This is a genomic window from Silicimonas algicola (genome assembly GCF_003148765.1).
Lineage (GTDB): Bacteria > Pseudomonadota > Alphaproteobacteria > Rhodobacterales > Rhodobacteraceae > Silicimonas > Silicimonas algicola.
Genome location: NZ_QGGV01000001.1, coordinates 843,562 through 891,636, shown reverse-complemented (window position 1 = coordinate 891,636; position 48,075 = coordinate 843,562). Strand labels below are relative to the sequence as shown.

36 protein-coding genes (1 of these 36 only partly in view) are annotated in these 48,075 nt (G+C 62.4%); 15 read left to right on the top strand and 21 right to left on the bottom strand.

What is annotated here, in order from left to right; all coding sequences use genetic code 11:
* Nucleotides 1-830: 830 nt before the first annotated feature.
* From C8D95_RS04460 to C8D95_RS04445, 4 genes are all read left to right on the top strand, one after another.
* Complete coding sequence (locus tag C8D95_RS04460; RefSeq protein WP_241239815.1) at nucleotides 831-1,916, top strand: TRAP transporter substrate-binding protein; 1,086 nt, start codon at nucleotides 831-833, stop codon at nucleotides 1,914-1,916.
* A 42-nt stretch (nucleotides 1,917-1,958) separates the two neighbouring features.
* On the top strand, nucleotides 1,959-2,513 hold the full coding sequence (locus C8D95_RS04455) for a TRAP transporter small permease subunit (RefSeq protein ID WP_109757896.1): 555 nt from the start codon (nucleotides 1,959-1,961) through the stop codon (nucleotides 2,511-2,513).
* Nucleotides 2,514-2,544: 31 nt separating this feature from the next.
* Nucleotides 2,545-3,912 (top strand): TRAP transporter large permease, encoded by a 1,368-nt coding sequence (locus tag C8D95_RS04450; protein WP_109757895.1) that lies wholly within the window; start codon nucleotides 2,545-2,547, stop codon nucleotides 3,910-3,912.
* Nucleotides 3,913-4,669: 757 nt separating this feature from the next.
* Nucleotides 4,670-5,263 carry a rhodanese-like domain-containing protein gene (locus C8D95_RS04445; RefSeq protein ID WP_109757894.1) on the top strand — a complete coding sequence of 198 codons (594 nt, stop codon included), beginning with the start codon at nucleotides 4,670-4,672 and terminating at the stop codon, nucleotides 5,261-5,263.
* A gap of 224 nt (nucleotides 5,264-5,487) precedes the next feature.
* Here the strand turns inward: C8D95_RS04445 and C8D95_RS04440 are convergent, their stop codons facing one another.
* From C8D95_RS04440 to C8D95_RS04430, 3 genes are all read right to left on the bottom strand, one after another.
* On the bottom strand, nucleotides 5,488-5,907 hold the full coding sequence (locus C8D95_RS04440; protein WP_282957626.1) for a GMC oxidoreductase: 420 nt from the start codon (nucleotides 5,905-5,907) through the stop codon (nucleotides 5,488-5,490).
* Between the two features lie 207 nt (nucleotides 5,908-6,114).
* A complete protein-coding gene (locus C8D95_RS04435) occupies nucleotides 6,115-7,239 on the bottom strand; it encodes a type 1 periplasmic-binding domain-containing protein (RefSeq protein ID WP_126918503.1) in 1,125 nt (374 codons plus the stop codon).
* Nucleotides 7,240-7,261: 22 nt separating this feature from the next.
* Entirely contained in the window at nucleotides 7,262-8,242 is a 981-nt protein-coding gene (locus C8D95_RS04430; protein WP_109757892.1) for a PQQ-dependent catabolism-associated beta-propeller protein, read from the bottom strand.
* A gap of 119 nt (nucleotides 8,243-8,361) precedes the next feature.
* Here C8D95_RS04430 and C8D95_RS04425 point away from each other — a divergent pair, with 119 nt between their 5' ends.
* Together C8D95_RS04425 and C8D95_RS04420 are read left to right on the top strand one after the other, a co-directional pair.
* Entirely contained in the window at nucleotides 8,362-10,071 is a 1,710-nt protein-coding gene (locus C8D95_RS04425) for a pyrroloquinoline quinone-dependent dehydrogenase (protein WP_206508439.1), read from the top strand.
* A 67-nt stretch (nucleotides 10,072-10,138) separates the two neighbouring features.
* A complete protein-coding gene (locus C8D95_RS04420; protein ID WP_109757890.1) occupies nucleotides 10,139-10,711 on the top strand; it encodes a c-type cytochrome in 573 nt (190 codons plus the stop codon).
* Between the two features lie 2 nt (nucleotides 10,712-10,713).
* On the opposite strand, the gene C8D95_RS04415 is transcribed toward C8D95_RS04420, so the two are convergent.
* The 4 genes from C8D95_RS04415 to C8D95_RS04400 all read right to left on the bottom strand — a co-directional run bounded on the left by C8D95_RS04415 (nucleotide 10,714) and on the right by C8D95_RS04400 (nucleotide 14,998).
* Nucleotides 10,714-11,598, bottom strand: coding sequence for an ankyrin repeat domain-containing protein (locus C8D95_RS04415; protein ID WP_164721582.1), 885 nt, complete (start codon nucleotides 11,596-11,598; stop codon nucleotides 10,714-10,716).
* 23 nt (nucleotides 11,599-11,621) lie between these two features.
* Nucleotides 11,622-12,014, bottom strand: a complete 393-nt coding sequence (locus C8D95_RS04410) for a hypothetical protein (protein WP_109757888.1) — start codon at nucleotides 12,012-12,014, stop codon at nucleotides 11,622-11,624.
* Between the two features lie 284 nt (nucleotides 12,015-12,298).
* Nucleotides 12,299-13,642 carry an NAD(P)/FAD-dependent oxidoreductase gene (locus C8D95_RS04405; protein WP_109757887.1) on the bottom strand — a complete coding sequence of 448 codons (1,344 nt, stop codon included), beginning with the start codon at nucleotides 13,640-13,642 and terminating at the stop codon, nucleotides 12,299-12,301.
* A gap of 60 nt (nucleotides 13,643-13,702) precedes the next feature.
* The gene (locus tag C8D95_RS04400; RefSeq protein ID WP_109757886.1) at nucleotides 13,703-14,998 is read right to left on the bottom strand and encodes a cation:proton antiporter; all 1,296 of its coding nucleotides are present in this window, start codon (nucleotides 14,996-14,998) and stop codon (nucleotides 13,703-13,705) included.
* Between the two features lie 547 nt (nucleotides 14,999-15,545).
* Here C8D95_RS04400 and C8D95_RS04395 point away from each other — a divergent pair.
* Entirely contained in the window at nucleotides 15,546-17,402 is a 1,857-nt protein-coding gene (locus C8D95_RS04395) for a putative bifunctional diguanylate cyclase/phosphodiesterase (protein ID WP_109757885.1), read from the top strand.
* A 114-nt stretch (nucleotides 17,403-17,516) separates the two neighbouring features.
* On the opposite strand, the gene C8D95_RS04390 is transcribed toward C8D95_RS04395, so the two are convergent.
* The 9 genes from C8D95_RS04390 to C8D95_RS04355 form a co-directional block, all read right to left on the bottom strand.
* The gene (locus C8D95_RS04390; RefSeq protein ID WP_241239813.1) at nucleotides 17,517-25,820 is read right to left on the bottom strand and encodes a glycoside hydrolase family 94 protein; all 8,304 of its coding nucleotides are present in this window, start codon (nucleotides 25,818-25,820) and stop codon (nucleotides 17,517-17,519) included.
* Nucleotides 25,821-26,531: 711 nt separating this feature from the next.
* Nucleotides 26,532-26,921 carry a cupin domain-containing protein gene (locus tag C8D95_RS04385; RefSeq protein ID WP_109757883.1) on the bottom strand — a complete coding sequence of 130 codons (390 nt, stop codon included), beginning with the start codon at nucleotides 26,919-26,921 and terminating at the stop codon, nucleotides 26,532-26,534.
* 134 nt (nucleotides 26,922-27,055) lie between these two features.
* Nucleotides 27,056-27,586: a lasso peptide biosynthesis B2 protein gene (locus C8D95_RS04380; protein WP_109757882.1), complete on the bottom strand. Its 531-nt coding sequence runs from the start codon at nucleotides 27,584-27,586 to the stop codon at nucleotides 27,056-27,058.
* Nucleotides 27,559-27,837, bottom strand: a complete 279-nt coding sequence (locus C8D95_RS21920) for a PqqD family protein (RefSeq protein ID WP_164721581.1) — start codon at nucleotides 27,835-27,837, stop codon at nucleotides 27,559-27,561. Before C8D95_RS21920 ends, C8D95_RS04380 begins: the two co-directional genes overlap by 28 nt.
* The gene (locus C8D95_RS21915; RefSeq protein ID WP_211312598.1) at nucleotides 27,834-28,709 is read right to left on the bottom strand and encodes a hypothetical protein; all 876 of its coding nucleotides are present in this window, start codon (nucleotides 28,707-28,709) and stop codon (nucleotides 27,834-27,836) included. Before C8D95_RS21915 ends, C8D95_RS21920 begins: the two co-directional genes overlap by 4 nt.
* Complete coding sequence (locus tag C8D95_RS04370) at nucleotides 28,706-29,824, bottom strand: 50S ribosomal protein L11 methyltransferase (RefSeq protein WP_109757880.1); 1,119 nt, start codon at nucleotides 29,822-29,824, stop codon at nucleotides 28,706-28,708. The genes C8D95_RS21915 and C8D95_RS04370 overlap by 4 nt, the downstream gene beginning before the upstream one ends.
* A gap of 309 nt (nucleotides 29,825-30,133) precedes the next feature.
* On the bottom strand, nucleotides 30,134-32,035 hold the full coding sequence (locus C8D95_RS04365; RefSeq protein ID WP_109757879.1) for an asparagine synthase-related protein: 1,902 nt from the start codon (nucleotides 32,033-32,035) through the stop codon (nucleotides 30,134-30,136).
* Nucleotides 32,032-33,720, bottom strand: coding sequence for an ABC transporter ATP-binding protein (locus C8D95_RS04360; protein ID WP_164721579.1), 1,689 nt, complete (start codon nucleotides 33,718-33,720; stop codon nucleotides 32,032-32,034). The genes C8D95_RS04365 and C8D95_RS04360 overlap by 4 nt, the downstream gene beginning before the upstream one ends.
* Complete coding sequence (locus tag C8D95_RS04355) at nucleotides 33,717-34,910, bottom strand: nucleotidyltransferase family protein (protein ID WP_164721578.1); 1,194 nt, start codon at nucleotides 34,908-34,910, stop codon at nucleotides 33,717-33,719. Before C8D95_RS04355 ends, C8D95_RS04360 begins: the two co-directional genes overlap by 4 nt.
* A gap of 87 nt (nucleotides 34,911-34,997) precedes the next feature.
* Between C8D95_RS04355 and C8D95_RS22905 the strand changes: the two genes are divergently transcribed.
* Genes C8D95_RS22905 through C8D95_RS04335 form a run of 4 tightly spaced genes read left to right on the top strand, consistent with a single transcriptional unit; the run spans nucleotide 34,998 to nucleotide 37,903 of the window.
* Entirely contained in the window at nucleotides 34,998-35,966 is a 969-nt protein-coding gene (locus tag C8D95_RS22905) for a lysophospholipid acyltransferase family protein (RefSeq protein WP_428842847.1), read from the top strand.
* Nucleotides 35,963-36,898, top strand: coding sequence for a phosphatidate cytidylyltransferase (locus C8D95_RS04345; protein ID WP_109757875.1), 936 nt, complete (start codon nucleotides 35,963-35,965; stop codon nucleotides 36,896-36,898). Before C8D95_RS22905 ends, C8D95_RS04345 begins: the two co-directional genes overlap by 4 nt.
* Entirely contained in the window at nucleotides 36,889-37,266 is a 378-nt protein-coding gene (locus C8D95_RS04340; protein WP_109757874.1) for a hypothetical protein, read from the top strand. The genes C8D95_RS04345 and C8D95_RS04340 overlap by 10 nt, the downstream gene beginning before the upstream one ends.
* Nucleotides 37,259-37,903: a CDP-alcohol phosphatidyltransferase family protein gene (locus C8D95_RS04335; protein ID WP_109757873.1), complete on the top strand. Its 645-nt coding sequence runs from the start codon at nucleotides 37,259-37,261 to the stop codon at nucleotides 37,901-37,903. The genes C8D95_RS04340 and C8D95_RS04335 overlap by 8 nt, the downstream gene beginning before the upstream one ends.
* A 308-nt stretch (nucleotides 37,904-38,211) precedes the next feature.
* On the opposite strand, the gene C8D95_RS04330 is transcribed toward C8D95_RS04335, so the two are convergent.
* The 5 genes from C8D95_RS04330 to C8D95_RS04310 form a co-directional block, all read right to left on the bottom strand.
* Nucleotides 38,212-39,114 (bottom strand): lysylphosphatidylglycerol synthase domain-containing protein, encoded by a 903-nt coding sequence (locus C8D95_RS04330; RefSeq protein ID WP_109757872.1) that lies wholly within the window; start codon nucleotides 39,112-39,114, stop codon nucleotides 38,212-38,214.
* Nucleotides 39,115-39,117: 3 nt separating this feature from the next.
* A complete protein-coding gene (locus C8D95_RS04325) occupies nucleotides 39,118-39,954 on the bottom strand; it encodes a class I SAM-dependent methyltransferase (RefSeq protein WP_126918502.1) in 837 nt (278 codons plus the stop codon).
* Complete coding sequence (locus C8D95_RS04320) at nucleotides 39,944-41,146, bottom strand: glycosyltransferase (RefSeq protein WP_126918501.1); 1,203 nt, start codon at nucleotides 41,144-41,146, stop codon at nucleotides 39,944-39,946. The genes C8D95_RS04325 and C8D95_RS04320 overlap by 11 nt, the downstream gene beginning before the upstream one ends.
* On the bottom strand, nucleotides 41,143-42,132 hold the full coding sequence (locus tag C8D95_RS04315) for a glycosyltransferase family 2 protein (RefSeq protein WP_109757870.1): 990 nt from the start codon (nucleotides 42,130-42,132) through the stop codon (nucleotides 41,143-41,145). Before C8D95_RS04315 ends, C8D95_RS04320 begins: the two co-directional genes overlap by 4 nt.
* Nucleotides 42,133-42,230: 98 nt before the next feature.
* Complete coding sequence (locus C8D95_RS04310; protein WP_109757869.1) at nucleotides 42,231-44,144, bottom strand: hypothetical protein; 1,914 nt, start codon at nucleotides 44,142-44,144, stop codon at nucleotides 42,231-42,233.
* Nucleotides 44,145-44,934: 790 nt separating this feature from the next.
* Here C8D95_RS04310 and C8D95_RS04305 point away from each other — a divergent pair.
* The 4 genes in view from C8D95_RS04305 to fcl are tightly spaced (at most 10 nt apart) and all read left to right on the top strand, a layout consistent with a single transcriptional unit that may run on beyond the window.
* Nucleotides 44,935-45,234, top strand: a complete 300-nt coding sequence (locus tag C8D95_RS04305) for a VanZ family protein (protein ID WP_109757868.1) — start codon at nucleotides 44,935-44,937, stop codon at nucleotides 45,232-45,234.
* Complete coding sequence (locus tag C8D95_RS04300; protein ID WP_109757867.1) at nucleotides 45,231-46,022, top strand: glycosyltransferase family 2 protein; 792 nt, start codon at nucleotides 45,231-45,233, stop codon at nucleotides 46,020-46,022. Before C8D95_RS04305 ends, C8D95_RS04300 begins: the two co-directional genes overlap by 4 nt.
* A gap of 4 nt (nucleotides 46,023-46,026) precedes the next feature.
* On the top strand, nucleotides 46,027-47,148 hold the full coding sequence (gene gmd / locus C8D95_RS04295; RefSeq protein ID WP_109757866.1) for a GDP-mannose 4,6-dehydratase: 1,122 nt from the start codon (nucleotides 46,027-46,029) through the stop codon (nucleotides 47,146-47,148).
* A 10-nt stretch (nucleotides 47,149-47,158) separates the two neighbouring features.
* Nucleotides 47,159-48,075 carry the 5' portion of a GDP-L-fucose synthase gene (fcl, locus tag C8D95_RS04290; protein ID WP_109757865.1) on the top strand. It continues 25 nt past the right edge of the window, so the window shows 917 of its 942 coding nt (coding positions 1-917); the start codon lies at nucleotides 47,159-47,161; the stop codon falls past the right edge of the window.

Sequence of the window (48,075 nt, the reverse complement as noted above, 5' to 3'; positions counted from 1 at the left end):
CTCCATGTGGTCGGCTCCTTCCTTTGTTGGCTGTCACACTGCACCAACATGGCACAATGCGATGCCGTCGGGGTGGAGCCGTCCACACCATCAGAAGAACTTGCCTTGAGACACTGAGAGCGAGCGCAGCCTGCGGCCGATCAGCCGGGGACCCAGACGCGACAGCATCTCTTAGACGTCGCCTTTCAAAGCCTGAACGGGCCAAAGGTGAACGACCGCCACAGCAGCGTTTCCTGGAGCCCCGGCCGCGTCATCCAGCCCGCAGGACGTGTTCGTCCACATCCAAGCCGACGGCGGTCAGACCCCTCGTAAAATCGGCTCCTGTCTCGACGCAGAGGGTCCGTGACGGCTCATGAACTCAGAGCCGTCGTAAGGACGCTGGACGACGAGCCTCCGAGACGCGTCAACAGTTCGTCGAGGTCCCGGGCGGGGGTCACTCCGCTTCCGTGCATGGAGTTGTTTTTCATATTTTGACTTTCCTCCCCCACCCCCGATCCGACCCGCCGATAAAGAAGGACACGACCCGCTGAAGAGGCTCAGGACGCGGTGCCGGGACCTCCGAGAGACAGACACGAGCTTGCCGGACAGGGGGCGTCGCGAATACCGTCTTGATGCCCCCCAGAGAAGCGCGCGGGGCGACTGCGCTTCGAATGCTCGCGCGGCAGCCGGTCGGCGTCTCGCTCTGGTCCCGGCTTCGGTGGAACAGGTCGTGGGAAGGACCATGTCATAAGCCCCAAGACTACTCCGGAACACGGAGGATTGTTTCCCCTGCTGGTCTTCTGGACACTCCCCCGTATAGTGTCGGAATGAGAAATCAGGGAGGAACAACAATGATGAGATCGAAACTGTTACCCGGTGGCGCAATTGTCGCTACGGCTCTTGCGGCAACGGCCGTGCCCGCGGTCGCCGAAATTGACGAGGTCCGTTGGGCGGTTCCAATCAGCTTCGCATCGACGCTGACTGCGCTCGGCGATACTCTTCCCTGGGTGGCCGAGCGCCTTGCGGAGGTGTCTGACGGCAAGATTCAGTTCGAGGTCGTCGAGCCCGGCGCCATGATCCCGGCGCTGGCCGTATTCGAGAGCGCGGCGACGGGTCAAATTGAGGCCGGCTACAGCTGGATGGGCTACGAGCGCGGACAGGTTCCGGCCTCGGCGCTCTTCGGCGCGACGCCCTTCGGCCTCGAACCGCATGGCTATGTCGCCTGGATGTACCAGGGCGGTGGTAACGAGCTTCTGCGCGAAACCTTCGAACCCTTCGGTGTCTATCCCATCCTCTGCGGCACGATCCCGCCGGAAGCTGCCGGCTGGTTCACCTTCCCGATCGAGAATGTTGACCAACTTGCGGGCCTCAAGTTCCGCGCCGCCGGCATCGGTGGCGAGATCATGAAAGAACTCGGTATGTCCGTGACCGTCCTTCCGGGCGGAGAGCTCTACCAGGCGCTCGAGACTGGCGTGCTGGATGCGACAGAGTTCTCTCTGCCGACGGTGGACGAACAGCTCGGCTTCTTCCAGGTGGCCAAATTCTACCACATGCCGGGCTGGCACCAGCCGTCGACGTCGCAGTTCCTCTATGTGAACGCCGATGTGTGGAGCGGCCTGTCGCCTCAGACGCAGTCGGTCATCGAGACAACCTGTATGGCCGGGACCCTCTATGCCATGGCTCGCGGAGAGGCGCTTCAGGGTCCGGTTCTGTCGTCCTTCGAAGAGAAGGGCGTCACGGCGCAGCAGCTTCCCGAGGGCGTGCTTCAAGCGTTCCGCGACGCGACCGAAGTCGTCATGGATCGCGAGAGTGCAGCCGACCCGCAGTTCGCCAAGGTCTACACCGCGATGAAGGAGTTCCAGGCAAGCATGCAGCCGTGGCACGAACTCGGCTACTTGCCACGCGACTGGACGTGGGACGACGAATCCTCGCAGTAAGGATCGAGCGAAATCACGGCTGAAGCGGGAGGGGGGCGGCGGATGTCCAGATTGATCGAAGATGACCATGACTCGATCGTGGACGAAGCTGCCCCCAACCCGCTCATTTCGCGTGCGCTCGACGGCGTCGTAAGCTTCATCAGCCTCTTCGCGCACGCGACCTGGATCATCCTCATCGGGATCATTCTCACCAACGTCGTGATGCGCTACTTTCTCGGCGGCTCCATCGTGGCGCTCGAGGAGCTTCAGTGGCACCTTTATGCCTTTGGTTTCATGGTGGGGCTGTCCTACACGCTCGTCCATGACCAGCATGTGCGGGTCGATGTCTTGGCAGAGCACTGGAACAAACGGCGGCGCGCCAAGATCGAGATCTTCGCGATGCTCGTCCTCGTCATCCCCTTCGCAGGCGTGATCCTTTTCGACTCTTTCGACTTTATCGAGTTTTCGCTTCGCCTTAACGAACGCTCACGCTCGCCGGGCGGCCTACCCTACCGCTGGATCCTGAAGTCCGTGATACCGCTCGCCATGGGTCTCCTCATCCTCGCGGCTTTGGCTCGCACGGCTCGGATGATCTCACTTCTGCGCATCAGCCGGTGAATTGGATACCTAGGGAAAAGGGACAGTAACGATGCTCGGCCTCGCCGCGAACGAACTTCTTGTGCTGCTGATGCTTGTGATGTTCATCGGCTTCCTGTTCACCGGCGTGCCGGTGGCATGGTCGCTGGCGGGAACCTCGCTACTCGTGGCGATCCTCACGCTGCAACTCAACTCGCGCTTCGAGGTCGAAACGCTTTTTTTCGACGACTGGCGCGACTACCGCATCATCGTCCAGCGCATTTACGCGACGATGGAGAACGCAGTCCTGGTCGCCCTGCCGATGTTCGTCTTCATGGGGCTCATGCTCGATCAGTCGGGGCTGGCGGAGAAGCTCATGCGCTCCTTCTCCGAGACTCTGGGCCGGGTCGGCGGCGGTCTCGCGATGGCGGTTGTCCTCATCGGGATTCTGCTCGCCGCCTCCACCGGGATCGTCGGCGCGTCGGTTGTCCTGCTGGCCACGATCTCACTGCCGATCATGCTCGAGGCGGGTTACGACAAACGCCTTGCTGCCGGCGTGGTGGCCGCCTCCGGGACGCTCGGCATTCTCATCCCACCCTCCATCATGCTCATCATCATGGCGGATCAGCTTTCCCTCTCCGTGGGCGAGCTCTTCATGGGAGCCGTTGTCCCGGGTCTCCTCCTCGGGTTGGCCTACCTGATCTACGTCGTCATCGCGGTGGCACTCCGCCCGAGCCTCGCCCCGAAGCCCAAAAACGTCCTTCCGTTTTCTTGGCGGCTGATCCTCGACACGTTCCTCGCCGTACTTCCGCCACTCGCGCTCATCCTTGCCGTACTCGGGTCCATCTTCTTCGGCATCGCGACGCCTACGGAGGCGTCCGGGATCGGCGCCTTCGGCGCGACGCTTCTGGCGTTCCTGAACCGCCGCCTGAGCCTGGAAGTCCTGTGGACCGTCGCCGTCCGGACCACGCTTACGACTGCCTTCATCTTCGGTATCTTCATCGGGGCGACCGCCTTTGCCTTGGTGATGCGCGGCCTCGGCGGGGACCAGTTGATAGAGCGCGCGCTGGAAGCAATTCCCTTCGGCGCGACCGGAGTCGTGCTGACGGTGCTGTTCTTCGCCTTCCTCGCGGGCTTTTTCCTCGATTGGCTCGAGATCACGTTGATCTTTCTGCCCCTGGTCGGTCCGGTGATCGTCGCGCTCGGTTTCGATCCGATCTGGTTCGTGATCGTCTTCGCCGTGGCGCTCCAGACGTCCTTCATAACGCCGCCCGTTGGCTTCTCGCTATTCTACCTCAAGGGCGCGGCCCCGCCCGAAATTACGACAGGCGACGTTTATCGAGGCATCGTTCCCTTCGTCATCATCCAACTCGCAGTCGTGCTTTCGATCGTCTTCTTGCCCGCGCTTGTGACCTGGCTGCCGACGATGGTCTACGGATGAAACTCCGGATGAGCTCGCGACAAACGCAGAGCGATGGCAACGAGGGCTAACGCAACCCTTCACTACGAGGACCGCCACACACGTCATTGTGGTCGGCGCCGATTCGGCTAGATCGTTGCTCGCCAATGAACTTACCCCACCTTTGAGCGAGCGTTGTGGGCAGCCGACGAAGATCTGAGGTCGGAGCCCATTGCGTCAAGCGGCGGACTTGCGATCGAACAGCAGCCCGGACGAACCGGCCTCCGCACCGAGCTGAAGCGCTAAGGCCTCTGCGTTGCCCCGAGGATCTGCGTTCGCCAGACCCAGCAACCCTTTGTATCTTCTGGTCCTTCCACGCTCACCTGAATATCATCGATACACCCCTCGGGTGTTCCACATGACATCCGACACTTGAAGCCCCGCGCCAGCGCAAGTCGTGCGGGGCTTCTTTGCCTCGACGGTCGCAGTGATTGCGGTCCTAGTACGGCGACCAGTTCGCCTTTCAGACGACCAGTCTGCCTCTCGTCTGCGGTCTCCAGCGGGACGGCGGCAGCGACCCCCAGAAAGGTGGGCGTGTGGGCATCATTCACCCGGGGCGGCCACTAGATCCGCCTGCAGAGTGAGCGCACGAACCTGATGGAGCAGCGCCGTCTTGACCAGCACGGCCGCCCAGAGGTGCAACCCTGGCCTGCGCGCCCGCGACCGGCGACCAGGAGATCGGTGTCATTCGCGGGAGAATGCGGTACGATCAAGAAGCCCTCAGGCGAAAGGACATTTCGTGAAACGTCTTGCAGGCGCTGCCATCATCCTGGTCATCGCGGCACCCGCCGCCGCGCAACAGGTCAATATCACGCGGGCCATCCCATCGGTGACGATCCAGACCCCTTCCGGACCGGTGGAGATTGCCCGCACCCAGGATACAGCGGCAGTGATCGAAGGTGACTTCGCACGGATCGCGCGGCCCTGTCCGGACTTCTGCATCCAACCGATGACACCGGCAGAAGGTGTGACGACCGTGGGTGAACTTGAAGTGCTGCAGGCGCTGCAGGATCCGAATGTGGTTGTGGTCGATGGTCGTGTTCGTCCCGATTGGGAAACCGGCACGATCCCTGGGTCCATCAACATGCCCTACACCGAGATGGCAGACCGCCTGCATGAACTGGGCTGCGAAGTGGATTTCGAGGGCTTCATATGTGACGCGGACACGATTCCGGCTCTTGTGATGTTCTGCAACGGCCCCTGGTGCGGGCAGTCTCCTGAAGCGATCCGACGCATCATTGCGGCGGGCTATCCAGCCGAAAAGATAAGCTATTACCGCTGGGGGATGCAGGGATGGCGGATGCTCGGCCTGACGGTCGCGGGAGGATCGTAGACGGGCGCGGCCTCGGTCGCCCTTGGATCAGGAGTCAGGCTGCGCGAAACACTTGAGGGTTGTGGCGTCGAGTTCATCGAGGCCGCTGATGGCGGGCCTGGGATAGTTGTCCGCTTAGAGAGCTCAGGATTCCCCAAGGCGGGGAGAGTGGCGCAGACAGCATCCGCCAGCCTCCCTTGCGGCCCCGCTTAAACTACTTTCGACGACACCGGCAGCAGGGCACGTCACCCTTTGCTCTTGATAAACTCTGCGCAGCGGTCTCCCAACATCATTGCAGGAGCGTTGGTATTGCCCGCGTTGATGTCGGGCACCGCCGACATGTCGGCCACGCGCAGGTTTTCTATTCCGCGCACGCGCATCTGGGCGTCGAGCACCGCCATCGGATCGCCGTCCGCGCCCATCCGGGCTGTCGAGGCAGGGTGGTAGTTTGCTTTTACGAAGCGCCGGCAGTGGTCTTCGAGCGCCGCGTCGTCGAGGCGCTCAGGGTTGGGGATGGCAAGCCGCTTGATCCGACCCGCCAGAGGTTCCGTCTGGAACGCGCGCAGGAAAAAGCGCTGCCCCGCGACCATCGTCGCCATGTCGGCGGGATCCTTGAGGAGGTTCGGGCTCACGAGCGGCTTGTCAGCGGGGTCGGCGGACCTCAGCCGCGCGAGCGAGGCTTCACGACGACCGTAGTCACAGTGATGCCGTGGGAATGTCGACGCAGTCCCAACTTGTTCAGAACGAACGCTCCATGGGAATATTGATGCTCAAGGCTCCGCTAAGGAGATAGATCATCAGGGCGAATTACTGATACGTGGAGTGCGATGCTTGTCCCAGGTCTATCGCCTCGAGTGCGGCAACGAGTCATTTCAGCGACTGCACTTCGACTCGGATCTGTCGGGACCCAAGGTGTCCAGCGTATCGAACTGGTGCTCGAAGCCTTCGACGGGCGCAACGGCGATGACGGCGTTGTGGGTGGCCAGAAGGATCGGCTGTCGCAATTGCCCGTCCCAGTCCCTGAAGTTTCCGCGCACGCCCTTGTATAGATCGATTGCAAGCTTGTCGGACCGAAGCGCCGCTTTGACCGCGACCGGATCTGTGCCCCGGACCGCGCTTGCTGCATCCATGATCGCACGTACCGCCGCCCAGCCGGCCCAATCCTCGGAACTCATGTCGCGATCGGTGATTCTGCGGAATCTCTGGTTCAACTGCGGAGCTCCGTAGCGTTCGAAGGTCCAGTGCCACGCCATCGGCGTCAGCCCTTCGGATCCGACAACGGGACGCGCATCGTGTGTTGCAAACGGCAGGTAGCGGCCAAAATCGCCTTGCTCATCGATCAACCAGATCACGTCGTGCCGCACTCCGCCTGTCAACAGCAACATGTTGCTGCGATCACGTCGACGCGGATCGTTTGTGAGTTCGAAAGCCCGATCGTCCACGATCTCAAGTCCGAATTTTGCCGCAGACTTCCGGACTGCATCAGCGCGCTCGGTGTCGCCTTGCGTCGGCCCGTGGAGCAGCAGCACCTCGTCCCAGCCTTGCGCGCGGAGATGCTGCGCCAGTGCATCCGACAGCATTGCGTGGGACGGAACCGTGTGAAGAAGACCCGGCGCACATCCGGCCTCGCGCCAATAGTTGGCAGGGTCACGGATGTTTATGAACAGATCGGTCTCGGCGCTCGCCTCCAGCACGGCCTGCATCTGATCCGACGGAAGGTCGAGAAGAATGGCAAGAGGATGCTGGGATCGCAGTGTCTCCAGCGCGGCGGCTGCGTCACCGGGGGGCGCCAGAACCTCCTCCAGATTGAACTCCACTCCCAACGCCCGTCCCAGCACCCGCGCATCGCGGAAAGCCAGGCGAGCGCCCTCGATCGGGCGGTGAATGTCCTTGAGTGAGAGGCCGGTGTAGAATGGTTGCGGCTCGTAGAACGGGTCGCCCTCGATTCCCAGATACGCGATACGCGCTTTATCGTCCGCCCAGACCGGCAGAGCCATGAGCGCGAGGATGCCGATCAGCCTAGCGATCATCGATCAGTATATCATAGGGCACGCGGCCGACCGCGACGGATGTAATCGGCCTGAGCGTCTCGGTATCGATAATCGTGACGTCGTCCGACAGTCCATTCGCCACGTAGAGCCGCTTTTCGTCGGCACTCAGTGCCAGGCCCCAAGCGCGCTTGCCGACGAGTATGTAATCTACTACCTCCCGTTTCGGGACATCGACCACCGCAACGTGATTTGCTCGGCCAAGGGCGACGTAGGCCCGCTGACCGTCCGCGCTGATGACCAGGTCGACCGGGGTGACCTGCTCTGGCCGGAGGCCTGTCGGAAGAAACTGGATGTCGTCCACCAGAGCCAGTGTCTTGACGTCGATGATGTTTACCATCCCGGCAAGTTCGGCAGATACCCAAAGTTCTTGCTGGTTCGGTGTCAGCGCAAAGCGTCTCGGTCGGGTGTCCACTAGGATATCGCGAATAACATCGCCCTTTTCCAAATCGATGACATGGACGAGGTTGGCGGCTTCGGACGCGACGAAAACCAGTCGACCATCCGCCGTGACCTGCACACCTTCGGGTTCTTCACCAGTCAGGAACTCGGCCAGGAGTTCGCCGGTTGTGACATCATAGACCGATGCAGCTGCGTCTTCTTCGTTCGAGACGATCAGTCTCTTGCCGTCCGGGTGAAGATCGAACGTTTCGGGCGCGGGAACTCCGGTGATCCGTCCCAAGAGTTCGAAAGTTTCGGTGTCGTAGGTCGCGATCATGTCATCATCGGCACATCCGACGAAGAACTGCGATCGATCTGCGCTGAAGTGAATGCCGCGCGGCCGCGCGCAGGTTTCGATCGTGCGAATGACCTCAAAGTCAGACGAGAGGATGCTGAGCGTATCCGACCGCTCGTTCGTGACGATTGCCACCCCGGACCCGGCCTCTGCGGTCGCGGTGACAGTCAACAAACACAGCAGGGCCAGCTGAGATGGGACAGACCACCGCCGCATGTTGATCTCTCGCTCGTGTGGGTGGGTAATAATATTGCTCAAACAACACCCTATGCGCAAAATTAGTAATCGTCTACTATGATGGAGGAGAGAGACTACAATGTCAGCCAAGGGAGGGAGTGAACGTGAAAAGTGGGATATCATCCATCGCTGCTACGGTGACCTTATGTATCGGTGCGTACGGGGCGAGCGCTCAGGAAGAGGTTGCGGGCGGCACGACCCTTTATGGGGATCTTCAGTCCGTCACACAGTCGATGCTCACCAGGGCAGCAGGTGACGGGAACAACTTCCTGCACACCAACGGCAACTACGCGCAGACCCGGTATTACCCGGCGAGCCAGATCAACACGAGCAACGTCAAGAACCTTCGTCCGGCATGGGTTTTCCAGACCGAAGTGGTTGATACCATGGAAACATCGCCGATCGTGGTAAACGGCATCATGTATGTCACGACGGCGTTCAACCACGTCTACGCGCTTGACGCGCGGACGGGCAAACAGATCTGGCACCACAAACACTCCATGGGCCCCGTTACGACCTACTGCTGCGGCCCGAATAACCGTGGAGTGGCCGTCGCGGGCGACAAGGTGTTCTTTGGGACGCTCGACGCCAAACTTGTTGCGCTGGACGCAAAGACCGGCAAGCAGCTATGGGAGACTCAGATCGCGGAGCCGGAACTGGGCTATTCAGAAACCATGGCGCCAAGCGTCGTCGAAGACATGGTGCTGATCGGCACTAACGGCGGCGAGTACGGCATTCGCGGCTTCGTGAAGGCTTTCGACACCGAAACGGGTGAAGAAAAATGGACCTTCCATACGGTTCCAGAAGACTCGGTCGGGGTCTGGACAACAGAAGACGCGACGGGCCGCAACATGCATCGCGACATCGAAGCCGAGAAGGCCGCGCTGGCGGAGCAGGGCGATCCCTATGAAACGCTCGGTGGCGGTGTCTGGCAGAACCCGGCGGTCGATCTGGAAACGCGGCGCCTTTACTTTGTCGTCGGCAACCCGTCACCGGACCTCGATGGGTCGCTGCGGCCGGGGGACAACCTTTACACCGACAGCCTCGTCTCGGTTGACCTCGATACAGGTGAATACGTTTGCCACCTGCAATACATCGCCCATGACGTCTGGGATCTCGACGCAGTCTCTCCGCCGATCATCACGACGGTCAAGGATGCGTCAGGCAACGACGTGAAAGGCGTTCTGCACGGCGGAAAGACCGGTCACGTCTACGTCCACAATGCCGACGATTGCTCGCTGATCCGCTTCTCGGAAGCAATGGTCCCGCAGGAAGATATGTGGACGCTGCCCACGGCCGAAGGCGCGCGGATGCTTCCGGGCGCGAATGGCGGTGTCGAGTGGTCTCCGATGGCCATCGACCCGAACCACCGACTCAGCTACGCGATCAACCTGCATCAGCCGATGACCTACACGGTCCGTTCGACTCCCTATCCGGAAGGCAAGCTCTGGCTTGGCGGCTCGTTCGACGTGATCCCGGACGAAGAACAGTGGGGCAATGTGACCGCGGTCGATTATGACACCGGCGACATCGCCTGGCAGGTCCGCACCGAGCAACCGATGATCGGCGGCATCCTTGCGACGGCTGGGGGGCTGGTGTTCACCGGCGAAGGCAATGGGCTTTTCAAAGCCTATGACAGCTCCAACGGCGGAGAGCTTTGGCGTTTCCAGGCCGGCGCTGGCGTCAATGCACCACCTTCGAGCTACACAGTCGAAGGCCAGCAGTACATCGTTGTTGCCGCAGGCGGCAATGCGCAGCTGAACTTCAAGCGTGGTAACAACATCATTGCGTTCACGCTTGCGGATTGAGCACGAATAGTCGCTGTTGCAAGGGCGGGCTTACCAGCCCGCCCTTCACCCTCTTGGAGACCGACTGATGAGACTGCCCTTTGTCGCGCTCACGCTGTCGCTTGCCGCATCGCCTGTCTTGGCAATGGAGGATTTCGTTCTCGAAGATGAAGTTGCGCTCTGCATGAGCTGTCACGGAGATGCTGGTGTGCCGATCGAACCCGACTACCCGGTCATCTGGGGGCAACAGTATTTTTACATCTATACTCAACTTCGCGACTACGGCGCCGGGCGCCGGCAAAACGATATCATGACGCCTGTCGCTGCCGAGTATGACAGGGATCAGGCAAAGCTGCTGGCCGAACATTTCGCCGCCCTCGCCTGGCCGGACATCCCCGCAGAGATTCAGGACGGTGATGAGCAGCTGGCGGAGAGGGGCATTACTGGCGGGCAGTGCAGCGCCTGCCACGGGAAGTGGCAAGGCGACAGCCGGATCCCCAGGCTTGCAGGGCAGCAGGTCGGCTACCTTCGCAAGACGATGCTGGATTTCAAGAACGAGGTCCGGATGAACGCGCCTGACAAGATCAGCACGATGAAACAGCTGGATGAAGAGACGATTGACGCGCTGTCGCGCTATCTTGCCACCATCGACATCCAGTAAGATCAGGGGCGGAACATCGCTCGGATCTCGTCGCTAACGGCCAGCTCAGGCGCAGTCAGGCCCTTCTTGTCGCGAATATCCGTATCGGCACCGGAATCCAGCAGGAATTGCACCATTTGAGCATGGCCCCGCTCGACAGCGATCATCAATGCCGTGCGCCCCCGATCATCCTTGCGGTCAATCCCGGCTCCAGCGTCAAGCAGGAGCCGTGCGACTTCGACACCATCACCGGCGGGAGCGTCGTTCGCATGCCCGGCCGCCCACATCAGTGCGGTCAGGTCATGACCCCAGACGCGATCCGGGTCGGCTCCGCCGTCAAGCAAGACATCGACAACTTCAGGAAACGCGCGTCCGGCGGCGTAGACCAAGGCCCCTTTTCCGTGGCGATCCTGTTCATTCGGATTCGCGCCTGCGTCCAAGAGCGCGAGCACCATTCGCCGGTCGCCCTCGAAAGCGGCCGCCATGATTGGGGTAACACCCTCGCGGTTGGATGGATTCACGTCCGCGCCCGCGGCAATCAAGTCGAACAGCATCCGTGGTCGCCCTTCCTGGACAGCGGCCAGTAAAGGTGTCGTGCCGCCAAGGTCGGGGTGGTCAAGGACGGCTCCGCGCGCAAGCAGCCTCGCGACGATTTCCCGCGAACCGCGTGCAGCGGCCACGTTCAGAGGTGTGCCCCCAAACCGGTTCCGCGCATCCACTGACGCACCTTTCTCGAGAAGCCCACGCGCGGTTTGCGGGCAATCCAGTGCCGCCGCTTCAAAAAGGGCCTCGTTCAAAATCCTGCCCTCAAGGTTCGCTGGCGACTGGGCGATGCGAACCTCGAGCGCGTCGCACACGCGTGTGACCGGCTGGGCATTTGAAGCACCTGAAGCGATGACCGCGAACAACCCAGTGAGTGTGTTTAATCCCTTCATTTTACGACGAACACTCCACTGAAACCCTGGTTTTCCAACCCTTCGACGTAAAACGTGTATTCACCGGGGCGTTGTGGAATGAACCAGACATCGATCACGCCCTCATCGTCGAATTCGACCGCGTAAAGACCGAATGGCTTGACCTCCTTGTCTTCTATAACGACCTGATCAATCCAGCTTTCGCGGAACAGTGCAGGCGCCAGTAATCGGTACTCCTCAAGGCCATCGCTCTCAATTCTCCAGCGATAGTAGACTCCGGTCCTGAGCTCGTAATGGCTGACCGAAAAACCTGTTGCAGCGTTCAGAAACAGCGGTTCCAAACGGTCGGCGCGGCGCGTGGGGTCACCTTCGGCGGCAACTACGGTTCCGAGAACGCCGAAAACCAGCATTCCTAAGAGCGTTCTGGCTGCTTTTGACATGTGCCGCGGTCTCGCGATGATCTTCGGATGTTGACAACAAGCTATCACTCGCCGGAGAGCCAAAGCAATCGGAGGTGTCGACCTCCGGTTGGTTCCGGCCATATGGCGCACCAGACTGCCACGGCGGTTGTCATGGCTGCGATTGACAAGAGTCAGTGAGTGGCGAGTGATCCCGATGGCAGCCAGACCAGCAAAGGAGGCTTGGTGTTCCATTCGGTGCCGCAGGATCCGAGCGTGGTTCTCAGGCTTTGTCTTCAGGCCTTGCGCTGTCTCTGCTTCGGCGTGGGCGCGGCGGCTGGATTGTCGACCTCTGCATAATCCCCGGCGATCAGGCGAGCGCCCCTGTCGTAGGTCAGATAGCGCCAGAGCCATTGCATCGAGACCAGAAAGCGGTGTTGGAAGCCGACCAGCAGGTACACGTGGATCACGGCCCAGGCGAGCCAGGCGAACCATCCTTTGATCTTGAAGCGACCCCGCTCGAATACCGCCGCGTGCCTGCCGACGATTGCCGTGTTTCCACGGCTCCGGTAACGGAAAGGTGCTAGCGGAGCGCCCGTTTTGATATGGTCAGACAACGCTCGTCCGAGGTGAATGCCCTGTTGCTTGGCCACTTGCGCCAGTCCCGGAAGAACTTTTCCATCTTCACCTGTGAAGACCGCCACATCACCCAGAGCGAACGCATCTTGCCGACCCGGGACCGCCAGGGTCCCATCGACAGGGATACGGCCGGAACGGTCGGTGTCGCCCAGCTGCCGGGCAAGCGGCGAGGCGGCGACTCCGGCGGCCCAGATGACCAGCCCGACCGGTTCCGCCTGTCCCGCGATACGGAAGGAAACGGGGCCGACGTCCTGCACCGCTTCACCGGTGCGGACATGGACGCCCAGCCGTTCCAGCCGCGCTTTTGCATAGGCTGACATATCCTCTGAGAAGCCGGACAGTAGCCTCGGCCCGGCTTCGAGAAGCGAAATGCGAGTGGATTCTGGGCTGATGCTGCGGAAATCCCGGGCGAGCGTGTAGCGACTGAGTTCCGCGATGGCGCCAGCGAGCTCGACACCCGTCGGCCCGCCGCCGATGATCGCGATGCTCAACAGCCTCTGGCGCTCCGCGTCATCGGACGTCCGCTCGGCCCTCTCGAACGTCAGCAGCAGCTGCGACCTGATGTGGCGCGCGTCCTCGATCGTCTTCAGTCCGGGCGCCCATTGCGCCCACTCGTCGTGACCGAAGTATCCATGCCCGGCGCCGCTCGCCAGGACGAGAAATCTGAAGCGAACGACCAGTCCGCAGGTCATGCGCACGACGCGCGCGTCGGTGTCGATCTCGGAAACCTCGCCGAAGAGCACCTTGACCGGCTTGTATCGGCGCAAGATCTTGCGGATCGGCTCGGCCACGTCCGTCGCAGAGAGCGCTGCCGTGGCAACCTGGTAGAGCAGCGGCTGGAACAGGTGGTGATTGTGGCGGTCGACCACCGTCGTCTCGATGCCGGCCTTGCCGAGTTCCCGGGCCACCTCCAGGCCGGCGAAGCCGGCGCCAATGACGACAACCTCGGACCGCAAGGTCGCCGTACTCGCTGCGGTCTCTTCCTGGTGTTCAAAACTCAAGTTCTGCTCCTTCGTCGCTGATCGTCATGGTCCCCACAAGTCATTGCTAAAGAACCGGCCCTAGGATCGCATGTTTTCAAGGATCGGGGCCGCGGCGCCTTTTGATTCCGACCTGTCGGCAGACTGACTGCGGCGCTCCCTTAGCCAGTGCCCCAATGCTTTGGTCAGCGGTGCTCCCGTGAGCCCATGGGCGATGACCGAGCCGCAGACGACCAGACTTGTCGCATGCCAGATGATGGGCTCCCCCGCCCGATGCTCCATCAGCGATGAATAATAGATCGCCGCTACGGCAATAGGACCGAACCAGCCCATGAAAAGAGCCTCTGAAGGGGTGCGCAAGTTCCGCAGGAAAGGCCGGAGAACGAGCAACACCGGCGGGCGGCGAAGCAGCAGTACGGTGGCGACCAGGATCGGTCCCTGCCACCCCATCTCTTGCCACCCCTGCCAGGGAAGCGCCGTGCCCAGCAAGATGAAGATGGGGATGGCAAAGAAGCGGTTGACCGCCTCCTGACCGTGCTCCTCGTTCTGCCTGTCTTCGCGACTGATGACCTGCGTGAACATCGCGCCGGCTGCGAAGACGAGCAGGACCTCGTCGCTCCGGATCAGGCGCCCTATTCCCACGGCGAAGAGGGCAAGGGCGACGGTGTAGACAAGGCGCCATTCGCTCTTGATGGCCCCCCGTCGTTCGGAGATCTGCAGGAGTCGAGCCGCCACGTAGCCCAGGACCAGTCCGAGGAGCGTTGCGACTCCGACATCCCACAGCAACGACTTCGTCAGCCAGTGCGACAGCGCCTCGCCGGGGGAACGTGACAGAAGGAGAAATGGCAGGAACACGAACAGGTAACCAAGTCCATCATTGGCACCGGACTCAAAAGACATGCTGTGACGAAGGGATTCGGGGATGTTTTTCTCGGCGAGCTTTCCTGTCACGATAGGGCTCGCAGCCACCGGATCGGTAGGCGTGATGATGGCGCCGATCAAGGCCGCCATCCAGAACGGCAGCCCCAGGATCAGGTAGACCAGAGCCGTGCTGATGGCCCACATCAAGATCATGCCCGGGACAATCAGCAGAAAAAGGTCACGCCAGTTCTTCCGCGGAAAGCTCCTGGGAATGCGGAGCGCCACGCCAACGAGACCGATGCCCAAGGTGAGGCGCGCGGCCTTCTCCATGATTGCACCGCGGTCTCCCATGGTTTCGAGGTCGATAAGACCAAGCGCCTCGGGCCCGAGCAGAACGCCGATCAGCAGGGCGAGCAGCGTCGGGGGAAACGGGCTTCGTGACAGCCAATCTGAGACGAGCGCCAACAAGAGGGTCACCCCCCCGAGCAACGTCACAACGATGTTGAAGGTGTTCATGGGCTCTCACGTGCTGCTGCTCGCTCGTATTAGGACAGCCGCCGGAGTGATATGTTCCCAAGGGCGCGGCCGATGGCGTTGGGCCCGCACCGTCCTCAACGACGTCATGAGGGTTGCGTCAGAGACGTAAGGATCACGCACCTCGGTCAAGACCTTGCAGGCGTCTGCAGCCCGAGACGCCATAGCGATTCACGAGAAGTGCCGTCCCGTGGACGCCTCCCCCAGACCATGCCGCGGGCGTGCCGCGTTTCAAGGTTGCACCCGCCCGCCAGATCGTGGTTTCCACCATCGCAAGCTACGGATTTGCACGCCAGGAACTGCCTTGACAGAACCGACTGCGGAGACGGCGGCAGGAGATTTCCCGAAACAAACCCAAAAATTCAACTGCACGTAAATCTTAGATGACAGTAATCCGCATGCCGCTGACAGCATCCGACCACCTCGCGCATCGGAACCACACCCTCTCATCAGCAAGGCCCAAGCTCGGCGATTAACGAAGGCTACGCGATTGGGTGTCATTGAAGGAGCGATTCCGGGAGCCGACCGTATGGTACCAGCGCAGATACTCGACCAGATCCCCGAAAAGTGTGTTGAGGGTCTGGCTCTTGCATTGGCCAGTGATGCCGACGGCGCTGTCATGGAACTTCAGTGGTGCAACAAAGCCTTTACCCAGATTACCGGATACGAGCCCTCCGAAGTCGTCGGCAAACGTGGAACGATTCTGATCGGGCCTAATGTCGAGCAAGGGAAGCACCTGCGCATCATAGAGAATCTGATGAACTGGGAGCGCTTCTCGATCAAGGTTCTCAACAATCGGAAGAATGGCGAGCAGTATTGGCAGCGGATGAGCTGGGCTCCATTGTCCGACGCGTCAAATGGAAATAGGTGGTGGCTCTGCTCGATCGCCAGGCTAGAGAGCTCCCCCGCCGAGCTGGTCCAGAGCCATATTCCGGAAGTGACTTCCTCCGATCAGGCCGTTTCCAAGAAGCTGCGGGAGACAATTCGTCGGCTTGAAAAGGAAAACCAGCGACTGCACGCGCTCGCAAAATCCGTGGCACAGAAGTCGGTTGAAGATCCTCTCACCGGCCTGTCAAATCGACGCCACTTCGAGGTCGAATTGACAACGTGGATCGCTAACCTGAACAAGAAGGGCGCCGCCTTCTCGGTATTCTATATCGATCTGGACCGCTTCAAGTCAGTGAACGACACGCTTGGACATGATGCCGGCGACAAGGTGCTCGTCTGTGTCGCAAACATGCTGCGCAGGCTGACTGAACCGTCAGACTTGGTGGCCCGTCTTGGCGGAGACGAATTTGTCGTGCTGAAGCTGCTCGGGAACAGCGCTTTGAAGATCAGCAGCATCGCTGACGAAATCGTGCAGGAAATGAAAGAGCCATTCACCTTCGAGGGCAAGCTGACCTGGTGCAGCGCGAGCGTGGGAGTGGCTATCGCAAATGCGGGCATGGAATATCCCGAGCAGGTGGTGGCCGACGCAGATGCCGCGCTGTACCACGCAAAATCGCAAGGCAAGGGACGGTGGTCATTCTTCACGGAAGAAATGCACAATGAATCCGTGGCAATCAAGCAGCTTTCTTCGGACCTGCTTGTTGCCTGCGAAAAGCGGCAATTCATCCCGTTCTTTCAGCCCGTGATCGATGCCGTTACCGGCAGCATATCATGTGCCGAGGTGCTTGTAAGGTGGGCTCATGCAACCAGAGGCATCCTTCCACCCGATGCGTTTCTGGATACGGCAACGAATATCGGGATCCTGAAGAAGATCGACGAGATCGTTTTCGGCTATCTTCATGAAGCTTTGGCATACTTCGACGCAACGGGCGTCGACCTTCCCCGCGTTGCGGTAAATATATCTGCGGGCCGGCTGGCCGATCCTTCTTTCATCCATGACATCAAGAGCTCTCATATCAATCCAGAAAGACTGATCGTCGAGATCCTTGAGTCTGTATACCTGGAAAGAATGGGCGACGTCGTGCGCTGGGCGCTTGATGAACTCGATGATCTCGGAGTGACTGTCGCCATCGACGACTTCGGGACCGGACATGCTTCGGTTCAGGGTCTTTTGAAGATAAGACCCGCCATACTCAAGATCGACCGTCAGTTCATCCAGCCCATTGTAAAGGACAACAACTCCAGAGCGCTGGTGTCATCGATCGTAGGCATTGGAAAGAGCCTCGGTATGAAAATAGTCGCCGAAGGTGTGGAGACCGAGGAACATGCGCGGCGCGTCAAGAAGATTGGGTGCGACTACCTGCAAGGATTTTACTTCGGAAAGCCGATGTGCGCCGATGACTTGCGGGACAAGCTGATTGCGACCGGGGGGAAGTTCTGGTCGCCGATGACGGCGAGACCGAGGCGGCTCGGTCGGCTGGCGAATGAACACAGGTAGGTGTCTTCCCGAGTGTTGCAGCCGTTTCCCTGAACTTTTGGATTCCAAGGACTTCGGCATCCGCGGCTCCACAAGAGCGTCGTCAACCGAGGGCCAGCCTCATTCTTGCGGCGGTCAGGTCAGTGTCACCAAAAGGTCCTGCGCCCCGCCCGTCAGACGCACCCTCAGCAGCCCCCCTTCGACAGGGTGAGGTGCTCCGTTCAAGACGGCGGACTTCACGCCCCGACCCGTCCCTCCAGGATTTTCAACGGTGACCGAAAGCCGCGCCTCGCCCAGCCGGACAGTCGCGCTGATCCGAGGCCAATCCCCGGGAAAGCAGGGGTTCAGTAAGAGGTTTTCCCCTGCTCGCGTGAGACCCAGGATCCCCTCGATCCCGGCGCGATACATCCAGCCCGCCGAACCGGTGTACCAGGTCCAGCCGCCCCGGCCTTCGTGCGGAGGCGTGGAATAGACGTCAGCCGCCACGACATAGGGTTCCACCTTGTAGCGTGCAGCCTCGTCCGGGGTGAGGCTGTGGTTGATCGGGTTGACCAGCGCGAATAGCCGCGCCGCCGCATCGCCGTCTCCCATCCGGCACAGAGCCAGGATGGCCCACATCGCGGCATGGCTGTATTGCCCGCCGTTCTCGCGCAGCCCGGGAGGGTATCCTTTGATATAGCCCGGATCGTGCGGCGTGGCGTCGAAGGGCGGCGTGAACAGGAGCGCCAGGCCGGGATCGGAACGGATCAGATGCTCGGTCATGCTCTCCATCGCCCTGGTAGCGCGGACAGGGTCCGCCGCGCCTGACAGGACGGCCCAGGATTGAGCGATGCTGTCGATCCGGCATTCATCCGAAGTCGAGGACCCCAAGGGGGTTCCGTCGTCGTAGGTGCCGCGCCTGTACCAGTCGCCGTCCCATCCATCCCGTTCGATCGCCTGTACGAGCTCCTCACGGTGCGCGCGCCAGCGCCGGGCGCGAGTTGGATCGCGGCTCTCGGCAAAGGGCGCCATCGCATCGAGGGTGGCGACCAACAGCCATCCCAGCCAGACCGACGTTCCTTCCCCGCCTTCGCCGACGCGGTTCATGCCGTCGTTCCAGTCACCCGTACCGATCAGCGGCATTCCGTTCGCACCCGTCAGGTCGATCGCCAGATCAAGCCCGCGAGCGCAGTGCTCGAAGAGGTCGGCTCGACTATCCGAGACCGTGGGCTCGAAGAAGTCGTCATGCGCGCCGGGCGGAAGTGCGGGGCCTTCGAGGAAGGGAACCTCTTCGTCGAGGATCGTCGCATCGCCCGAGACCGCGATATACTGCGCGACGCCGTAGCCAAGCCAGACGCGATCGTCGGAGATCCGCGTGCGGACGCCCTGCCCCGAATGCGGCAACCACCAGTGCTGGACGTCGCCTTGGGGAAACTGCCGTCCAGCAGCGCGCAGCAGATGCGCGCGCGTCAGCTCGGGGCGCAGTGCGGTGAGCGCCATGCCGTCCTGCAACTGGTCGCGGAAGCCGAAGGCGCCGCTGGCCTGATAGAAGCCGGTGCGAGCCCAGATCCGGCAAGCGAGCGTCTGATAGAGCAGCCAGCCGTTCAGCAGTATATCCATGGCCCGGTCGGGCGTCTGCACCTGCACCGCGGTCAGGAGATCGGTCCAGTGGGCGCGGACGGCATCGAGCGTTGTGTCCGTCTCGACCGCCCGATGGCGCAGGATCAGCTCGCGGGCGGCCTCGGCGGATGCGGCTTGCCCGAGGAGGAAGACCACCGTCGCGCTTTCGCCAGGTTCCAATGTCAGGTGGCGTTGCAGCGCGGCACAGGGATCGAGCGCGGCGCCGGTCCGGCCCGAAAGGGGGTCCGAGCCGATGCCTGCCGGTGCAACCATGCTGCCGCCGCGCCCCAGGACCTCCGTCCGGTCTGCCGTCACGCTGTCGACGCCCGCGCCCAGGTCCGCAAAGGCAACGCGTCCCGGGAAGGCGATGGCAAACGGATTTCGCGCGAGAATGGCCCCGGTCTGCTCGTCGGTCGTGGTGGTGATGTGAGCGGCGGTCGCGCTGCGGGAGGTGCCCAGCACCCACTCGGCGTAGGCCGTGATGGATAGTCGCCGTATCGTGTCGCCATTATTGCGAAGCGTCAGGTGAGTGATCTTGACCGGATCTTCCAGGGGAACGAATTGAACCGTCTCTGCCGCGATGCCGTGTCCGTCATGGCTGAAGCGGCTGTAGCCGAAGCCATGACGCGCGACGTAGGTGCCTTTCCCCCGGATCGGCAGCGCCGTCGGCGTCCAGAGCGCTCCGCTGTCGAGATCGCGCAGGTAGAGCGCCTCGCCGGCCGGGTCGGACACAGGATCGTTCGACCAGGGCGTCAACTGGTTCTCGCGGCTGTTCTCTGCCCAGACATGGCCGCTGCCTTCGGCAGAAACTGCAAAGCCGAAGACCGGGTTGGCGATTATGTTGATCCAAGGCGCGTGTGTGGTCTGGCCGTCCTTGAGGACGGTGACATACTCGCGTCCGTCTTCCCCAAAGCCGCCGGTTCCATTGAAGAATTCCAGCTCGGGCGGCGCGACTGCAGGGGCAGGCTGAGGTGGCGGCGTCTTGATAGGCGGCGAAGAGGGCACAGGGGGAGCAGGCAGAATGGCATCGAGCTGGTCGCCGATGCTGCCGCGGCTCGCCACCAGGGTCACACGCGCTGTGGCGACCAGCATCGCCCTCTGATCCGCCGTGACAAGATCGGAGCGAAGGGTATGGATCGCGCCCTGCTTTCCGCCCTTGTTCGCCTCGCTGCGCGGACGCGTCTGCGCCGATCGAACGGCGACTTCGATGGTGGTCTGCATGTCCTGCACGTACGATGAGGCGCGATCGTTCAGGATCACCAGATCGACATCCAGTTGCCGCATTCGAAGATACTCGTGGGCGGCGAGAACCTCGTGCAGGGCGGCGGCATCTTCGGTGTCGGCGATCCGGAACAGGATGATCGGCAGATCACCCGAAATGCCCATGGCCCAAAGCGTCGATTGCGGCCCCAATCCTGCGTCGATCTGGGCCGGGCTGGCCCTCAATCGCGGATCGTTGCGCAGCATCATTCCGCCCAGTCTCTGGAAATCGGCGGCGGCGGCGGACGTGATCCCGAGGTAGCGCAACTGGACCTGGCTTTGCGTCCACGAGAGGGTCACGGCGCGTTCAAAGGCCGAGAGATCGCGGTGGCGATCGACCTGATCGAGCAGGGCCTCGGGCGTGTCGGCAACGACCGTCCAGAAGGTCACGCGCGCGACGCCGCCGGGTGGAACGATCAGGCGCCGCCGCAGCGCGAAGACCGGATCAAGGACAGTTCCGGTCGTGCCGGACAGAGGTTCCTCCGCCATCGCCGCCGAACGGATGTCTTTTCCCCGACCGATGAACCGCGCGCGGTCGGTTTCGTACTGCACCGGGGCGCTTTCGGTCCCTTCGACGACGCCCAGATGCGCCGCCCAGACCTCGGGGTCGCTGTCGGAGCGGCGTCGTCGGGTGGCAATGATCGCACCGAGCTCGGACATGTAGTCGGTGACGACGAAAAGCTTGGAGAACGCCGGATGCGCCAAGTCCGCGGACTGCGGAGCCAGCACGAGTTCCGAATAGGACGTCAGGTCGATCTCGCGCGCCCTGCCCCCGGCATTGGTCAATGTCACGCGGCGGGCCTCGGCGTCATCTTCTGCCGACACCACGACTTCGGTGGTCATCGTCAGCTTCTTCTCTCGATGCGTGAACGAGGCAAGGTGTTCCGAGAAGACCGCCTGATGCTGGTGCTCGCCGGCGCCGGTCGGCTGGACAGCCGCGGACCAGAGCGCGCCGGACGTCACGTCCCGTGCAAAGATGAACGACCCAAGTGTCGCCTGCGAGGGATCGGGCCGCCACCGGGTGATGGCCAGATCGCGCCAGCGGCTGAACCCGCCCCCCGTGGGGGTAAGCATCACGCCGTAATGTCCGTTCGACAGCATATGCCCGGTCGAGGTTTCCTCGGCAGGCGCGTCGAAGCGGCGGACGACAGGGGCATCCACGCCATCGACGGTCGTGACGGGCACATCCCGGGCGCGCGGCGAGGCGGCCGTCGCGTCGCGGGGCACGCGCTCCTGCAGCAGTAGCTCGACCGCGCGGACGATAGGCTCGGCGTGGAAGCGAGTCCTCAGACGCCCGTCCTGAAGCGTGTTGGCGATGGCGGTGATGGTCATGCCCTGATGGTGCGCCATGAAGCTTCGGATCACCGCATGGTCGGCTTTTGCGGGCAGGCGCTGCGCGGTGAAATCCAGCGCTTCGTAGAAACCGAAGCGGCCTTCGGCCCCGAGAGCGGCGAGGCGTTCGTAATTCCGCAGGGCCGCTGCCGGATCGACCATGGTGGCAAGCCCGGTGGCATAAGGCGCAATCACGCGGTTCTCGTTCAGACCTCGCTTCAGACCCAGCCCCGGCACGCCGAAGTTGGAATACTGGTAGGTCATCTCGAGATCGCGGGCATTGTAGCCGGATTCCGAGACCCCCCAGGGCATCCCATGTGCGGCGCCATAGGCCTTTTGGCGTTCGACGATCAGACGGTTGGTCTGCTCCAGCAGCGATCCCACCGGCGCCCGCATCACCAGCGACGGCATGAGATATTCGAACATGCTGCCCGACCACGAGATCAGGGCCGATCCCGATCCGACGGGCGTTGCCGCCCGGCCCAACCTGAACCAGTGGCGGGTGGGTGCGTCGTCTTTTGCGATGGCGAAGAGGCTTGCGAGCCGTGCCTCGGACGCCAGCAGGTCGTAGCAGTTCGGATCGCGGGTATTGCTCGAGACCGAAAAACCGATGGACAAGAGCTGCTTGTCCGGATCGAGCATGAAGGCGAAGTCCATATCCATGGCCAGGGTGCGGGCGACGTCCTCGACCTCCGCAAGCCGCGATCCTGCCGCGCCGTCGGCATCCGCGAGGTGCCCGGCGATGCACTCGCGAGCGGCCGCGCACCAGAACGCCAGATCGGCTGCGCTCTCTCCCAGAGCGTCGGCCAGCGCCACCGCCTCGGTCGCCATCGGGGCCAAGATCGCGAAGGCATCCTGACGCGCGTTCGCTTCCAACAGTCGGTCGAGCAAGCGCGACACTGCGGCTGCGTCGGGGATCAAAGCCTTCTGTGCGAGTGCCAAGGCATCATGAAGCCCCGCGCGCTGCTCGGACGTCGCTACTGGACCGTCCTGCCATTCCCTGCAGGCCTGGGCCACCGCGATGAGATGTCCCGCGAGATTGCCGCTGTCCACCGACGACACATAAGGCGGATCCAGGACCTGCAGGTCGCGTGTGTCGTGCCAGTTGTAGGGATGGCCGCGGAACCTGGGCATCTGTGTCAGGGTCAGCAACGTCTGTTCCAGCCGGGTGACGGCGGCGGATTGACCGATCCACCCCATGTCGCGGGCGACGGTGGTGGACAGAAGATAGAGGCCGATATTGGTAGGTGACGTGCGGTGGAAGGTCGTGGGGGTTGGCGTTTCCTGGAAGTTGTCGGGAGGCAGGTAGTTGTCCGCCTCGGTCACGAAGGTCTCGAAGTAGCGCCAGGTGCGCCGGCCGATCAGTCGCAGGGCGCGGGCGTCGTCGTCCGTCAGAGGCGTCGGGACAGCCTCCGCCTGCGGTCGGCTGACGCGGTAGGCGAGCGCGGGTGCGGCCAGCCACAACAGCGCGAAGGGCGCAGCCACCGGCCAGACCGAAGGGTTGAGCGCGACCGCGACGCCGCAGGCGGCAAGTCCAAGTGCCACCCCGTGCGCCATCTGCCGGTAGAGCGCGGACGGGCCGGGCTGCTCGCCGGCCCCTGTCGCCGCAGACGTCACCCATTGAAGCAGATGCTGTCGCGTCACCGCCAACCGGATCAGCGTGCGCAGGATGGCGTCCGACATCTGCCACGAGGCATCGGCCAGAAATACGACGCCCAGTGCGATCTGCGCGAGGGCGCGCCACGTGTCCGCCAGAAGCGCCGCAAAATGGCTGCGAGACGTTATCCCGGCCCGGCCCGGAAGGATCGCAAACGGAAGACCGACAAGTTGCGGCAGCGCCAGCATCAGGAGCACCGCGGCGGTCCATGCGGCGGCCATGGGCACAGGCAGCAGCCAGCCTGCAAAGAGTGTGAGCAGCGTCAGCGGCGCCACCAGCGAGCGACGCAGGTTGTCGACCATCTTCCACCTTCCGAGGGGAGAAATTCCGGAGTCCCGCCGGATCACCCAGGGCAGAAGCTGCCAATCCCCCCGCACCCAGCGATGCTGACGCCCTCGGGATGTGTCGTAGCGTGCGGGGAAGGTCTCGACCACGTCGATGTCCGACACCAGCGCGGCACGGGAGAAATCGCCTTCGAAGAGATCGTGGCTGAGCATGCTGTTCTCGGGAACGCGCCCCGCGAGGCTCGCGTCGAAGGCGTCCACGTCATAGATACCCTTCCCGGTGAACGAGCCCTCGCCGAACAGATCCTGATAGACGTTGGATTCCGCGCTCGCATAAGGCTCGATCCCGCCGAGGCCGGAAAAGACACGCTGGAACAGTGAGCCCTCGGTGCCGATCGGAAGGGCGGGTGTCACGTTGGGCTGCATGATGCCGTAGCCCGAGGTGACGCGACGCGTCGCCAGGTCGAAGACCGCGCGGTTCAGCGGATGGGCCATCTTGCCGATCAGCCGCGCCACGGTATCGCGCAAGAGCCGAGTGTCGGCGTCGAGCGTGATGACGTAGCGCACATCCTGGGGCACGCCCGCGTCGGAGAGGAAGCTCGTGTCGGTGGCGCCCCGCAATAGGCGGTTCAACTCGTGCAGCTTGCCGCGCTTGCGCTCCCATCCCATCCAGACGCCTTCCGAGGCGTTCCAGTGCCGCCGGCGCTGCAGGAACAGGAAGCGGTTGCCCTGGTCGGACGGGTAACGCGCGTTGAGGCGCTCAATCGCCGTCTCCGCCGCCGATATGAGCGCGGCATCCTGAGGAGTGGTCTCAGTCGTCTCGTCCGGCCCGTCGGACAGAAGCGCATAGTGCAACGCACCGCCGGCGCTGGAGAGGTGATGGACCTCGAGCTGATCGATCTGCGCCTGAAGGTCATCGGCGTCGCGGAGCAGCACAGGCACCGCGACCAGCGTCCGCAGGGTCGCCGGAATGCCGGTCGACAGGTCGAGCCCGGGCAAGAGCTCTGGCCTGACGGTCCGGGTGACGACAAGGTTGACGAGTGCGACGCCTGCTTCGGAGGCGGTCGCAAGTCCGGTGACCGCCAAAACGATCAGCGCCAGCCCGCCCGCTCCCGTGGTCCAGAGGGCGAGCGCCAGCACCAAGGCTGACATGAGCGCGATCAAGCCGAGAAAGCCCGCCAGACCCAATCGGCCCAGTCCGCGCTCGAACTGCATCCGGACGGTCGGACTGAAGCCGACGTCGCGCTCAAGCCCCGCCCTGGCCGGCCCGATCAGAGATGATCCGGGATCGGCGTCCGGCTCCGGCATGGTGGCGGCAAGATCCAGCGCGGCGTCGGCAATGGCGATCTCGCTATGCCCCGAGCCACGCGCCAACACCTCGATTTCGGTCCGATACCTGTTGCGCGTGGCAAAATCCATCGCTGCAAAGTCCGACCGGGCGCGCAGGCGATCATCCACGAGGCTGACATCCTCGACGAAGTCGGCCCAGTCCAGTTCCGACGCCAGCCGCATGCTTGTGACGATGTTCCGCATGGTGACGTTGGACGCGCCCTGCCGCAGTTGGGCGTTCTGCACCACCGTCTCGATGGAGGTCCCATGATGGGCCAGACGATCTTCAAGCCAGGCGTGAAGCGGCGTCTCGGCCGGATCGAACCCTCGCAGACGTTTGGCGATCTGGGCCGCCACGATCTCGTCCAGCGGGCCGGGAGCGATCCGGGCCGTCGCCGCCCTCAGCGCGTCCTGCGGGGACAGCCCCGACGTCGCCCGGGCCGCCAGCACCTCATCGACGATGCCATCGGCAATAAGACGTCGGCGGTCGTTTATGGTGATCTGTTCCGCCAGGCGGCGCATGTTCTCGACCAGAACGATCCGGAGCGTGATCGCGATGGCCCAAAGCTCGCCGATGGTGAGGGGGCTGACCTGCTGGAAGGCCTTGACGAAGCGCGCGAGGATCGGACCTGACAGCAGGCTGTCGGTGTGGGCCACATAGGCCCAGGTCAGCCCGAAGACACGCGGGTATCCGGCGAATGGCCCCCCGGCTAGTTTCGGAAGCTGCCGGTAGTAACCGGCGGGCAGATCATCCTCGATCTGGCGCAGTTGCTGTTCGACGAGGTGGAAGTTGTCCAGCAGCCACTCCGCCGCGGGCGCGATCTGCCGTCCCTCCCGCAACGCCTGGGTGCAGGAATTGTAGGCGACAAGCAGAAACCGAGCGTTGCTCTTGACGCGGACAGTCAGCGGGCGGACTCGGGAATCGGACTTCTCTGCGACGTCCTCCGCCGACGCAAGCGACAGAGCGTGATGTTCCAACCGTTCCGGGCCGAACAATTCCGACCTGATGACAGTGGTATCCCGCCAGAAGTTCGGTGTCTGCGTCCAAGGCGCTATATCGAGAAGCGAGAGCCGCCTTTTCGTCGATGACGGCCCTGACTCGGTCACCCGTCCTGACGCACGGCAGACGTAGCTGCGGCATTCGCCCGTTCGGGGGTGATTGTTGCCTTAGTCACAGACCCCTCTGAGGCCGCCAGAGGCAGGACACGATATGCGCCCTGCAGGCATCTCTCCGGTCGCATGCGACGCGACATGGCGGTCCATTTGTTTTCGATCTGTTCCCACTTCATGGCGCCTCCTCCCATTTCCCATCTAACATCAGCGCAACGCCGCGACGGGCAAGTCGTTCCCTTGATCTTCGGTGGAGAGAACAAAGTTAAATATCAGAAGCATATCTTCGCTCATACGCTGTCTGATGCCGCGTATGCGGATCAACTCTGTCGGCGCGTCTCGCCGCTCAAGAGGGTTCAAGGCGGCCGTCCGCGACAAAGCCCTCTTCGACCCCGTATGTCGATTCGAACACCCCGATGGAGTCGGCCTCTAATCACTCAGTAAACCAAAAGCTGTACTCTCGGTCAGAATTCTCGTGGGAGATCGCAGCTTAGGGTGAGCAGCCCTGTATTCCTGCTCACCTCGCGCTGATCCGGCCCGTTCTCAGGCCCAGACCGTCGATGACCTGCATGGACGCCCTCAGTCCAGGTCCGTCTGGATCCACCGATGAGAATGATGAATGTCGATGGTCTGAAGCCGTCCTGGCCCCAGGTTCTCGAACCGATGGGGCACGCCCTTCGGTCCCAGGACGACTTCTCCCGCCTCCGCATCGATCACGGCGTCTCCCACGAAGAAGCGGGCCCGCCCTTCGGTGACGATGAAGGCTTCGTCATAGGGATGGACGTGAAGCCGCGGCCCCTGCCCTACGACGTCAGTCCCGTAGGTCAGAACGGTGACCGGCCCGCCCAGCGTCTCGCCGTTGACATGACCGCGCCAGGGCGGCGTTCCCGTGGCGTCGTAAAGAGTTGCCTTCGCGGGAGCCCGTCCGTCGGGCTCTACCGTTGTCGGGTCGAAGTCTGCGCGTTTCAACTCGGTGCCTTTCTGACGTTGAAGACTGTCTGTTCGAGGGCAGAGCCGGGAAAAGATGGATGAGCAGTTCTAGCTTTGCGAAGGTTCCCGGTCCAGAAGGCTCCGCTCACACCTGATGTCTTCCCCCACCGTAGTCATTCCCGGTCAGCGTGTGAGCCTTCCAAGGAACCGCCCTCTGCGCGAAGCAGAACCTCGAAACCCTCGCCTTCTCCACCCGCGACCGTGACGCCGTGGCACCGCAGCCAGGCGTGCGCCGCGAGGTCGCCGTCTTCCGTCTTTCGCACACCCAGAAAGAACCTCGAGCCTAGATCCTCGCGTCGCAGCATCGCCTGCGCCGCCAGACAGCGCACCAGGCAGTCGGTCCGCCAGGGAAGGTTGTTGGCCGCAGTCCGTACCGCCCATTCCAGTAGCTTCAGCCGGGCCAGGATGACTGGATCCAAAGTGTCGTCGGACGTTGCAGCCTCGTCGGCTTGAAGCTGCTCGACAAGCCGTCGCGCCGGAAGCCGCCCGAGGACAAGCCTCGCCCGCAGCAAGGCCGCAGCCGCCTGGCTCAGAGCGCGCCGTTCGTCACCGCTGAGACGTGTTGCCTTCGAGAGCTTGCCCGCCAGCCGCACCGTCGAAGAAGGTCGCGTCGCGCTCAGGTGGCTCCCTCGACCAGCTTGCACCGCTCGAGCTCCCCGACGAGATCCATGATGTCACGCTCCAGCACGTCCGACGTGACCTCGAACTCCGAGAGAAGCGTCTCGTGCACCTCGGACAAGGTCTTGCCGTCGGCCATGAGGGAAAATATGCGCGCGCCCACTGGATCCAGACCGAAGTAGACCCCGCTTTCCAGATCGAGAAGGACGAGTTCGCCGTCGACCTCGCGGGTCGCGACATGTGCGGGCACGTCAAATCGGGTGTCGGGCGTCGTCACGTCGCCTCCTCCAGAACCGGTCGTGGAAAGCCAACACGACGGAGGATCGCCTCCCTCGCCGCTGGAAGGGCAGCGTAGTCGCGCGGCAGGTCTAAGGCAATAGAGGGTACCGCTTCGACCACGTCCGCGACACGGTCCAAGACACGCCGAACGAGCGCCCGATCTTCGATGTCGAGGACGAAGACGTTGCGCATCCAGGCCGCAAGCGCCTCGCCACCGCGCAGGTCCTTGATGGTGGCGATCTCGACCTCAGCCTCTCCGAGAAAGAATGCAGCCCTGAGGGGGCGAGGCGCATCGCAATGCAGAAGCGCTTCGACTGCGAGCATGCGAGCCTTGTCAGTATAGGACACCGGTGGTGCGAGAGGCGCATTTCCGAGAAGTGCGGTCCGGGAATCGTCCCACATTCGGACCGAGGGATGGCTCGGAAGCGCCACAAGGTGTTCGCCGCTGCGTTTGACGACTAGGGTGTCGTCCGTCAGGAAGGGATGCCCGGAGAGTGCGAAGCTCGCTGCAAGAGTTGATTTGCCTCGCCCCGAGGGACCCATGAAGGCGATCGCTTCATCGCCCGTCTCCACGGCGCTGGCATGAAAGACCAGCTCTCCCCGTGCGCTCAGCATCATGGGAATGACCTGGTTCAGGAACAGGTGGTCGCGCGTCACATCGTCGAGCGAAGGGTCGGGCCAGCATAGGGCTTTCGCTCCGTCTTTCCCGATCTCGAAATCCGCAAGGTCGGGAAACCGGAGGATGTACCCGTCCGTCGAGCGATGAAAGAGAAGCCAGTGCACTTCGCTTTCGAACGACCAGCGGTTGAACGGATGATCCGCCAGGGGCTGTTGAACCCGCGGCGGCATAACTGCGGGCGCCTCTGTCATCGCGTCCAGCCCGCGAGCCAGGATCTCACGAAGTCGCGGATCGCCTCGGGCGTCGGAAAAAGGTCCGGATGGTCGTGGAGGACAGCCTCTTCGATCTCCCGAAGACTAAGCCTGCCATCACAGTAGCCGAGGACGATGGCGCCCGCCCGAGCGTCGACAGTCGGTACGGGAACATGGTCGGGCCGGGCACGGCGGAGGTCGTCCGCGTCAAGGATCTCGCCCTGAAGGGTCGACTGGCGGAAGCGCCGCCCGGTCGGAACGTGCTCGAGCGTCCATGCGAAGACGTTCTCGTCGGGCCGCATCGCCATTGTCACGCGCAACCTGTCTCCGTCGCTGACCTCAATCGCTTCCTCGATCGGGAAGAACGCCTGGCTCCGGTTGATGCGGTCGTGGCGAAGCGGAGAATTGGTCATCGTAACGCCTTCGCACAGCGTGCAATCGAACCAACCAGCGAGGCCTTCGAGTTTCCCGCCTCGGGTGATGGTAAGTTCGGCCTTGTAGGAGAACGACTCGCGCGTCTCCGTCATGAAGTCGATTTCGCCAAGCAAGGCCGGCAGTCCGAGGACGTCTTCCAGTCGCAGTTCGACGGCATGTTTCGTGTTTACTGTGTAGGCATTCAGCGCGTGGAAGCCAGCGGGAATGCCTTCACGTGTCCAACCTCGCGCAATACGGGAACTTTGCTGGCCGCCAACGGGGGCAAGGTGTAGCCCCAGTCCTTGAGGGACAATGCGCCCGCCCATCTTAAGAAAGCGCCTGCGGGCGTCCTTGAGCATCTTAAGGATGCCGTAGTCGAGACCAAAGTAGCCGACATGGTCGCAAACAATAAGGTCAACACGGTCGGACAGCAAAAACCTGCTGGCGTCCATGCGCACTGGTCCGGAACGTTTGGTCCGGGACACCACAGCGTACACCCGACTGGCAATCTCGACGATCGCTGTTTTATCTACGCCGATGACGGACTTAGCGCTGCCCTGAAGACAAAGAAGACCAAGAATACCTACCCCGCACCCGAGGTCCAACACGTCGTCATTTGCTTTTACGACGCGCTCTACAGCCTGTGTAAAAAGTCGCGTCCGTTGGACATCTTCAACGTAAGAAAGGTGCTCGGCCAGCATTTACCCTCGTCATCACACGACAATCTATATTCCGCAGGCTGACAAGAAGCAGTGCCGCTGATTGCTGGCAACCGACGCTATCCGCCACTTTTGCAATGGTAGCGGCGATAAGGCAGCGCGAACTGCCGTGATGTCGCTCAGCCTCCACCTGTCGGTTTGGTCATGTTCTCCGACGAATCGCTCGCCGTTCCCATGGTCCCGCGGGTAACCAGGTGTAGCCGACCAAAATCTGTCAAGCTCGGCTTCGAGTATGCCTTCTGAGCTACAGGCTCGAAGTACTTATCCTTCATTGAGTCAACTTTCCCTGAGCTAAGACACTGCCTTTTCAAGCGTAGCATCTTCCAACATGGACCTGCAACACAGGAGGCACAGCAGCATACCAAATGCCCAATGATCGCCGTTTCGGTTAGGAAACCTCAAGTCGGCACGGAGCAAATCGCGTTTCTCTGCCTCAGTCCAACCTGGCGCCAAGGGTTCAGGATGAGACAAGGCCGAATCCAGCTCCTCCGACACACATGCGAAGACGTTCGAGAACTCCGCCTTCGTTCGCCTAGAGTGTACCACTGCGGGTAGCCAATCATGCATCGCAGTTCGATGTATAGCGCGGTCTGTCTTTCCACGTCGAAGCTGTGTGAGCGGCAGAGAGAGCGCCATTTCAATAAACTTCTCGCTTTGTAGCGGCGACCGTCTCTCGATTCCCGCCTGACTTGCCATGACGTCAAGCCTCTCGCGTGCCAGAGCATTGTATGCACTTCGCAGGGTCAGGACCCTCTCTCTCAGTCCGATCGCCATGCGTGGCGTCAGGCATTGAGCGTAATACTGTTGCCTTTCTTCCAACCTTTGTCTTAGCGATTGCTCAAGCCACTCCGTTTCAAGGCGGGGAAGTCGTCTTAGTGCATACCTCAGGTTATTGGCCGCTGAGCGTACCCGCCTTGGCAGCACTGGGTATACACCGTGACGCATGGCTCGATACGCTGCGTGAGCCACGCCAAATTGACGGACGTCTGTCATTATACTTTGCCCTGCCTCTCGCCATTGACCCGTCTGAAACGCTTCCGCCAGGTCGTTATCAGCGAAAGCCAACCACTGGTCCCCGCCGACGCCGTCAAGATGAATCCTACCTCCCGCCTCCTTCAGCGCCTCATACTCACTCAGTTGCATGATGCCATTCGGGAAATTGGGAATGGTTGCCCGCCGCACTGCCTCATCCAGATACCACTCAAGCGGCTTCAGCGTGGGCTCCACCTCCTTGATCTGCCGTCCGACGTGCGCCCCCACCTCATGAGCGTAATCCAACTCATATGCATCGGTCCCCTCCTCGAACTTCAGCGTATACCCCTGGATATCCGGCGCAGGCAGCAGCCCCTCGCGCCAGAGCGCATCTGCCACCGCGAACACGGCCGACGAATCCAAGCCCCCGCTGACGTCGCAGCCGACCACACGATGTGACCTGCTCAGCCGCCGCACCGTGTCGAAGAGCACCTCCCGGTAGTGATCCACGTACTCGCTGTCATGCTTGTAGCGCAGCAGCGGGATATTCTCCGGATGCCAGTAGGTCTCGATCCGACAGCTCCCCTCGCCGACGACCATGTAGCGCGCGGCGACAAGGCGCATGACGCCTTGCCATAAGGTCTCGTCCCGCGACACCCAGCTGGCCGCAAGCGTTTCCGCCAGAAACCCTTCATTCCAACGCCTCGGCTCGCCCGTCGCATCTAGAACGGCGCGGATCTCCGAGCCGAAGATCAGCCGCTTGCCGTCCCAATGATAGACGAAGGGCTTGGCCCCGATCCGGTCTCGAGCACAGAAGGCACGGCGCCGGCGCGCGTCCCAGATCACCAGCGCGTAGTCGCCATCGACCCACTGAAGGCACTCCTCGCCCCACGTCTCGTAAGCCCGCAGGACGAGTTCGGCGTCGGCCCTTGTGCGCAGTTGAGCGCCCTTCGCCAGAAGCGTGGCGCGGAGCTCCTCCCAGTTGTCGACGCGCCCGTCCATCACGAGGACGAGGTCGCCGGTCTCGTTTGTCAGAGGCTGGGTCTCCTCGAGAGCCTCGCTCGTCGTCACCAACATGCAGTGACCCAGCGCCACCGACCCGGACGACCAGTGCCGGATGCCATCGGGACCGCGATGCGCCATGGCCGTCGTCATCGCCTCCACCTCGCGGAGATCCACGGGACCGCCGTCGAAGCGGATGATGCCGGCGATGCCGCTCATGCACGCACCTCGCGCCGCGTGCTCAGAGCAATCGTCTTCCCCTCGTCCGCGACCACCTTGCCCTCGCTCAACGTCACCACCCGGTCGGCCAGCGCCAGGCTGCCCGGACGGTGCGTGATGAGGATGACCGTCCTGTCGGCGAAGGCCGCCCTGGCGTCCGCGATGAAGGCGTCCTCTCCCTCGGGGTCGAACATGGCCGTTGGTTCGTCGAGGACGAGAATCGCCGGGTCCTTCAGCAGCGCACGCGCCAAGGCCACCCGCTGTGCCTGACCGCCCGAGAGGCGAATGCCGCGGTCGCCGACGATGGTGTCATAGCCGTCCGGCAGCCGGCTGACGAATGCGTGTGCCTGCGCCCGGCGTGCGGCATCTTCGATGGCCGCGTCACCCGCACCGCGAAGGCCGAAGGCGATATTCTCCCGGATGCTCGCGTTGAAGAGGAGCACGGTCTGCGAAAGGACGGCGATCTGCTCTCGGAGGCTGCGAAGATCGACGGTCGACACATCGGTGCCATCGATCCGGACTACCCCCCGGTCGGGCCGGTCGAAGCGCGTGAGGAGGTTGACGAGCGTCGTCTTGCCCGCGCCGTTCGCCCCCACAAGTGCAACCGTCTGACCCGCCGGAATGCGCAGATCGACGCCGTTCAGGGCCGAGGCGCGGCCCGGATAGGCAAGGTGGACGTCCTCGAAGACGATGTCTCCACGGATCGGACCGATCGCCGGCGCCGCGATCGCTGGCCCTTCTCCAGCCTCGCCGAACAGATCGTCGAGACGGGTCATCGCGCCGCGCGCGTGCTGCGTCGCGGCCCAGACACCGGCGAGCGAGGAGAACGGGCCGGTCAGGAAGGCCGCGTAGAGTAGGAAGGTGACGAAGTCCGACACCGACATCGCACCGCCCGTCACCCTGTCGCCCAAGAGCCTCAGCAGGATCACCATGGCCAAGACCGCTCCAAACTGGATGGCAGCGTTCAAAAGAGCGGTCAGCCCCTCGCGTTCGACTTCGAGCGAGCGCAGGCGTTCGGCGCGGAGGCGGTAGCTTTCGGCCTCGTCCACCTCCCGGGTGAAGGCCTTGACGGCGGGCATCATCGAGAGGTTCTCGTCGACCGTCGAGACGAGGTCGGAGTAGGCGTCCCGCGCCTCGACCGAGAGCGGGCGCAGCCTGCGGCCGATCAGCCGGAGACCCACGTAGAAGAGTGGCACAAGCAGGAGCACGATCGCGGCGAGGAGAGGCGCTATGCTCGCCATGACCGCAAGTGCGCCCGCGACCGCAAGGATATTGGGAAGGAGGCTTGTCAGCGTGCCGGTCGCGAAGGCACTGAGGTGCTCGGGCTCGTAGACGGCAAACGACAGGATATCACCCTGGCGCCTCTGCCGGAAATAACCGAGCGGCAGGTTCTGGATATGCGTAAAGATGCGCTGGCGAAGGTCGGTCACGATCCTCGCCGAGAGCGTGGCCATGCGGCGGTCGGTGACATAGGCCAGAGCCGACCGCACGCCGAAGAGCACCACGACCGCCAGCAGCACGAGATCGAGGTCGATGGCTCGGTCCGAAAAGACGCCGGCGGCGAACTTCCCACCCAGCCAGGGTATGCCGAGAGCGACGCTGGTCCGCAGCACCAGAAGGCCGGACACCACGGACAATGGCAGCCAGTAAGGCCGCGCAAGGCCGATCAGGCGCGTGAAGGTCATGGCCGGCCCAGGTCCTGTCGCAGCACCTTCGCCAGACCGCGCAGGACGCGACGGAGGTAGAGGATCGAGAGGCTTCCGCCTTCTCCGAACCGGGCGTGCATATAGTCGGCGCGCGGGAACAGGTGGTCGCGAACGAAAGCGGCCTTCGCCCCGGCTCCGTCGAGGGCCCGAAGGTCCATCCATGTCCGCGTTATCCGCCCAGCCTTCAGATATCTGTCGACCAAAGACGGAGGCGAGGCGTTCCACTCGCCGATCAGTCCCTCCGGAAGTGGTGTGCCGAAAATCGTCTGGCCTGTCTCCAGTCCCGAAGCTGTGACGTCGGCAAGGCCCCTGCGGGTGGCCTCGATGCGGAGCGCGCCCCAGTCCTTATCCGACAGGGTGCGCGCGAGGCGATCAATGTCCGCAAGCCAGATCAGCCTGTCGGCGCTGAAGTGGTCGACACCCTCGACCGAGTAGGGCGAGACGAGATGAACGAAGCGGTGAAGGCAGGTGATCAGCAGCGCATCGACGGGATGAGGTGCGCGGGCCATCGCGGAGAAGCGGGCCAGCGGCACCGATCTTTTGAGCAGTTCCCGTGTGGAGAAGGCGCGGGACAAAACGGCTGAGTTGTTCAGGGACCAGTGGAGGTCGATGACATGCTCCCACCCACAGCTTGCATCGGCCTGGCTGAAGCTGAACTGGGTCACGGCCCCGCCGAGCGAGAAGGTCGTATCACGCCCGAACCCGAGGTCGCCGAGTATCCTGCCGGCGCGGTCGACGTTCTCCCCCGCGATCAGAAGGTCGGTGTCCCCCCTCGTCCGCGCCGCAGGCATGTCGTAGACACTGTAAGCGCTCGCCGTGCCCTTGAGGATGACGCTGTCGATACCAGCCTCTGCCAGCGCGTCGACGGCATCGCCGATAACCTTGCGGTGACGATCCTCCCAGAAGCCCTGGACCAGCGCAGCACGCTCGACAGCATCGAGAACCTCGGCGGGTACACCCTCCATCTCCTTCAGAGCGGCAGCCGAGAGAACTTCGGTGCCGTGAAACACGAGGCGTTCGAGAACGCGTGTTCCATTTAGGGTTTCGGGCCAGGAGTCAGGTGCGTCGGACACCAGAGCCCGCACAAAGTCTTCCTCGACATCGAAGCCGGTCCCGTCGTTTGCCGAAATCGTAAGGTTCGATGACGCCAGAGCCAAAATTTCGTGCACCTCGATGGCCGATTGAAGGCATCGACTGTCAGAAACGCTATAGCGATTCACCCGAAGCGTCGACCCGCAGACGCTACTATCCAGACCGTGCCGAGAGTACGCCGCCTTTCCAGTGTGCAGACGTCCCCACGACCGGGGGCCATCCTCCGCCGCTCATATTCGCTGCGAATACGCCCTCTTGTCGCCTATACCGTTCAAAACACAACTTCAGGTTCAACTCATGGCCTTCCCGCTCTGTTTGGTTTGGATGTCACCCCTTTCGATCTGGTCGGATCGGGTTCGCGAGTGGATGCCCTGCAGCGCGTCTCACGCGAATTCTTCTTTTTTGCCGCAGATCAGGAAGACGTCGTATCATCGCGTTTGGAGAACACCGTCTCCTGCCCTTGTCCCGCACAGTGTCCGAGCATGACGACCGAACTATCGCTCCCTATGCGCATCGTCGCGCGGCTTGCGGCCCATGGGATCGAATTCTTCGCGCGGCTGATCACCGCTGTCCGCGCCGAGTGGATCGGGGTGGAGCCGATCCCAGGGCAAAGGGTCTACTACGCCAACCACGCAAGCAACGGCGATTTTGTCTTGATCTGGGCGGTGCTTCCGCGACGTTTGCGCAAGAGCGTGCGCCCTGTTGCCGGGGCGGACTACTGGATGGGCAGCGGTCTCAAGCGCTTCGTCGGCAGACATGTCTTCAACGCGGTACTGATCGACAGGACCGGCGGCGCGCCGAGGGAGGCTGCGGTCGAACAGATGGCCGAAGCGCTGGATCAGGGAGCGTCGCTGATCATCTTCCCCGAAGGCACGCGCAATCTGACCGAGGAAAAGCTTCTGCCGTTCAAGACCGGCCTTTATCATCTGGCCCATGCGCGCCCCGAAACGGCATTCGTTCCCGTCTGGATCGAAAACCTCAACCGCGTCATGCCGAAGGGCGAGATCGTACCGGTGCCCCTGCTCTGCAAGGTGACCTTCGGCTCACCTCAACATCTCGACGGTGACGACAAGGAGACCTTTCTCGGCCGGACGCGCAACGCCCTTCTCGAGCTATCGGCACCTCTCTCATGATCCCCGATCTCATCTATCTCCTGGCGTCGATCATCGGTCTGCTGATCGTAGCGAGCGTCATCGGCGCCATTCTGGAGCGCACCTACTCCCCCGACGGCGAGAACGCCGTCATCGAAAACCTGAACGCGCGTATCCGTGCCTGGTGGGCAATGGTCGTCCTGATCGGCATCGCCTTTCTAGCGGGTCGGGCGGGTGTGGTGATCCTGTTCGCCCTGTGCAGCTTTGCAGCGCTGCGAGAATTCGTGACGCTGACCAATGCGCATCGGGCCGATCACTGGACGCTTGCTGCCAGTTTCTTTGTCGTGATTCCGCTGCAGTACTGGCTGATCTGGGCGGGCGAATACGGGATCTATTCGATCTTCATCCCGGTCTACTGCTTCCTTCTGGGTCCGATCGTCTCGGCGCTGCGCGGAGAAACCCGGAACTTCCTTGTGCGGGTGGCGGAAGTGCAATGGGCCCTGATGATCTGCGTCTACTGCGCCAGTCACGTCCCGGCGCTCATTACCTTGAAGATCGAGGGTTACGAAGGGCGCGGTGTCCTGTTGATCGCCTTTCTGATCGTCGTCGTGCAGCTTTCGGACGTGTTGCAGTATGTCTGGGGAAAGCTTCTGGGTCGCCACAAGATTGCGCCCAAGCTGTCGCCCTCGAAAACCTGGGAGGGGTTTGTCGGCGGGGTGGCCTCTGCAACCCTGATAGGATCGGCCCTCTACTGGCTGACGCCCTTCACCCCGCTGCAGGCCGGGATCATGGCGTTCATCATCGCCCTGATGGGCTTTTTCGGCGGCCTCGTGATGTCCGCCATCAAGCGCGACCGCGGGGTGAAGGATTGGGGACACACCATCGAAGGCCATGGGGGGTTCATCGATCGACTCGACTCGGTCGTCTTCTCGGCGCCGATCTTCTTCCACCTGACGCGCTTCTGGTGGACGTGATCAGGCGTCTGGCATCACAGACATGGGTCCACGTGACCTTCGGCGCGGTGCTGATGGGGAGTTGGTCCTTCTATGCGAACCGTCACCACGAAGTGTCCGAGACGGTGCGAGCCGCCGTTCTGCAGGCCGCATTGTCGGGCTTTCTGACCGCCTGCCTCAAGATGATCGCGGACCGTCTTCTTCGGTTCCTGCCGCACTGGTCCCTGGCTGCGGGGACGTCGCTTCTGTTTTCCGCCACTCTTCTCCTTGCGGCGCATCGGGTGTCCGGAACGCCGGAACTCGCGGCGACCGTTTCAGTCCCGCTCCTTGTGTCTGGAAGCTACATTTTCGCCTATTGCTACATTCGACGGAGGCCTTCCCTTGGCTGACCTCAAGAACCGGCGTCCCCTCAAGAGTCGCGATACCGGTTGGGCGCAGGCGATCTCAGGTCGTCTTGCCGCCGCGAACATCACGCCGAACCAGATCTCGGCTGCAAGCGTCGTCTTTGCAGCCTTCGCCGGGGCGTGTTTTGCCGGTGTCGACCGAAGCGCACCGGGGCTCGACATCGCACTTCTTTTGGCGGGCGCGGGCTTCGTTCAGTTGCGTCTGCTCTGCAACCTCTTCGACGGCATGGTCGCGGTCGAGGCAGGGCGCGGGGACGCGACCGGTCCCTTCTGGAATGAAGTTCCGGATCGTCTGGCCGACGTGCTGATCCTGGTCGGTTTCGGATTTGGCGCGGGTGTCACATCCGCAGGCTGGGCTGCCGCCTGCCTCGCGGTCCTCATTTCGTACCTGCGCGCCTTCGGGGCTTCGCTCGGCCAGGCGATGGACTTTTCGGGCCCGATGGCCAAGCAACACCGCATGGCCGCCGTCACGATCGCCGCGATCCTTGCCGCGTCTCTGGCGCTGTTGCTCGATCCGACCGGTGTGCTGCAACTGGCGCTTTGGGTTGTGATCCTGGGTGAAATCCTGACGGCGTTCCGCCGAATGCGGCGAATATATCTGCGGATGAAGCACACGGGCTGAGCACTCCGCTCTGCGGTCAGAGAGAGACATGTCCTTTCCCAGGGGGCTCACGGACTCGGGCAGACCCGCCGCGAGCGAGGAGTAGGGGCCAAGCGCGGCCCCATCGCGACCTTGAACCGCCGCTTTTATGCGCCGCCTGCACAAGCAATGAACATCAAATTGCGAACTATCGACGGAAATCGGAATGTGCTCAATAAGACTCCGCGCGCACAGGCCGGGCAAATGACCGCACCAGCTTTCGATCCACGGCGCTTATGAAACCCCTTGCAAAACCGGAGCCGTCCACAAATGACAGTACCTGACAGCCGCTAAGTACTCCGGCGCACGACACAGCCGACCCCGAAAATGCCCACATCCCCAACTGTGGTGACGCTGCGATGCAGGAGGGCAACGGCCAACCCTGCCCCGTCGCCCACCACAAGCCCCAGACCGACGGCGAGAATCCCGTCTCTGATGCCGACCCCGCCCGGCGCGCCCGGCATGACGAATCCTGCGATCCAGGCCACTGCAAAGAGGATTGTGGCGAAGCCGACCGAGACCCCGGTGTCCGGCGCAACAACGGCCGAAACGAGAGACAGGGAGATGCCGAGCACAGTGAAGCCGGCCGCGTAGAGAAGGACCGGCACGGCGAACCTTGCCGGACGAGCGGCGGGCAAATGCTGGCGGCGCATTTCGCGAAACAAGACCCCTCCTGAAACGATCGCAGCGCAGGCGGCCAGACCGGGTACGATCCAGACGGCCTCACCGAAGTCGGGGATCGTGGTCGAAGAAAGAAGTGCGTCAGCATAGCCCGGCAGGCACGTGGCGAACCCAACCACCAGAAGCGCGCCGGTGCCGATCAGCAGCCCGATCTCGAAAAGCGTCGCCAGACCGATGACCGGCAACGGCACTCCATCCTGCCGGGCGAGAGCAAAACGGCCGACGAACTGTCCAACGTTTCCGGGCACGTACTTGCCGATTTGCGACACAAGGTGCTGGCTTTCCGCTCGGCCTGGTGCAAGGGAAACGGACCAGACGCTCAGGATCCACCGCCAGGCGAGGGCTCCGATCACTTGTGACAGGGCATAGGCTAGAAGCGCCAGAGCGATTTTGGAAAGCGCCGAGGTGGAGCGAAGGTCCACCTCGGGCAAATCGCCTATGCCGCCCCACATGACGTAGCCGATGAACGCAAGGGCGAGTGCCGTTCCAAGGTAGCGGAGTTTGTGCGCCAACGCTCAATCCTTGCGCGCAAGAGCGAGATAACCGTTTCCCAGATCTGTGCGCAGGAACGGTCTCTGAAGCTGGCACATGGCTTTCATGAGAAGAACCACCGGTTTCGAGGACAAAATGCTCCAGTATCTGGACTCTACGCTCCGATCGCTGCCGCTTTCAGAAGTGAGAGCTTCGGCCGATGCGGCGGTCCGGCGCTTTCGCTCGAGCACCTTGCCATAAGCCCGCGCACGCAGGACCTCCATGACATTGGCGAGCGGAAATCCGTAGCATTCGACGGTCTCTACCGTGAAGCCCGCGTCGGTGACGGCCCTGATAAGCCCGTCACGTTCATACCGGCGCACGTGGCCGGCCCATTCATCCGCGGCGTTCCAGCGATCCGGATGCGCCGGCGTCGACAGCAGAAGGCGCCCACCGGGGCGCAGATACGCTGCCCAGTCCCGCATGGCGCCGACGTCGTCTTCGAGATGCTCAATAACCTCGAAGGACAACAGAAGGTCAAAACTCTCCTTCCACTCCGGCCGAAGCTTCGGTTCAAGCGTGACCGGCCGCTCGGCAGATATAAGATTTCGGGCGAGCCCCAATGCATCAATGGATCGGTCGACGCCCACGGCGTCAAAACCGCGGACGGCCAGTTCGGAAAGAATACTCGCCGGGCCGCACCCGATGTCGATCACGCGGCAGGGCGCGACGTCGCGCAAATGGCGCCTGATCCGGTCACGGCGAAGCAGAAAGCGCGGCGCGGGGATCCAGTTCTGTTTCGGCATGGCGGGCCCGAAATCCGCGTGCCAGACAACTTCGCCTTCTCCTGAAGTCATGGTCTGCCTCAGATCATTGGGCATATGCGGACGTGCCTTCGCAGATATTTGAGATCAGGACGACGAGCTGACGACCGATGTCCTCGGGCCGGGCGGCGGCCACATAGTCTTCTGGAATCGCGGGAAAGTCGTTCCCTCTTGCCTCGTCAATGGCGTCCAGAAGCGCGACGTGATCTGAATGCGCTACCTGGACCAGACTGGGGTGCGAAACTGGGAATGCCTCAGAGATCGCCTCGGAGCGGCGGGTGATAACTGTCCGGCCGGCCATCAGGCATTGATAGACCTTGTTCGGCACGACTGATGCTGCCTTTTCGGAGGCGCCGAAGATTCCGAGGCAGACATCCGCTTTTTCGATGGCGCCGATCAGCTTGTTATAGGAGCGCCAGCGCTCCCATGTAACATGTGGTGCGGTGCCCGCCGCTAGGGCCGCCTCGACCAGGTAACTGTCTTGACCAGTGCCGATGATGTGCCAGCGATGCTCCCGCCCTCGCTCAGAAAGAGCGGCCTTCAGGATCGTTTCGATCCCGTGGAGCGGAATGAGCTGCCCGTAAAAAAGGATAAGGGTCGGACCGTCGTGGGGCTTGTGCGGCGGGATCCGCCCAAACACACCAGGTTCCGCGCCGACCGGAACGGCATCGGTTTGTATCGCTCCAAGACCGAAAAGATCAGCAATGCGTCGCGCATGAGTCGGAGTGTCGAGCAGCACGAGATCGGCGGCGCGGCAGGCACACCTTTCCAGCGCCCACAATCCGTATGCAATCGGATTGGACGCGCGGATCATCCTCCGATCGCAAACCGCAGTATCGTAAAGCGAAATGAACATATCCCAGATCACCGGCTTTCTTCGAAGCCAGGCGAGTGGTGTGAAGAACAGCACGTCGAACTGGCCGAGATAAGGAACGATGACGGCGTCGTGCGCAGGCGCTCTGAGATAGCGAATGGCGAGACCGGGGTACGCCAACAGCGCGCGCAAAAGGACCATCAGGATCGTCGCCGTCCCTGCCTGACTTTTGTCTTCGTGACCACACCAGATGTCTGCGTGGATCTCGACGACCTCGACCCCGACCCCCCGAAGGCTATCGCGCAGGATGCGGGTCCGCGGTTTTCCAAGATCGTAGGTGCCCCAGAAGACAACAGGTCGCGCCAGCACCGGTTTCCGGGAGGGGCCGATGTCCGCAGGGTCGGCAAGAACGGGAGTTGGCGGTTCGGTCGTCACGACGCATCAGCAAGTTTCGCCGCCCGGTGTCGGGTCAACTCGCTACGCGATTGAGGTGCGCGCAGAAGTTCGCGCGCGCGGATATCCTCGAGAAGGCTTCGGTTGGCTGCGATGAGGTCGGCGAGGACGCCCACGGCGAGAAAGACGGTGGCCATGGCCATAAGGGCGGCAGCGAGAATGAGCGACTGGATATGCCCTGCCCCATGGCCCATGAAATAGAAAGTGAGGAATCGGGCGATGGCCCAGAGCGCGGGGACCGCGAATATCGCCGCCACGGTGAAGAAGAACCTTAGAGGCGCGTAGATTACGAAGACGCGCAGGATCGTATTGGCTGACCGCAGGATGTATGCCCGCATGCTCCTGAACAGGCGCGACGGCCGCGTGACCGTGTTCACCCTGATCGGCACCGAGGTAATGGGGATGCGTTTGCGGCCCGCCTGGATTATGGTCTCGAGCGTATAGGTATAGGTGTTGATGACGCAGAGCCGGGCGGCTGCGTCCCGTGCGTAGGCGCGGTAGCCCGACGGCGCATCGGGGATATTGGTGTCGCTGGCCTGCCGTACGACCCAGCTTCCAAGGCGCTGCAGAGTCTTCTTGACGGGCGAGAAGCTTTCAATTTCGGATATTGGGCGGGCACCCACGACGATCTGCGCCTCACGATCGAGAATGGGCTGAATGAGCGCCGGAATGTCCCTTGCGTCGTACTGATTGTCGGCATCGGTGTTCACGATGATATCGGCGCCGAGCGCGAGGGCTTCTTCGATCCCAGCGGTGAAGGCCCGGGCGAGGCCCACGTTCGAAGCCATCCTAAGGATATGATCTGCACCTGCCTCGCGCGCTACCTCGACCGTGCGGTCGGTCGAGCCGTCGTCGATAACCAGCACCTCCACGGTGGCGACGCCCGGGATCACGCGAGGGATCGCCCTGATCGCCATAGCGAGGGTTTCTTCCTCGTTGAGAGCCGGGATCTGCACAATGAGATGCATAGGCGGGATCCTTACCTGCGTCGCCGCGTGTTTTGTCGCTCGTTCTAGGCAGAATTATGACGTAGAGCGAAGAATGTTTCGAGTCTGGAACAGTACCGTCAGCGGTGAAGGAGTGGATAGTCGGCTCCGATCACCGGATCAAAGGAAGCGGACCGGGTGATATCCACCATCGGGTCCTCGCCGTGAGGAACGCCGTCGATTTTAAAGGCGGAATAGCTTTTGGTAAAGATCCGGCCCATGCTTTCCGGCATGACCACCCGCAATTCGGCATCTATGGCCGCCAATACTAGGACCGGGTCTGGAAGGTAGTAGGCGCCACTCGGGATGGCTACATACTGATCGGGCGTTACCATTGCGCTCCTGTAAAGTCTGTCAAAGATCAGGACCGGGACGTCATAGCCCGCTGTCAGATCAGGCAAGGCGTCGGCAGCTGCGCGGCGCAACTGACCAATGTAAGTATCCGTCATCCCGTTGAAGACCCCAGTGCCTATCCCGATTCCGACCAGCAGAAGCACGCCCTTTCGCAATCCGGGCCAAGCGAAAACGCCGGTCAGGAAACTAGCTATGGCTACGGCGACAAAGACATAGGTCGAGAAGTTTTGATGCGCGCTGGCGAGACCACCTTCAGCGTGCTGCATCCAGAGAAAGGCGGTCATGCTTCCAAGAACCCCGCCGACCAGCAGAAGGCGTCGCCCCTGACGTGCTGAGATTGCCGGATCGGCTAGCAAGCGGCCTGTGACCCACGTGGCGAGAATGGAGAGCGCAGGCAGTAGCGGCAGAAAATATCGCATGTTTGCCCCCAGCCCTCCGTGCCAGGTCTGGACGAGGAAAGGGAAGGTCCAGACCCCGATCAACAAGAGGAGGATAAGGATGCTCTTTCGTCTATCATTCCAGGCTAGGCCGACAAGCGCCAGTAGAACGCCGATCCAGGGCAGGCTTTGGCCCAGCGCCTTTTTCGAAAGCCCCCAGAAAAGAAGTGTGCCTTCTATGCCGGGAACCACGCCGCCCCGGTTGTCGATGATCCAGGCAGCGTTGATGATGAGATCGAGTACCCCTTTGCCATAGGCCAGTAGAACACCCCGCAACTCGGGGATTAGAAGCGCACATAGCGCCATTACAGCGAGCAAAAGCCCACCCCGAACGTCAACCGGCACGCGCGCGCCGAGGAGCTTTGTAGCCACGAATCCCGCACCGAGGCCTAGAAAGACAACTGACTGGGAGCCGTAGCTTGAGATCGATACTCCTCCATCTTGAGATGGACCATAGCTCAGCGGATTCCATGTGCCGTAGCGTTGGCTGTTGATTGCCGCGAGAAGAACCACCGGACCCGCGAGCCCGACCATGCCGCCAAGAGTGATCCCCACGAATTCTTGCCAGCGCCGGACGAATAGAAGGTTTAGGAGGCCGATGACCGGTAGCAGTAAAATTGTGTCGATTCGGAAGAGCAGTCCCATCCCCAGAACCAGACCAGACAAGGCGCTAAGCGTAAAAACGCAGTTCCCGAAAAGGAGCGCCTTCAGAAAGAGTAAAAGACTCAGATTGACCGCGAATACGGATAGCATGTGCGGCCAGTAGGCGAAGGCGTATTCTGCAACGAAGGTTCCCAGCAGAAAGAGCAGGCTGGCCGCAAGGGCGATTTGCTGGTCGTCGAAGAGCAAACGAGCCAGGGCGCGTGTGACGAAGAGACTGCCCACCGTCGCAAATACGTTCAGAAACAGGAGTCCGCGCAACTCGAATGCGCTCAGCAGCCAGCCGCCCAGAATTGACATTCCAGGCGGATATTGCGTGGTCTGCCCGTTGGGCCCGTAGGGTAAGAACCCCGCCCAAGTCAGATCTTGTGAGAGGAACCTCTCAATGCCGTTGTCGAAGACGAACCCACCGGTCAGACGAAAGGTATCCGCGCCCTGAAGGTAGACTGCTTCGTCGATTGTAAAGATACCAAGTGAAACTTGAGTGCCGACGAGCACCAGAAGCGCGGATATTCCGACCAGGACAAGGATTCCCGGTTGCATTGCGATCAGCCTTTCTAAAATCTGGTACGCTACGCACTAGGTGTCGAACATGGCCAGAATACGGCCAAATCTGTTAGATTGTTTCGAAGTTCACCAGCGGCGCGGTGTTCCTACAACTGCCGTCCCCTATCCCGCGAAACCGTGCGGCGCGGAGAGCAGGGATGACCTTGTCGGCTCTGTCAGAGTATCCGCTTTGGTCAAGCCCTAGACGCGCCAGTAGCGGTTATCCCGGATGACAGATTAAACTCATTTGGTGGACTAACTGGTGCCTGATTGTTCTTCTGCTACGTGCTCTGCGAGGCCTTTCCCAGAAAATTCTTTGCGTCCACCCCACAGCGGATGGCGCGGGAACGGGCGTTTCCGGCTAATTGATCTGACAGTACCGTCTGGGACGAGTGGCGACATCTGGACCGCTTCAGTGACCGCGGACGACGAGCCTGAGCGGAGCGGTTCGTCGGTCGGCGCGTCAGGATGGCCTCGGGCAGCAGCGACGTTTTGCCAAGGTCGCTGGCGAGATTCATGGCGGTACGTTGGATGGGGCTGTTCTTCACCTTTTGCCCTCCAGTTCCCGCCCGCCCACCGAATCGAACTGCCGATAATGAGCAGCCAACCATAGTCATGCAGCCCCCAAGGTTGCGCACCTCCGTCATTTCCCCCATGCCTTCCTGAAGCAATCGAAGGCGAACTTCTTCTGACCTTTCTCTCCGCCATCCTCCGGCTCCTTCGCACGCCGCCCTCCTGGCTTCTCTGGCCGGCCCTCCTGCTGCCGCCGTTCGCCACGCTCTACCCGATGCTCGGTCCTGTCGTCTCGCCGCTGCCCTCCTACGGCAGCAACGCGCTGGCGCATGTGGCCGTCTATGCCGTCCTCGCCTTCCCTCACGGCCTCTGGCTCGGGCCGCGGCTCAAATGGGGCCTGCTCGGCCTCGTTCTCTTTGGCTTCGTCATCGAAGTGGTCCAGCCGGCCTTCGCGCGTGGCGCCGAATGGACGGATCTGCTGTCGAACCTGGTCGGCATGGTCGTGGGCACCAGCCTTGGCCTCCTGCTTCGCGCCGCGCTCCGGCGCCGGCGCAAGGAGCCCGTCGCACAATGACCGACAGGCCGGACAGCAGCGCGGGCGAAGGCCCCCGTCCGACCATCTCGATCCTCACGGCTGTCTACAACCGCGCCGGGACGATCGAGGACGCGATAGCCAGCCTGCGCGCCCAGACGCGTCCGGTCCACCAGCACGTCATACAGGACGGAGGCTCCACGGACGGTACCCTCGACCTCGTCCGACGCCTCGAGGGTCCCGAAACCGACCTTGTGTCCGAGCGCGACGGCGGCATCTACGACGCCATCAACCGGGGCATCCGCCGCGCGACGGGCGACGTGATCGGCCTTCTCCACTCCGACGATTTCTTCGCCTCGGACGACGTCTTGGAGGCGGTAGCGTCAGCTTTCCGACCCGACGTCGACGGCGTCTACGGAGACCTGGACTACGTCTCGGCCGAGGACCCGTCCCGCATCATCCGCCGCTGGCGCTCGGGCCCCTACACGCCTCGGAAGCTCAGACGGGGCTGGATGCCGCCGCATCCGACGCTCTTCCTTCGTCGCCAGGTCTTCGAGACCCATGGCCTCTATGACCCTGACCTCCGCATCGCTGCCGACTACGACGCGATGCTCCGCTGGATGATTGCGGGCCGGATCAGGCTCGCCTACGTTCCAACGGTCTTCACCCGGATGCGGGTCGGGGGCGCCAGCAACCGCTCTCTCGCGAACGTCTTGCGAAAGAGCCGCGAGGATTACATCGCCATCAGGCGAAACGGTGCGGGAGGGTTCGGGACGCTTGCCCTCAAGAACGTCTCGAAACTGCATCAATTTCTCCCCGGAAGAGACTGACATCATGACGAAACGCGCGCTCATCACAGGCATCACAGGGCAGGACGGCTCGTACCTCGCGGAACTCCTCCTCGAAAAGGGGTACGAGGTCCACGGGATCAAGCGCCGCGCCTCGATGTTCAACACGCAGCGCATCGACCACATCTACCAGGACCCGCACGAGACGAACCCCCAGCTTCGCCTGCACTACGGCGACCTGACGGACAGCTCGAACCTGACGCGCATCCTCCAGGACGTGGCCCCGGACGAGGTCTACAACCTCGGCGCCCAGTCCCATGTCGCCGTGAGCTTCGAAGCACCGGAATACACTGCGGACGTCGATGCCATGGGCACGCTGCGCTTGCTCGAGGCGATCCGCTTCCTCGGCCTCGAAAAGCGTACGCGCTTCTACCAGGCGTCGACGTCCGAACTGTTCGGCCTCGTGCAGGAGACGCCTCAGACCGAGACGACGCCCTTCCACCCGCGCTCGCCCTATGCCGTGGCGAAGCTCTATGCCTATTGGATCACGGTGAACTACCGCGAGGCCTACGGGATGTACGCCTGCAACGGCATCCTCTTCAATCACGAGAGCCCGCGCCGGGGCGAGACATTCGTCACCCGCAAGATCACACGTGGGCTTTCGAACATCGCCCAGGGGCTGGAAGGCTGCCTCTACATGGGCAACATCGACGCGCTGCGCGACTGGGGCCATGCAAGGGACTTCGTGCGGATGCAATGGATGATGCTGCAGCAGGACAAGCCATCCGACTACGTCATCGCGACCGGCAAGCAGCATTCTGTGCGCGACTTCATCACCTGGACGGCAGAGGAACTGGGCCTCGCGCTGGCCTTCGAAGGCACCGGGCTCACCGAGGTCGCCCGCGTCACGTCCGTCCGGGGGGACAAGGCCCCCGCCGTCGCGCCGGGTGACATCATCATGCGGATCGATCCCAAGTACTTCCGCCCAGCCGAGGTCGAGACGCTGCTCGGCGACCCCGGCAAGGCCCGCCTCGACCTCGGCTGGGAGCCCGAGATCACCGCCCGAGACATGTGCGCCGAGATGGTGGCGCAGGACCTCGCCGACGCGAGGCGCCACGCCTTCCTGAAGGCCAACGGCTATGAACTGCCCGTCGCGGTCGAGAACTGAAGGTCAGGACATGGCACGCATTTTTCTTGCAGGTCACAAGGGCATGGTGGGCAGCGCCATCCTCCGCCGTCTCGACGTGGAACAGGCAGAGGTCCTCACCCGAAGCCATTCCGACCTCGATCTGACCGACCAGGCGGCCGTGCGCGATTTCATGCAATCCGAACGTCCCGACGAGGTCATCCTCGCCGCCGCAAAGGTCGGGGGCATCCAGGCCAACGACTGCTATCCCGCCGACTTCCTCTACGTGAACCTGATGATCCAGGCCAACGTGATCCACGAGGCCTTTACTGCGGGCGTCCGGCGTCTCCTGTTCCTCGGCTCGTCCTGCATCTATCCGCGCCTCGCCGAGCAACCGATGGCCGAAGACGCGCTTCTGACCGGGCCTCTCGAGCCGACGAACGAGCCCTACGCCATCGCCAAGATCGCCGGCATCAAGCTCTGCGAAAGCTACAACCGGCAACACGGCACCGACTACCGCAGCGTCATGCCGACGAACCTCTACGGTCCCGGCGACAACTTCGACCCCGAGACCAGCCACGTTCTTCCCGCCCTCATACGCCGATTTGACGAAGCGGCACGCGACGGGCGAGACAAGGTCGTGATCTGGGGCAGCGGCACCCCCCGACGCGAATTCCTCCATGTCGACGACATGGCCGAGGCCGCGCTCTTCGTTCACGCGCTGCCGAAAGAGGTATACGACCGCGAGACCTCGCCCCGCCTCAGCCACATCAACGTGGGCTCCGGCGAGGACGTCTCGATCTTAGAACTGGCAGAGAAGGTCGCCGCGGTGACGGGGTTCAGGGGACGCATCGAAGTCGATCCGTCGAAACCCGACGGCACACCGAGAAAGCTCCTCGACGTTTCGCGTCTCGCACGACTGGGCTGGCGTTCCAGCATCCCGCTCGACGATGGCCTGCGGTCGACCTA

What these genes read in the sequence shown, in the direction of transcription:
- C8D95_RS04310 (WP_109757869.1), bottom strand. Translation starts at nt 44,144, where the DNA reads ATGCAACCGGGAATCCTTGTCCTGGTCGGAATATCCGCGCTTCTGGTG.
- C8D95_RS04325 (WP_126918502.1), bottom strand. Translation starts at nt 39,954, where the DNA reads ATGCCCAATGATCTGAGGCAGACCATGACTTCAGGAGAAGGCGAAGTT.
- C8D95_RS21915 (WP_211312598.1), bottom strand. Translation starts at nt 28,709, where the DNA reads ATGACAGAGGCGCCCGCAGTTATGCCGCCGCGGGTTCAACAGCCCCTG.
- C8D95_RS04370 (WP_109757880.1), bottom strand. Translation starts at nt 29,824, where the DNA reads ATGCTGGCCGAGCACCTTTCTTACGTTGAAGATGTCCAACGGACGCGA.
- C8D95_RS04420 (WP_109757890.1), top strand. Translation starts at nt 10,139, where the DNA reads ATGAGACTGCCCTTTGTCGCGCTCACGCTGTCGCTTGCCGCATCGCCT.
- C8D95_RS04460 (WP_241239815.1), top strand. Translation starts at nt 831, where the DNA reads ATGATGAGATCGAAACTGTTACCCGGTGGCGCAATTGTCGCTACGGCT.
- gmd (WP_109757866.1), top strand. Translation starts at nt 46,027, where the DNA reads ATGACGAAACGCGCGCTCATCACAGGCATCACAGGGCAGGACGGCTCG.
- C8D95_RS04455 (WP_109757896.1), top strand. Translation starts at nt 1,959, where the DNA reads ATGTCCAGATTGATCGAAGATGACCATGACTCGATCGTGGACGAAGCT.
- C8D95_RS04305 (WP_109757868.1), top strand. Translation starts at nt 44,935, where the DNA reads ATGCTCGGTCCTGTCGTCTCGCCGCTGCCCTCCTACGGCAGCAACGCG.
- C8D95_RS04345 (WP_109757875.1), top strand. Translation starts at nt 35,963, where the DNA reads ATGATCCCCGATCTCATCTATCTCCTGGCGTCGATCATCGGTCTGCTG.
- C8D95_RS04400 (WP_109757886.1), bottom strand. Translation starts at nt 14,998, where the DNA reads ATGAACACCTTCAACATCGTTGTGACGTTGCTCGGGGGGGTGACCCTC.
- C8D95_RS04410 (WP_109757888.1), bottom strand. Translation starts at nt 12,014, where the DNA reads ATGCTGGTTTTCGGCGTTCTCGGAACCGTAGTTGCCGCCGAAGGTGAC.
- C8D95_RS04435 (WP_126918503.1), bottom strand. Translation starts at nt 7,239, where the DNA reads ATGGCTCTGCCGGTCTGGGCGGACGATAAAGCGCGTATCGCGTATCTG.
- C8D95_RS04300 (WP_109757867.1), top strand. Translation starts at nt 45,231, where the DNA reads ATGACCGACAGGCCGGACAGCAGCGCGGGCGAAGGCCCCCGTCCGACC.
- C8D95_RS04430 (WP_109757892.1), bottom strand. Translation starts at nt 8,242, where the DNA reads ATGCGGCGGTGGTCTGTCCCATCTCAGCTGGCCCTGCTGTGTTTGTTG.
- C8D95_RS04450 (WP_109757895.1), top strand. Translation starts at nt 2,545, where the DNA reads ATGCTCGGCCTCGCCGCGAACGAACTTCTTGTGCTGCTGATGCTTGTG.
- C8D95_RS04365 (WP_109757879.1), bottom strand. Translation starts at nt 32,035, where the DNA reads ATGAGCGGCATCGCCGGCATCATCCGCTTCGACGGCGGTCCCGTGGAT.
- C8D95_RS04315 (WP_109757870.1), bottom strand. Translation starts at nt 42,132, where the DNA reads ATGCATCTCATTGTGCAGATCCCGGCTCTCAACGAGGAAGAAACCCTC.
- C8D95_RS04360 (WP_164721579.1), bottom strand. Translation starts at nt 33,720, where the DNA reads ATGACCTTCACGCGCCTGATCGGCCTTGCGCGGCCTTACTGGCTGCCA.
- C8D95_RS04395 (WP_109757885.1), top strand. Translation starts at nt 15,546, where the DNA reads ATGGTACCAGCGCAGATACTCGACCAGATCCCCGAAAAGTGTGTTGAG.